We start from the raw sequence: 56,827 nt of genomic DNA, 5'->3' as shown, positions 1-56,827 counted from the left end.
CCGGGTGCGGGTGCCGTGGTCGGCGGCGAGGAAGTGGCTGCCGACCAGGAGGCAGAAGGCGAGCATGCTGCGGGCCTCGACCTCGTCGGGGTCCGCGCAGAAGGTGCCGAACAGCTCGCGCAGGTAGTCCATGCGCTGGTTGTCCACGCGGCGGACGCGCTCGGCCACGTCCGGGTCGCGGCGGGCCCAGTCGCGCATGGCGAGGTCGACATGGAGGCGGTCGCCGGCGCGGGTGAGGAGACCCGCCCGCCTGATCTTGGTGCGGGCGTCGCCGCCCTCGCGTTCGACCTGGTCGCGCAGGTCGTCGACGGACCGCCGCTCCCACTCGTCGAGCATGGCGGCCAGCAGCGCCTTGCGGTCGGGGAAGTGGCCGTAGAAGCCGCCCTTGGTGACGCCGAGCGCCTGGGCGAGTGCCTCGACCCGGACGGCGTCGGGCCCGCCGGCGGCGAGGGCCTTCAGGCCCTGCTCGATCCAGTTGCTGCGAGGCGTGCGCAATACGGCGGGCATGGCCCATTATCGCCTCCCCCTCCCGGGGCCGATTCATACGGTGCCGTATATTTGGCCGCGAGGCGGGCGCGACGGAGCGTCCGCCGACCGAGGAGGCCGGCGATGAAGCTCCCCCCGACCGCGCACACCGACCGTCCCTGGCGGATCCACGAGATCACGCCCGACTTCCGGCTGGAGGACGTCTGGGCACTGCCCGCGACCGGCGGCCCGGAAGACTTCCCGAAGCTGCTGGAGCAGATGACCTCCAGCGAGAACCACCTGCCCGGTGTCGCCGGTGTGCTCTTCGCCATCCGCTGGCAGCTCGGGCGGCTGCTCGGCTGGGACAAGGAGGACTCGGGGCTGGACGGGCGGGTGCGTTCGCTGCGCGAGCGGCTGCCGGACGATCTGCGCGACCGCCCGCCGGGCCCCGCCCCCCGTTCGCTGCCGTTCCAGCCGCTCTACCTGACCGAGGACGAGTGGGCGGCCGAGACCGCCAACCGGACGATGCACGGCGTCATGCACGTCAGCTGGGTCCCGGACGGATCGGGCGGCCACCGCGCCCACATGGCCGTCCTGGTGAAGCCGAACGGCCTGCTCGGCAAGGCCTACATGGCCGCGATCCTGCCGTTCCGGCACATCCTCGTCTACCCGGCGTTGATGCGGACCATCGAGCGCGCGTGGAAGGCCCGCCAGGCGGAACCGGCCTGACCACGGCGGGCCCCGGCCCCCGGGCATGGAGCGGCCCCGTCCCTGCGGGGGCAGGAGGGACGGGGCCGCAAGCCGCGCGGTACCGGGCGACGGCCGCCCGCGCGGCGGCTCTCTGAGCCGGCTCGGTGCCGGCTCAGTTCCGGCTCAGTGCTCGGCCGCCTTCTCGGCGCCCGCGCCCGTGAGGGAGCGGACCTCGATCTCGGCGTACTTGGCCGCGTTGTACTCCTTGCTGAGCAGGGTTCCGACCAAGCCGCACAGGAAGCCGACCGGGATGGAGATGATCCCGGGGTTGTTCAGCGGGAACCAGCTGAAGTCGGAATCGGTGAACAGGGCCTTCTCCGAGCCCGACACCACCGGCGAGAAGGCCACCAGGAAGATGGCCGAGCCGAGGCCGCCGTAGATGGCGGAGACGGCGCCGGTGGTGTTGAACCGCTTCCAGAACAGGCTGTAGAGGATCGCGGGCAGGTTCCCGGACGCCGCGACCGCGAAGGCCAGCGCGACGAGGAACGCCACGTTCAGACGCTGCGCGTAGATGCCGAGGACGATCGACACGGCGCCGATCACGAACGCGGAGATGCGGGCGACGCGCACCTCGTCCCGCTCCGAGGCCTCGCCCTTCTTGAACACGTGGGCGTACAGGTCGTGGGAGAACGACGAGGAAGAGGCGAGGGTGAGGCCCGCCACGACCGCGAGGATCGTCGCGAACGCGACCGCCGCGATGACCGCGAGCAGGATCGTCCCGCCCGCGTCCCCGAAGACGATCTCACCGATCTTCTGGGCCAGTTGCGGGGCCGCGGTGTTGCCCGCCGGGTTGACCTTGGCGATCTCCTTGGACCCGACGAGCGCGGCTGCGCCGAAGCCGAGGACCAGGGTGAGCAGGTAGAACACGCCGATGATGCCGATGCCCCACAGCACCGACTTGCGGGCGTCGCGGGCGGTCGGGACGGTGTAGAAGCGGATCAGGATGTGCGGCAGCCCGGCGGTGCCGAGGACGAGCGCCAGACCGAGGCTGATCAGGTCGAGCTTGCCGGTGAGGCCCTGCTCCGCAGTCGCGTAGCGCAGCCCCGGCTCCAGGAACGCGCCGCCCTTGCCGCTCTGGTCGGCGGCGTCGTTCAGCAGGCTGGACAGGTTGAACCCGAACTTGCCCAGCACCAGCAGCGTGATCAGGGTGGCGCCGGTCATCAGCAGGACGGCCTTGACGATCTGCACCCAGGTGGTGCCCTTCATCCCGCCGAACACCACGTACACGATCATCAGCACGCCGACCAGCGCGATCGTCGCGCCCTTGGCGAAGTCGCTGGTGAAGCCGAACAGCAGCGACACCAGCGCGCCCGCGCCGACCATCTGCGCCAGCAGGTAGAAGATCGACACGACGATGGTGGAGACGCCGGCGGCGGTGCGGACCGGGCGGGGGCTCATCCGGAACGCCAGCACGTCCGCCATCGTGAAGCGGCCGGAGTTGCGCAGCAGCTCGGCGACGAGCAGCAGCGCCACCAGCCACGCGACGAGGAACCCGATCGAGTACAGGAACCCGTCGTAGCCGTACAGCGCGATCAGGCCGGCGATGCCGAGGAACGACGCGGCGGACATGTAGTCGCCGCCGATCGCCATGCCGTTCTGCGCGCCGGAGAACGACCGCCCGCCGGCGTAGAAGTCGGTGGCGTTGCGGGTGTTGCGGCTCGCCCACACGGTGATCGCCAGGGTGGCCGCCACGAAGACCAGGAACAGGATGATCGACAGGGTCTCGTTGCTCATCGGGCCTCCTCCGCGGCCGGGGCCGACTCCGCTTCGATGCGGGCGCGGATCTCGTCGGAGACGGGGTCGAGGCGGCGCTCGGCGTGCCGCGCGTACAGGTAGGCGATGAGGAAGGTGGAGACGAACTGCAGCAGCCCGAAGACCAGGGCGATGTTGACGGCCCCGAACAGCTGGGTGCCCATGAAGTCGCGCGCCCATCCCGACAGGACGACGTACAGCAGGTACCAGCTGAGGAAAGCCGCGGTCATCGGGAACACGAATCGGCGGAATCTGCGCCGGAGTTCCTGGAACTCCGCGGTGCCCTGGAACCGTTCATAGACGGTGGCGGGAGCGCTCTTATAGACGGACACGCCCATCCCTCCTCGGTTGTGACGCCGGTCACGCGCCACCGTAAAGAGCCTGCTGGAAGCCGACGAGGGGGCGCGGGCAAGGCTGCGGCAAGCCGCCATTCACCGTCGCCGGAAGGCCGCGGCCGTCGCCGAACGGTCGTTCTGGCGCGACGAACGGTCACACCCGCTTGGGCCGCCAGGTCCCCCGGTCCACGTCGAGCGACTCCGGAGTGTGCAGGCGCACCATCATCCGGGCGACACCGCGCGGTGTCCGCCTGGGCGTGCACAGCGAGACGACGATCATGACGGTGAACGCGATCGGGACCGTCCAGGCGGCGGGCTGGGCGAGCAGCGCGCCGAGCAGCCCGGCCGGCGGACCGGCGGCGATCGTCACCACCACCGCGGTACCGGCGAGCACGCCCCCGAGGGTGAGCCCGGCGAGCGCGCCCGGCACGGTGAGCCGCCGCCACCAGACGCCGAGGACGAGCAGCGGGCAGAACGTGGACGCCGCGACGGCGAACGCCAGCCCGACGACGTCCGCGACGGCGAGGGACCGGGCCGCGATCGCCAGGCCGAGCGGGACGGCGAGGGCGAGCAGCGTCCCGACGCGGAACGAGCGGACGCCGCCGCGCAGGATGTCCTGCGCCAGCACCCCCGCGACCGAGACGGTGATGCCGGACGAGGTGGACAGGAACGCCGCCACCGCCCCGCCCGTCACGAGCGCGCCCAGCAGGTCGCCGCCGAGCCCGCCGATGAGCCGTCCGGGCAGGGTGAGGACGACGGCGTCGGCCCGCCCGGTCATCAGCAGCTCGGGCGTGTAGAGGCGCCCGAGCACCCCGTACAGGGCGGGCAGCAGGTAGAACGCGCCCAGCAGCGACAGCACCACGACGGTCGTGCGGCGGGCGGTGCGCCCGTCCGGGTTGGTGTAGAAGCGGACGAGGACGTGCGGGAGCCCCATCGTCCCGAGGAACGTGGCGAGGATCAACGAGTAGGTGGCGTAGAGGGAGTGGTCGCGCCCGTCGAGCGGCAGCGCCCACTCCCGTCCGGTGGTCGCGGGGCGCCCGCTGACGTGCGGGACGTCGGCGCCCGCGGGGAAGGTGACGGACGTGTCCTGGTCGAAGTGGTGCGGCCCCGGCCCCAGTGCGAGCGGGGCGCCGGAGTAGGCGCGCCCGTCCACCCGTCCGTCCACGGTCACCTGGACGGGGGTCGTGACCTCCACGGTGACGGCCATGCCGACCGCGACGGTCGTGCGGTCGCCGAACCGCGGCGGGACGTCCGACGACAGGCCGGGCGCGCCGTCGTACCGCCACGCCATCAGCAGGAACACCAGCGGCACGGCCAGCGCGGTCAGCTTCAGCCAGTACTGGAACGCCTGCACCATCGTGACGCTGCGCATGCCCCCGACCAGCACGTTCGCCGCCACGACGACCGCGATGAGGACGCCGCCCGTCCACACCGGCGCGCCCGTGACCGTGCGCAGCACCAGCCCGGCGCTCTGGAACTGGGGCAGCAGGTACAGCCAGCTGATCAGCACGACGAACACGCTCGCGACGCGCCGCACCGCCATGGACTCCAGGCGCGCCTCGGCGAAGTCCGGCAGCGTGTAGGCGCCGGAGCGGCGCAGCGGCGCCGACACCAGGACGAGCAGGACGAGGTAGCCGCCCGTCCAGCCGACGGGCAGCCACAGCATGTCGGCGCCGTAGGCGAGGATCAGCCCGGCGATGCCGAGGAACGACGCGGCCGACAGGTACTCCCCGCCGATCGCGGACGCGTTGCGCAGCGGCGTCACCGTCCGGGACGCGACGTAGAAGTCGGAGGTCGTGCGGGAGATCCGCACCCCGAGGACGCCGATGAGCATGGTCGCGACGACCACCAGCAGCACGCCCGCGAGCCCGTACGCGGTGCTCACAGCCGGTCGGCCCGGTCGACGAGGTCGGCGAAGTCGTCCTCGTTGCGCTCGGCCTGCCGGACGTACCACCAGCCGCACGCGACGAACCACGGGTAGATCAGCCCGCCGAGCAGCACCCACGGCAGCGGCAGCCCGAACACCTCCTGCTCGCGCACCGCGGGGACGAGCGCGAACAGCAGCGGCAGGCCGAGCACCACCACGGCGAGGACCAGGCACAACCGGGCCGCCAGCCGCCACTGCGCGCGCACCAGCGAACGCATGTACGCCTCGCCGAGCCCGGTCTGCTCGTCGATCTCCCGCGTCACCGGGTACCGGGGCCGCCGGACGGCCCGGGTCCGCGGCCCGGTGACCAGCGTCCGCCCGGGCGCGACGCCCCGCCGGCCCGGTTCCGCCCCGCTCAGGGGGACCGCCTCGCCCGGCGGACGAGCAGGTCGCGCAGCTCGCGCACGTGCCTGCGGGCGACCGGCAGCTCGGCGCCGCCCACGACGACGGTGCAGCGCCCCGAGTCGAGCCGCAGCTCCGTGATCGCCGACAGCGCCACGAGATGGCTGCGGTGCACCCGGACGAACCCGGCGCCGCTCCACCGCTCGCTCAGCGCGGCGAGCGGGATCCGCACCAGGTGGCTGCCGCCCGGCGTGTGGAGCCGCGCGTAGTCGCCCTGCGCCTCGACGTACAGCACCTCCGCGGGCGTGACGAACCGGGTCACGCCGCCCAGCTCGACGGGCATGGGCTCCGGCTCGGACGGCTCCGGCGCGGCCTCGTCCTCCCCGACGGCCTCGGTGACCCGCCGGATCGCCACGGCCAGCCGCTCCGGCCGCACCGGCTTGAGGATGTAGTCGGCCGCCTTGATCTCGAACGCGTCCACGGCGTGCTCCTCGTACGCCGTGACGTAGACGATCTGCGGGGCGCGGGCGAACTGGGCGAGGACGCGGCCGAGCACGGTGCCGTCCAGGCCGGGCATCCGGATGTCGAGGAAGACGGCGGCGACGGGACGCCCCTCGGCGAGCGCCCGGTCGAGCTTGCGGAGCGCGGCGGCCCCGTCCCGTGCGGTGTCGATCTCCCCGATGCGCGGGTCGGCGCGCAGCAGGTGGACGAGGTCGTCGAGCGCGGGCGCCTCGTCATCCACCGCCAGGACACGCAGGCCCACAAGACCATCCTTTCCGCACCGTTCGCCACATTTCAGTCAACAAATAACCCCACGTCAAGAGGCCGTCACACCCGGCCGGTACTTGGGGACCCGCACCGTGATCTTCGTCCCGGCGCCCGGTCCGGTCTCCACGGCGAGCCCGTACTCGTCCCCGTACACCTGCCGGAGCCGCGCGTCGACGTTGGCGAGCCCGATCCCCGCCGCGTCGTCGGCGGACGGCTCGGGCCGCTCCCCGGACAGCAGGCGGCGGACGTCCTCGGGGTCCATGCCGATCCCGTCGTCCTCCACGCTGATCACGCAGTCGGCCCCGGCGTCCTCCGCGATGATCGTGATCAGGCCGGGCTCGGACCGGTCCTGGAGCCCGTGCCGCACGGCGTTCTCCACGAGCGGCTGCAAACAGAGGAACGGGACCGCGACCGGCAGCACCTCGGGCGCGATCCGCAGCGTCACCCGCAGCTCCTCACCGAACCGGGCGCGCTGGAGCAGCAGGTACCGGTCGATCGACCGCAGCTCCTCCGCCAGCGTCGTGAAGTCGCCGTGCCGCCGGAACGAGTACCGGGTGAACCCGGCGAACTCCAGCAGCAGCTCCCGCGCCCGCTCCGGATCGGACCGGACGAACGAGGCGATCGTCGTCAGCGAGTTGTAGATGAAGTGCGGCGAGATCTGCGCCCGCAGCGCCCGCATCTCCGCCTCCATCAGCAGCGTCCGCGAATGGTCCAGCTCGGCGAGTTCGAGCTGGGCGTCCACCCACTGCGCGACCTCCTCGGCGGCGCGGATCAGCCCGGCGGGAACGTCCTCCCCGTACGCGGCCAGCGTCCCGACCACCCGGTCGTCGGTGGCCAGCGGCACGACCACGACCCTCCGGATCGGGCAGTCGAGCCGGTCGCACTGCACGTCGTGCACCTGCGTGCGCCCGTTTCCCCGCGTGACCTCGGCATGCTTGGGCCCGTCCACCGCGTGGTGGTCATGCTCCCCGTCCCAGGCGAGCAGCCGCTCCCCGTCGGTGATGGCGAGCGCCTCGCACCCGAGCAGCGCCCGCAGGTGCCGGGCCGCCTTCTGCGCCCCCTGCTCGGTCAGCCCGCCCCGGAACGCCGGCGCCACCCGCGAAACGGTGTGCAATGTCTCGAACGTGGCCCGCCGCTCAGGCCCCCCGAGATCCCCCCGCCGCCGATGCCGCCGCCCCCACAGCAACGCCGGCACCCACGTGACCACCAGCGTCGCGGCCACGGCAACGACCACACTCATCCGGCCAAACTACGCCGACCGGACACCCTCCGGGGGAGCCCGGCCCGACCGACTTCAACCACCTGCCTCGGCGGACCTACGCGTGCGCGAATCGTTCCCTGTGCACCAGGTTATGCAGCATTCAATGCAGCATTATCTGCTGTATAGTTGGTTGCATGAGTGTTCGCAAGAGTGTCCCCATGGGGCCCGAGGACGTCATCACTCTGGAACGCATGCACGCTCCTGCCAGCCCAGAGCGCCAGGCCCTGGCCCAACTGACCGGCCAGGAGCTGGACGCGAGCGCCTCTGATGCGGAGATCCTTGCCGCATTGGTCCGCGCAGGCCGCGAGGCCGTCACTCAGCAGGTGGCGGCCACCGGGTACGCGGCATGGGCTGCCGAGATGGACGACGAGGACCGCGCCTACCGGGCCGCCCGGCGCGGTTGGGACCGCGACAACGAGACGGACGGCGAGACGAGCACGTGAACGCAGCCCCTACTGTCATCCCCGTCCGCGGCCGGGTCTATCGCGCCGACCTCGGTTTCGGACTCAAGCCGTGGTTAGTGGTCTCCAACAACGCTCGCAACAAGGCCATCGGCGATTGCCTGGTGGCACGGATCACCACCACTCGCCGCGATCTGCCATCCTGGGCACCCTTGCGACCTGGCGATCCACTCGCCGGCTACGTCAACTGCGACGACCTCGGCCCCTTGTACCGAGACCAGATCGTCGCTGATCTAGGAGCACTGTCTGCTCACACGATGATGGATGTAGGCCGTGCACTGCGGCATGCCTTGGCGCTGTGACAGCGGGTCAGGGCAGGTCGAGGGACGTTGCCAGTTCGTCCAGGTGGAAGTGGGCGTCGCCGAAGGCCAGGGACGCGGTCAGTGCGTGTTCGGAGAACAGGTGCAGGTCGTGTTCCTGGGTGAAGCCGATGGCGCCGTGTACCTGGTGGCCTAGGGCGCATACTCGTTCGTACGCTTCGCTCACCCAGGCCTTGGCCATCGCCACCGCCTGCGCGGCGTCGCGGTTCGCCGAGAGGAGCCAGATGGCCTCGTAGGCGGTGAAGCGGGAGCCCAGGACGTCGATGGCCATGTTCGCGCAGTGGTGCTGGACGGCCTGGAACGAGCCGACCGCGCGGCCGAACTGCTCGCGTTCGGTGGCGTACTGGACCGTCATGTCGAGGACGCGTTGCGCCGCCCCCACCATCTCGGCGCAGGTGGCCGCCGCGCCGAAGAGGGAGATCGCGTTCGCGGCGTCCGGGCCCATGGAGTCCTCGTCGGGGACCCGCAGGCCGTCCAGTTCGGCGTGGCAGGGACGGTCGTGGCCGATCGTCCCGAGTGGTTTCAGTGTGACGTCGGCGGCGTCGACCCAGAAGGCGTGCGGCTCGCCGTCGAGCCGGGCCACCAGCAGGATGTTCTCGGCGGACGCGGCGAACGGGACGAAGGTGGCCGTGCCCTCCAGGAGGTAGCCGGAGTCGGAGCGAGTCGCGACCAGCCCTTCGCCGGGACGGTCCCACGGGAGCGGTGCCGCGGTCACGATCCGGCCCTCCGAGATGGCGCTCAGCCAGCGCTCCTTCTGCGCGGACGTCCCGAACCGCGCGACCGGCATGCCGCAGCACGCGACCGACGCCAGCAGCGGGCTCGGGACCTGCGCGTACCCCAGCTGCTCGAACAGCAGGCAGACGTCCAGGAAGTCGCCGCCGACGCCGCCGTGCTCCTCGGGGAAGGCGAGGCCCGGCCAGCCGAGCTCGACCATCTCCTTCCACAGCGGCGCCGAGTGGCCGGCGGGGTCGCCGGCCAGGGCCCGCGCGCCCGCCGTCGCGGCCTTGGACTCCAGGAGCTCGCGGGCCGTGGCGGCGATCAACTCCTGGTCCTCGGTCAGGCTCAGGTCCATGGCGGCGGCACCTTGTCCGAGCGGACCCACACTCCCGGCCGCTCCTCCCAGAACAGCTGGACGAGGATGCCGCCGGTGTGCTTCGGGTGGATGAACGTGTGCTTCCAGGCGGCGCCGTCGGTGACGCCCTCCTCGTCGTCGAAGGTCGGGACGTCGTGGTGGTCGCAGGCCGCCAGCGCCGCGTCCCAGTCGGCCACCTCGAAGGTGACGTGGTGCGCGCCCGGGCCGCCGCGCTCCAGGAAGCGGTCGATGAACGAGTCCTCCCCGCGCGGCATGATGACCTCCCAGCAGATCGCCGAGCCGGGGATGTTCAGCACGAGGTCGGCCATGTCGGGGTGCTCCTCGTCCGCCGTCCGCCAGACCTGCACGAACCCGGCGAGGTCGTGGTACCAGCGGGCGAGGACGTCCCGGTCGTGGAAGGCCTGGCAGATGTGGTCGAGCGCCACGACGCCGAGGGACGGGCCGTCCGGCGGGGACGGCTCGGCGGCCGCGGCGGCGGCGGCGGTGTCGCCGCACATGTCCAGGCTGCCCGGCCCGCGGAGCCGCCACAGCACGCCGGTGCCGTGCTCGGGCGGGCTCAGCGACGCCTCCAGCCAGCCGCCCCGCGCCCAGTCGGTCGGTTTGATGCCGCGCACCTCGAGCTCCGCGCGGACGGCTTCGAGGTCGGGCACCTCCGCGCCGACGTGGTGCAGGCCCGGCCGGCCCTTGTGCTCGTCCAGCCACGTCCGCAACGAGCCGCCGTCGCCGGCGGGCGCGACGACCTCCCAGGCCTGGCCGCGGCTACCGGGGATCTCCAGCCGGGCGCCGCGCACGCCCTCGGCCGGGTTGTCCCAGCTCCGGACGCGCCGGAACCCGAACAGGCCCTCCAGCAGGGCGACCTGCGTCTCGAGGTCGGGGGTCACCTGCGCGACATGATCGATTCGGTAGATCTGCACGGGTCCTCCTAGCTCGGGTGGGGCTCGATCCAGTCGTAGCCGTAGGTGACGAGCTCCTTGACGAGCCGCAGGTTGTAGCGGTTCATCGCCGCGATCCGCTCGGCCAGCTCGCCGATCCGCTTGTCGAACTCCGCGGCGGGATACACGTCGTTGACCAGGCCGAGCTGCAGGGCGCGCTCGGCGCCGATGCGGGCGCCGGTGAAGAGCAGTTCCTTGGCGCGGGCCTTGCCGATCCGCTCCGGCAGCCGCTTCACGCCGCCCCAGCCGGGCGCGGATCCGCCGAACTCGGGCTGGTCGGGGTCGCCGTCCTCGGTCATCTTCGGGCGGTACGGGGGACGCGCCGACAGCGTGATCTCGACGAGCCCCATCTTGGCGTCGTCGGAGGCGATGATGAAGTCCGCCGCGAGCGCCAGCTCCAGGCCGCCGCCGACCGCGTAGCCGTGCACCGCCGCGATCACCGGGACCGAGAGGCGCTCCATCATCGCGAACGTCTTCTCGCCGAGCCGGCCCTGCTCGATCCGCTCGCGCGGGGTCAGCTTCTCCGACCAGGAGAGGTCCATGCCGGCGCAGAACGCGCGCTCGCCCGCGCCGCGCAGCACCACGACGCAGACGTCCTCGTCGTCGTCCACGCGGGTGAAGATGTCGCGCAGCTCCGTCATCGTCGTGGGCGTCAGCGCGTTGAGCTTGTCCGGCCGGTTCAGCGTCAGCCAGGCGACCCGCTCCTCGATCCGCAGGTCGACGGTCTCGTAGTCCTCGGGCATGTCCGTGGCTCCTCCCGTAGTGGTCAGCCGCGGGGCAGGTTCAGGCCCCGGGTGGCGATGACGTTGCGCTGGATCTCTGTGGTGCCGCCGAGGAAGGTGGACGCGACCGAGTCCCGGCGCATGTGCGTGAACACCGCGTCGAGGGGCGCCCCCTCGCGGTCCCAGAGCGCGGCGGACCGCCCGAACGCCAGCGCGCCCGTCCGCGCGAGCCGCTGGTGCAGCTCGGCCCCGAACAGCTGGTTGACGGACGCCTCGAAGCCGGGCTCGTCGCCCGCCGCCTGCCGCGACACCGTGTAGCGGGCCAGGTTGTACAGGACGGCGATCTCGGTCCGCCGGCGCGCGACCTCCTCCCGCAGCGCGGGGCTCCGCCGGGCGTGCCGCGCCCCCTCCGGCGACCTGAGGTAGGCGACCAGATCGGCGAGGGCGTGCTCGTACTTGATGGTGGCGCCGATCCCGGCCCGCTCGAAGCCGAGCGCGGACATCGCCACGTACCAGCCGCGGTTCTCCTCGCCGACCCGGTTCGCCACCGGCACCCGGACGCCCTCGAAGAAGATCTCGCAGAACGGCACCGCGCCGCGGATGTCGGTGATGGGGCGGATCGTCACGCCGGGCGAGTCGGCCTCGACCAGCAGGAAGGTGATGCCGCGGTGGGGGCGCTCGGCGGACGGGTCGGTGCGCACGAGCACGAACAGCCAGTCGGCGTACTGGCCCAGGGATGTCCACACCTTCTGGCCGTCGACCACGTACTCGTCCCCGTCCCGGACGGCGCGGGTGCGCAGCGAGGCCAGGTCGGAGCCCGACTCCGGCTCGGAGAAGCCCTGCGCCCACGTCGCCTCGCCCGCCGCGATCGGCGGCAGGTGGACGGCCTTCTGCTCGTCGGTGCCGTGGACCAGCAGGGTCGGGCCGAGGAGGAACGCGCCGATGCCGTTCACGGTCGGCACCCGGGCGCGCATCATCTCCTCGTGCAGGACGAACTCCTCCAGCGCCGACAGGCCCGCGCCGCCGTACTCCCGGGGCCAGTGCGGCGCGATCCAGCCGCGCTCGGCCAGCGCCGCCGCCCAGGCCCGCGCGCCCTCGCGCCGCTCGGGATCGTCCGCGACCCGGTCGACCGGCCAGTTGTAGCCGGCGACGTCCTCGGGTTCGAGGCTGTGCTCCTCGTCCCCGGCCGGACGGTACGACGCGGGGAACCGCTCCTCGACGAAGGCGCGGACCTCCTCGCGGAAGGCCGCCTGCTCTGGCGTGTCGTCCCAGTTCACCGGTCGCTCGCCTCCCGGTCCCAGGTGGTCGGGGTGATCCCGCCGTCGCCCTGCGCGCGCAGCTTGTACTTGGCGACCTTGTCGGTGGGGGTGCGCGGCAGCGCGTCGATGAACTCGACGTAGCGCGGCACCATCGAGCGCGGCAGCCGCTCCTCGCAGTAGGCCACCAGCTCCTCCGGGTCGAGCCCGGTGTCCGGTTGCACCACGACCGACACCTTGATGTCCTCGTCCTCCAGTTCCGAGGGCACGCCGATCGCGGCGCACTCCAGTACCGCCGGATGCCGGTTGATCTCGGTCTCCAGGTCGAACGCGGAGATGTTCTCCCCCCGCCGGCGGATGGCGTCCTTCATCCGGTCGAGGAAGTAGAAGTACCCGTCGTCGTCGCGCCATACCCGGTCGCCGGTGTGGAACCACATGTTCCGGAAGCAGCGGGTCGTGGCCTCCCAGTTGCCGTAGTAGCCGGTCGTGAGGACGAACGGCTGCTTCGGCCGCAGCACCAGCTCGCCCGGCTCGCCCGGCCCGACCTCCCGGTCGCGCTCGTCCACGACCGCCACCTGGAACCGCTCCTCGTGCGCCTGCCCGCACGAGCCGACGCGCCACTCCCCGTACGGGCTGCCGGTCGCGATGCCCGCCTCGGTGCTGGTGTAGGTCTCCACGGACCGGACACCGAACCGCTCCCGCAGGGGCTCGTCCAGGTTGGACTTGCCCATGTAGAACGTCTCCAGCCGGTGGTCGCGGTCGCGGGACGTCGGCGGGCGGTTCAGCAGGATCGGGATCATGGAGAACACGCTCATGCAGACCTGCGCGTCGAAGCGGCGCACGTCGTCCCAGAACCTCGACGCGCTGAACCTCTCGACGATCGCGATCGAGCCGCCGCCGAGGAGGGCCGAGAGCATGCCGTCCCACAGCGCGGCGGCGTGGAACAGCGGCAGCGGGCAGTAGATCGTCTTGCCCCAGCGGTCGAGGAAGTCGAGCGAGTCGTAGGCGCAGGTCAGCGCGAGGGCGTGCGGGACCATCGCGCCCTTGGACGGCCCGGTGGTGCCGGACGTGTACATGATCGCCTGCATGTCGCTGAAGGCGACGCCGGCGTCCACCGGACCGGAGCCGTCGGCCGGGAGCGCGGACATGTCCCGCGCGGGCTTGCCGAGCCGGTCGAGCAGCACCCCGGCCTCCGCGGCGCCCCGCACGATGACCCGTTCCAGCTTGGGCAGCCGGTCGGCGATCTCGACGAGCCGCTCGGCGTACGGGCCGTCGATGATGAGCCGGCCGGAGTCGGAGCTGTCCAGGACGTGCCGGAGCAGCTCGCCCCGGTAGGCGATGTTGATCGGTACGGCGACCGCGCCCAGCCGGGCAAGCGCGAAGATGACGTGCACGAAGTCGGCGCAGTTGGGCAGCATCACGCCCACGTGGTCGCCGCGCGCGATGCCGGCGGCGGAGAACGCGCGGGCCAGCCGGTCGGCGGCGGCGTCCACCTCGCCGTAGCTGATCTCCCCGTCGCGGAACCTGAGGAACGTCTGTCTTCGGTGCACCTGCGCCTGTGACCGGAGAACGTCCCCGAGGACGAAGCTCTCCAGCGTCTCCTTGCGCATCCGGACCTCCGCTGTCGCTGCGTGGCGTGGGTCGACGGGCTGGGTGGGCTCGACGGCTGGCGGCTCGATGGGCGGCTCGTTGGCGGGCGGGCGGACGGCGGCGCGGAAACGGCCGGCGGGGTCCGCAATCAGACATTGCCTTAAATAGAGGAACACGAAACGCCAAACACGGCAATAGTGGCGAAAAGGCAACAAGGACGTTCAAGTAGTGCGCTACTGGGACACGCCATCACCACTGTGACGCACGCCACACCACCCAGCCCCCGGTTTTCGGACACACGCCTCAGCAGGCGAAGTACCCCCGATACGACGGAACGCCCGGCCAGGCGGCGGCCTGACCGGGCGTTCGCGCGGGGCGCCGCCGGCCGTGCCCGCCCGATGTCCGGCGGCCTCCGGCACGAGATCGAACAGCGCCGGGCCGGACACCGTGCACAAGGACTGCCAACGAATCCGCCCAAGGATCGGAGGATGTCGCCGAAAGCGATCCTGAGCTGCGCCTCTATCGTTCTGCCGTCACCCCTGCGGAAGGAACGAGTGCGTCATGGAGAATCCGAAGGCCCCTGAGCCCCGCTGGTGCTCGTGCCGCGTGCCGGACGTCAGCCGCAGGCAGGTCCTCGGCGGCCTGACCGCCGCGAGCGCGCTCGCCCTGGCCGGATGGCCCGGCTCCGCCCAGGCTGCGACCCCCGGCAAGTCCGTGACGATCACCGTCATGGGCACGTCCGACCTGCACAGCCACGTAGTTAACTGGGACTACTACAAGGACGCCGAGTACACCGACAGCGCCGGCAACGTGGTCGGCCTGGCGCGCGTGTCCAGCCTCGTCAACCAGATCCGCGCCGACCGCGGGCGCGACCGCACGCTGCTCTTCGACGCGGGCGACACCATCCAGGGCACCCCGCTCGGCTTCTACTACGCCTCCGTCGAGCCGATCACCGATACCGGCGGGATCCACCCGATGGCGCGGCAGATGAACGCCATCGGCTACGACGCCGTGGCCCTCGGCAACCACGAGTTCAACTACGGCATCCCGTTCCTGAACAGGTGGATCGAGCAGATGGACGCGCCGGTGCTCGCCGCCAACGCCGTCCACGCCGGCACCCGCCGCCCCGCCTACCTGCCGTACATGATCAAGACGATGCGGGTCCGCGGCTACCCGCCGATCCGCGTCGGGGTGCTCGGCCTCACCAACCCGGGCGTCGCGATCTGGGACAAGGCCAACGTCTCCGGCAAGCTCGACTTCCTGGACCTGGTGGAGACGGCCCGGCGCTGGGTGCCGGTCATCCGCGCGAAGGGCGCGGACGTCGTCGTCGTCAGCGCCCACTCCGGCGACAGCGGCACCTCGTCCTACGGCGACGCGCTGCCCGTCGAGAACGCCGCCGCCCTGGTCGCCGAGCAGGTCCCGGGCATCGACGCGATCCTGTTCGGGCACGCTCACCTGGAGATCCCGCAGCGGTTCGTCACCAACAAGGCCACCGGCCGGACGGTCGTGCTGAGCGAGCCGAAGTGCTGGGGCCAGCGCCTGTCGGTCTTCGACCTCACCCTCGTCCACGAGCGGGGCCGCTGGAAGGTCACCGGCAAGTCCGCGACGACCGTGAACAGCAACACGGTCGAGGAGGACCCGGAGCTCGTCACGCTCGTCAAGAAGCAGCACGACGCGGTGGTCGCCTACGTCAACAAGGAGGTCGCGACCTCCACCGAGGAGATGTCGGCGGCGGAGTCCTGCTGGAAGGACACCGCGATCCTGGACTACATCCACCTGGTGCAGACCGCGAAGGTCAAGGAGGCGGTCGCGGGCACCGAGAACGCGTCCCTGCCCGTCGTCTCGATCGCCGCGCCCTTCAGCCGCGCCGCGACCTTCCCGGCCGGCAAGGTGACGATCCGGGACATCGCCGGCCTCTACATCTACGACAACACGCTGCTGGCGAGCATCCTGACGGGCTCCCAGATCAAGGCGTACCTGGAGTACTCGGCCCAGTACTTCAAGCAGGTCGACCCCGCGGCCCCGGTCGACCCGGCCTCGTGGACGAACGCGAACAACCGCCCCGACTACAACTACGACCAGTTCTCCGGCGTCGCCTACGACGTCGACATCGCCAAGCCGGCGGGCTCGCGCATCGCGAACCTGTCCTACGACGGCAAGGCCGTCGCCGACGACCAGAAGTTCGTCGTCGCGGTCAACAACTACCGCCAGTCGGGCGGCGGCGGCTTCCCCCACATCGCCGCGGCCCCGGTCGTCTACAACGCCCAGGTGGCGATCCGCGAGGCGATCGTCGAGTACGCGTCCGCCGCGGGGACCATCGATCCCACGACGTTCCACGTGGAGAACTGGAAGCTCGTCCGAAACGGCACCCCGGTCTTCTAGGGCCTGGCTCGAAGTGTCCTCCGCCACGCGCGCGAACGCGTGACCTGCCCGGTGCGGCGAAGCCGGAGGCGAGCGGCACCGGGCAGATCGCGAAGCGATGCCGCGTTCGCCCAGGCACGGTCACGTAGCGAGCCGCCAGGCGAGCGAAGTGGGCCGGGACTGTTGGAAGAAAGCGCGGCGGTAGGCGGTCGGGGGGACGCCTACCGCCCGGGTGAAGTGGTGGCGGAGGTTGGCCGGGCTGCCGAGGCCGGAGCGCTCGGCGATCTGGTCGACGGGGAGGGACGTGGTCTCCAGGAGTTCGCGCGCGTGGTCGATGCGGATGCCGCGCAGCCAGGCCATCGGGGTCGTGCCGGTCGCGGCGTGGAAGCGCCGGATCAGCGTGCGGGTGGTGACGTTCGCGCGGCGCGCCAGGGCGGCGACGGTGAGGGGTTCGTGGAGGCGCTCGCGCGCCCAGTCGAGGAGCGGGCCCAGTTCGTCGGCGTCGGCCAGGGGCACCGCCGCGTCGATGTACTGGGCCTGGCCGCCGGGACGGTGCGCGGGCATCACGAGGCGCTTGGCCAGGGCGCTCGCGACGGCGGCGCCGTGGTCGTTGCGGACGACGTGCAGGCACAGGTCGAGCCCGGCGGCGGTGCCCGCGCTGGTCAGCACGTCGCCGTCGTCGATGTAGAGGACGGACGCGTCCACCATGACCTTCGGGTGACGGGCGGCCAGCTCGCCCGCGTGCATCCAGTGGGTGGTCGCCGGGCGCCCGTCCAGGAGGCCCGCGGCGGCGAGGACGAACGCACCCGTGCACAGCGAGACGATGCGGGCGCCGTTGCGGTGCGCGGCGCGGACCGCGTCGACCAGGTCCGGCGGCTGCTGGTCGATGACGCTCGCGCAGGCGGGGACCACGACGGTGTCGGCCTCGGCGAGCGTGTCGAGGCCGTACTCGGCTTGGGCGGCGAAGCCGGCGGTGGTGCGGGTGCCGGGAGCGGCGCAGAGGCGGAAGTCGTACCAGGACGGAGCGAGTCCCGGGCGCTCGTACCCGAACACCTCGCACGGGATCGCCAGCTCGAAGATCGGCACGCCCTCGGTGACGGCGACGGCGAGCGTGTGCATGTCACTAATTTAGCGGTGATGGTCACTTGTGCCACTTGGGGGCGGGCCCCGTGCACGCCAGGCTCGGACGCATGGACCACTTCCCCTCTGGACGAGCCTCCTTCGATCCGCCCGCGGAGGCGGCCGAGCGCGTGTGGCGGCAGGTCGTCGACCTGATGCGCGGCGAGCGCGAGCGGATCGCCGGGCGGGACGTGAGCGCCCCCGTGGACGTGCGCGAGCTGCGGACGGCGATCGGCGCGTACGACTTCGACCGCCCGGTCGCGCCCGGCGAGGCGGTGGACGGGGTCGCGGAGCTGCTGCGGGCGACGACCGTCCACACCACGCATCCCCGGTACTTCGGATTGTTCAACCCCACGCCGACCTTCATGGGCGTGGTCGGCGAGACGCTCGCGGCGGCGTTCAACCCGCAGCTCGCCGCGTGGTCGCACGCCCCCGCCGCGGCGGAAATCGAGGCGCACCTGGTGCGCTTCCTCGGCGCCCGCCTCGGCTACCCGCGCGACGCGGTGGCCGGGTCGTTCACGAGCGGAGGGGCGGAGGCCAACCTGACGGCCGTGCTGCTCGCGCTGACCAGGACCTGGCCGGAGTACGGCGAGAAGGGGCTGCGCGCGCTCCCCGGCCGTCCGCTCCTGTACGCGTCGTCCGAGAGCCACCTGGCCTGGCTGAAGATCGCGCACGCGACCGGCATCGGGCGGGACGCCGTGCGCCTCGTCCCGACCGGTCCCGGGCTGCGCATGGAGGCCGGGCCGCTCGCCGAGCTGATCGCCGCCGACCGGGCGCGCGGCGACCTGCCGTTCCTCGTCGCCGCGACGGCCGGCACCACCGGCGCCGGAGCGATCGACCCGCTGCACGACCTGGCCGACCTGTGCGCCGGCCTCGGCCTCCGCCTGCACGTGGACGCCGCCTACGGGGGCGCGGCGGCGCTGTCGGACCGGCTGCGGCCCGCCCTGGACGGCATCGAGCGCGCCGACTCCGTCACGCTCGACGCGCACAAGTGGCTGAGCGTGCCGATGGGCGCGGGCACGCTGCTCACCACCGACGCCGAGGGCCTCGCGGAGGCCTTCCGGGTCACCACGTCCTACATGCCGGACGAGATCCAGGGGGCCGTCGACCCCTACACCTCGACCCAGCAGTGGTCGCGCCGGTTCATGGGCCTCAAGCTCTTCCTCAGCCTCGCCGTCGCGGGCCGCGCGGGCTACGCCGAGCAGCTCGAACGCGACGCCGCCCTCGCGGACGTGCTGCGCGGCAGGCTCGCCGCGACCGGCTGGGAGGTCGTCAACGACACCCCGCTGCCCGTCGTGTGCTTCGCCGACCCCGGCGACCGGACGTGGGACCACCACGACGCGCTCGCCCGCACGGTCGTGGAGAGCGGGCGCGCGTGGATCAGCCCCGTCCGGCTGGACGGGCGCGCCGCCCTGCGCGCCTGCGTCATCAGCCACCGCACCACGGCCGAGGACGTCGAGGACCTCGTCGACGCCGTGAACAAGGCGCGCACCTGATCGGGCGGGTCAGGGGACGCGGGCGAGGGCGCACAGCATGGAGACGTCCTCGACCGACGGGCGGTCCTCCGGCGGGACGTCGGGACGCCAGTCGACGACCGAGGTGATGCCCGGCGGGAGGAGCTCCAGGCCGTCGAAGAAGCGCGCGAACTCCTCCCGGGTGCGGAGCCGGAACGGGACGCCGCTGCGCGCGTTCGCCTCCTCGTTCTCCGCGTACTGCTCGGGGGTGAGGTGCTCGCTGGTCGCGTGCGTCATGACGAGGTAGCTGCCGGGGGCCAGGGCCGAGACCAGGCGGGAGACGATGCCGTGCGGGTCGTGGTCGTCGGTGACGAAGTGCATGGTGGCGACCAGCATCAGCGCCGCCGGCCTGGACAGGTCCAGGGTCTCGCGCAGATCGGCGTTCGCGAGGATCTTGTCGGGTTCGCGCAGGTCGGCCTCGATGTAGGCGGTCCGGCCCGCCGGGTGGCTGTTCAGCAGGGCGCGGGCGTGGACGAGCACCACGGGGTCGTTGTCGACGTAGACGATGCGCGACGTCGGCTCGATCGCCTGGGCGACCTCGTGCACATTGCCGGCCGACGGGAGCCCTGTGCCGATGTCGAAGAACTGGTGTATTCCGGCCTCGCCGGCCAGGTATCCCACCACGCGCTTCAGGAATTTGCGGTTCTCCCGGGCCGACAGGCCGACGGTCGGCCACGCGGACGCGACCACCTCAGCGGACTCGCGGTCCACCGCGAAATTGTCCTTGCCGCCGAGCCAGTAGTTGTAGCGGCGGGACGGGTGCGCCTTCGTCGGGTCGATCCCCGCGGGGACCCACTCATCTTCCACGGCGACCTCGTTTCGTTGCGCGCCGCGCCCCCGCGGCTCAAGATCAAGTGCCCTGGTCGTACCGGGCGAAGAACAGAATCTCACATCCGCGGGGGACCGAAACTGCGGCCTTTGTGAAATGGTGGCGACCGTGGATCTCTTCTACAGTCCCTTCGACTTCGCGATTCAGGACGACCCTTACCCGGTGTACGCGGAACTGCGCGATAAGTCACCGGTCCATCGCAACGACGCCGACGACTTCTGGGCCCTTTCCCGGCACGCCGACGTTCTCGCGGCCCTGAAGGACTCCGCCCGCTTCTCCAGCCGGAACGGCCTGCGGATCGAACCGGCGTTCTGGGGCCCGGACGCGGAGAGGTTCTTCTCCTTCGTCGCGATGGACCCGCCGAAGCACACCCGGATGCGCGGCCTGGTGTCGCGGGCGTTCACGCAGAAGCGCGTCCAGGCGCTGGAGCCGCGCATCCGCAAGATCGCGCGCGAGTGCCTGGCGCCGCTTCTGGACGGCGACTCCTTCGACCTGATGACCGGCTTCGCGGCCCGCTTCCCCACGGACGTGATCTCCGAGCTGGTCGGCGTCCCCGAGGCCGACCGCGGCAAGGTCCGCGACCTCGGCATGGCGATCATGTACCGGGACGAGGCGGGCGACGACCTGCCGCCCGAGGCGCTCCAGGCGATCGGCGCCCTCGTCGCCTACTACACCGAGCTGACCGTCGAACGGGCCCAGCGGCGCCGCGACGACCTGCTGTCCGGCCTGCTGGACGCGGCCGAGGGCGAGGACCGGCTCACCCCGGAGGAGATCGTCGGCGTGCTGATCCTGCTCGTCGGCGCCGGCATCGAGACCACGATGCTCACGCTCGGCAACGCCTGGCACGCCGCCTGGCGGCACCCCGAGCAGCGGGCCGCCGCGCTCGGCGGGCGCGTCGAGGACTGGATCGAGGAGACCCTGCGCTGGGACCCGCCGTCCCAGGCGCTCGCCCGCACCACCAACGAGGACGTGGAGCTGCACGGCGTGACGATCCCGGCGGACGCGCGCGTCCTGCTGCTCACCGGCGCCGCCAACCGCGACCCGGACGTCTTCCCCGAGCCCGACCGCTTCGACCTCGACCGCGACACCGGCGCGTCCCTCGCGTTCGGCAACGGCCGCCACCACTGCCTCGGCGCGAACCTCGGCCGGCTGGAGGCCCGCATCGCGCTCGGCGAGATCGCGGACGTCGTGGCCGACTACGAGATCGACATCGACGCCGCGAAGCGGGTCCGCTCGTCCAACGACCGCGGCTTCGCGTCCCTGCCCACCCGCGTCACCGCCCGCTGCTGACCGCGCCGTCCCCGGCCGGAGGCGCTCCGACGGCCGGGGACGCCGGAGTCCGCGAACCCAAAGATTTTGCAAACGGATCGCTCCCCTGCGTAACTGAAAACTGAACTTTCGGGCATGAGACCGGGCTATGGAGAGGACCAAGCCCGAGCCGGGCGAGCGCGACGAGTATCCCGGCACCGAGCCCGTGAGCCTCGTCGAGCACGAGCGGCCGCGTACCGACTGGGTCGTCTACGGCGTCGCGGCGGTGCTGTCGGCCTCGTTCGTGATCTGGGGCGCGGCCGACACCGGCGGCCTCGGCTCGGTCGCCGGCACGGCGCTGGACTGGCTGCTGACGAACCTCGGCTGGCTGTTCGTGCTCGCCGCGACCGGCTTCGTGATCTTCTCGCTGTGGCTGGCGTTCAGCCGGTACGGCCGCATCCCGCTCGGGCAGGAGGGGGACGAGCCGGAGTTCCGCACGGTCTCGTGGGTCGCGATGATGTTCAGCGCGGGCATGGGCATCGGGCTGATGTTCTTCGGCGTCGCCGAGCCGCTCACGCACTTCGTGAAGCCGCCGCCCGGCACCGACCCGGCGCAGAGCGAGGCCGCGATCGAGACGGCCATGGCGACCACGATGTTCCACTGGACGCTGCACCCGTGGTCGATCTACGCCGTGCTCGGCCTCGCGATCGGGTACAGCCACTACCGCCGGGGCCGCAGCCAGCTGATCAGCTCGGCGTTCACGCCGCTGCTCGGCCGCCGCCGCGCCGCGGGTCCCGCGGGCAAGGTCATCGACGTCCTCGCGCTGTTCGCCACCCTCTTCGGCTCGGCCGCCTCGCTCGGCATCGGCGCGCTGCAGATCCGGACCGGGATGCAGGAGGCGGGCTGGATCGAGTCGCTCGGCACCACCGTCCTCGTCCTGGTCATCGTGGTGCTGACGGTCTGCTTCGTGGTGTCGGCCGTGTCCGGCGTCGCGCGCGGCATCCAGTGGCTGTCCAACATCAACATGGTGCTGGCCGTCCTCCTCGCGCTCTTCGTGTTCGTGGTCGGGCCGACCGTCTTCATCCTGGAGCTGCTGCCCACCACGCTCGGCGTCTACCTCCAGGACTTCGGGGAGATGGCGTCCCGGTCGGGCGCGACGGGCGGCGAGCCGATGAAGACGTTCCTGTCCAACTGGACGATCTTCTACTGGGCGTGGTGGATCTCCTGGGCGCCGTTCGTCGGCATGTTCCTGGCCCGGATCAGCCGCGGCCGCACCATCCGGCAGTTCGTCGCCGGCGTGATCCTCGTGCCGAGCGCGGTCAGCGTGGTCTGGTTCGCGATCTTCGGTGGGACGGCCGTCGACCAGCAGCGCAAGGGCCTGAACCCGTTCGGGAACGGGACCGAGGAGCAGATCACCTTCAACGTCCTCGGCCACCTGCCGTGGGTGGCGGTGACCGGGGTCGTCGTCATGGTGCTGGTCGCGATCTTCTTCGTGTCCGGCGCGGACGCGGCGTCGATCGTCATGGGCACGCTGTCGCAGCGCGGCTCGACCTCCCCGTCCCGCTGGGTCGTGGTCTTCTGGGGCGCGATGACGGGCGGGGTCGCCGCGATCATGCTGGTGATCGGCGGGGACGAGGCGCTCAACGGGATCCAGAACATCACGTTCATCGGCGCGCTGCCGTTCGCGATCGTGCTGATCCTGCTGTGCGTCGCGCTGGCGAAGGACGTCCGCTCCGATCCGATGATGCGCCGCCAGCACAAGGGCGCCGAGGTGCTGGAGGACGCCGTCATCGCCGGCGTCACCCACCACAAGGGCGACTTCGAGCTCCAGATCAAACCGTCCGACACGCAGGACACTGCGGACACCGCGCGGGACCAGGAGAACCCGGAGAACGCGCGGAACGCGGACGCCGCGGCCCGGGAGGTGCCCCGCTGAGCGCCCGGGACGAGGTCACACGATCGGGCGTCCGCTCCTGATGCGGCGCCGGACGTCGCGCAGGTAGAGGTTGAAGGGGAACATCCGCGCCGGGCCCGGCAGGGCACGGTTGCTCCGTGCCAGCACGCGGGCGAAGCGGTCGAAGCGCGCCTGGTCGCGCGGCGTCCACGGGAGGCCGAGCTCGTCGCGGAACGGCTGGGGCAGGAAGCCGAGCGTCAGGAAGCGGTGGAACCGGCCGAGCGTCCAGTGGACGGGCGCGGGCAGGAAGCGCATGTCGGCGAGGTCGCGCAGGTAGCGGCGGGTGACGTCGTCCATCTCGATCTTCTCCAGGCCCGCCCGCCAGTACTCCTCGAAGGCGGCCCGGTCCGGCGGCCACATCTCCGGCGCGACCTGGAGGGTGGTGCCGAAGCGGGCGCCGTACCGGTACAGCTCGGCGGCCTCCTCCTCCGACGGCTCCCCGTACAGCATCGCGTAGATCATCTCGACGCCCGCGTAGAGGCACGCGGCGACCCACAGCTGCAGCTCGCGGTCGAACGCGTTGTAGGCGACGGGCTCCTTCGCGCGGACGTGCCGGTGCGCCCGGTTCACCTCGCGCCGCATCGCCTCCCGTTCGGCCTCGGTGCCGAGCATGGCGACGGCGATGTAGCTGAGCGTGGTGCGGGCCCGCTTGACCGGGTGCTTGTCGACGCGGCCGCTGTCGACCGTGCTCTCGGCGACGCCGTGCCCGATCGGCAGGCGGGACAGCTGCATGACGACGTTGGCCGCGGCGGCGGCCAGGGCCATGCCGCTGATCGAGTCCAGGACGACTTTCGGCGGCGTCTCCTCAACGGTCGCGGTCATGCCGGCCCCACCTCCGTACGGGCTCGCGCCTGTGCCCACGTCTGATACAACGAGTCGAATTTCGTCTCACTGTGCCATCGTAAGTGGACACTTGCAAGGCGCCCGTCGTGAGAGCGCCCTCACACGCGGCCCGCACCGGAGGCCAGGCGCCTACGCCGGGCGGGGCGCAGGCGCCAGAGCTCAGGGCTGTGCGGTCGCCCCTTGGCCAGGCGGCCCGGGCCCGTGCGGGGGACCCGGCCAGGCGTAGGCGACCCCCAGGTCAGGCGTAGGGGTCCTCCTTCGCCAGGACGCGGCCGGCGAACTCCTTCAGCGCGTCCAGGGCGCGCAGGTACGGCATCGGGCCGTAGGAGACGCGCGCGACGCCCGTCTCCGCCAGATCCCTGAGCGAGGTGCCAGGGAAGTTGTTCGCGTTGATCGGCCCCGGGATCCCCTTGACCAGGGACGGGAGGGCGTCCGGCGGCGCCGCGATCGGGTACACGCAGTCGGCGCCGGCCTCCAGGTAGAGCCGTCCGCGGGCGATCGCGGCCTCGACCGGGTCCGGCGCCTTGGCGACGAAGACGTCCGCCCGGGCGTTGATCACGAGGGCGTCACCGGCCGCCTCCCGGACGGCCGCGATGTACTCGGCCTGCGTCTCCGGCTTCGCCAGCTCCCCGGCGTAGGTGTCCTCCAGGTTGCAGCCCGCCGCCCCGATGGCGAGCAGCCGCTCGACCAGCTCACCCGGCTGGAGCCCGTACCCGGCCTCGGCGTCCACGGTGACGGGGACGGTCGCCGCGCGGATGACGCGCTCGGCGGCCGCGAACATCTCCTCGACGGGCGCCCCCTCGCGGTCGGGGAAGCCGAGCATGGCGGACACGGCGGCGCTGGCGGTGGCGAGGGCCGGGAACCCGGCCTCCTGGACGGTCTTCGCACTCCCCGCGTCCCAGACGTTGGGCAGCAGCAGCGGGTCGCCCGGCCGGTGCAGTTCCCGAAGGCGTGCGGCGTTGTCGGTCATGTCTGTCTCCTTCACTTCCCTGTAGGAGCGGAGAACCCCGCCGGATTGTGACATCCGCCCCCGACGGCGGGCCCGTCCGGACGTCCGGGCCATGGGTTAGCGTCGAGCTGATCATTCGCTTTGCGACAAGGGAGTACGCGATGCAGCCGTGGTCCGCCGAGCTCGCCGGCCGCCTGGAAGAGCACACCGTCAGCAGCGAGCTGCTGCGCGGCAACCCGCTAGGCGATCCGCACGAGCGGCCGGTCCTGGTGTACGTACCGCCCGGGTACGACGACGAACCGGACCGCCGCTACCCCAGCGTCTACGTGATCACCGGCTTCACCGGGCACGTCGGCATCTGGCGCAACCGGATGCCCTACCGGCAGCCGTTCCCCGAGGCGGCCGACGCGGTGTTCGCCTCCGGGGAGGCGCCGCCCGCGATCGTGGTGTTCGTGGACGCCTGGACGGCGCACGGCGGCAGCCAGTTCGTCGACTCGCCCGGCACGGGCCGCTACCACTCCTACATCTGCGACGAGGTCGTCCCGTGGGTGGACGGCCACTACCGGACGCTCGACGCGCCCGAGCACCGGGCGATCAGCGGCAAGTCCAGCGGCGGCTACGGCGCGATGATCACGCCGATGCTCCGCCCCGACCTGTTCGGCGCGCTCGCGACGCACGCCGGGGACGCCCTGTTCGAGTACTGCTACCTGACCGAGTTCCCCAAGTGCGTCCGCCACCTGCGCAAGTACGACGGCGACATCTGGCGCTGGTGGGACGACTTCAGGAGCCGCACCTCGTTCACCAAGCCCGAGGACATGGAACTGCTCAACATCCTCGGCATGGCGCTGTGCTACTCCGCACGCGAGGACGGCACGGTCGACCTGCCGTTCGACCCGGTCACCGGCGTGCTGCGGCCGGAGGTGTGGGAGCGCTGGCTCGCGTGGGACCCGGTACGGATGGTGCCCGGGCACGCCGAGGCGATGCGGTCGCAGCGCGCGATCTGGATCGACGGCGGGACGCGCGACGAGTGGTACCTCGACATCGGCGCGGAGGCGTTCCGCCGGGCGCTGCTCGACGCCGGCGTCGCGGAGGACGTGATCCATTTCGAGCTGTTCGACGCGGGGCACGGCGCCATCGACTACCGCTACCCGCTGGCGCTCTCCTGGCTCTGCCGCCGCATCGCCCCCTGACGCGGGCCGGGCGCCTCAACGCGCTCGCCGCCCCCTTGGTTCCCTGCCTGACGGGCCGGGCCGGTTCACCGGCCCGGCCCGTCCGCGCTGGCAGACCACGGCCTTCCATTGGTTTCAGAGATTCCCTCCACAGAATTGAAAATCCAGAACCAAATGGATTTATTGACTCCCTTCCCGAACCACGGTGCACTTCGGGTCAGCTCATCCGGATGAGTCCCCATCCAAACCCCCCGCCGGGCGGGCGGCGGTTCATGGAGCGCCCTCACAAAGGGTCTCCACGTGCCCCACCCCCTCCCCGCCCGGCACGTGGAAGGAGCACCCCCGTGAGACACCAGACCGCGATCGGGGCGGCGGCGTTGTCCGTCGGCCTCGCCGTGGCGATGTCCTCGCCCGCCTCAGGTGCGACACCCCGCACCGCCCCCGCCGCGCCGGCCAAGCCGGACCCGCGCGCCGTCGCCGCCGCCTCGGCCGACCGCCTGGTCGCGGCGAAGCCCGCCGCGTTCAAGAAGGCCCCCGAGGACCGGATCGTCCGGCGCGGGGTCACCTCGGGCCTGCGCGGCCTGCAGTACGTGGCCTACGAGCGCACCTACGACGGCCTGCCCGTCTACGGCGGCGACTTCGTCGTCACCACCAACGCCAGCGGCGGCGTGCTGAGCACCACCGTCGGCCAGACCCGCAAGCTCGACGTGTCGACCAAGGCGTCGATCGGCGCGGCGCAGGCCGCCAAGACGTCGCGCGCCCGCGTGTCCAAGGTCGAGACCGCGTCCACGCCCCGCCTGATGGTGCTCGCCGAGGGCTCCGGACGCCTCGTCTACGAGACCGTCGTCAGCGGCACCCAGAAGAAGGCCCCGACGAAGCTGCACGTGTTCGTCGACGCCAGGTCCGGCAAGGTCGTCAAGACCTACGACGAGGTCCGGGACGCGGCCGACGACCGCAGCAACTACCACGGCACGGTCGACCTCAGCACCGCCGCCACGTCCATGAGCGACCCGCAGCGCTCCGGCATCCGGTGCGGTGGCCAGAACGGCTCCACCTACACCGGCACCGACAGCGCGTGGGGCAACGGCAGCGGCACCGACCTGGAGACCGCCTGCGTCGACGCCCTCTACGCGGTCCAGAAGGAATGGGACATGCTGGGCTCCTGGCTCGGCCGCAACGGCATCAACGGCAGCGGCGGCGGCTTCCCGCTCCGCGTCGGCCTGAGCGACGTCAACGCCTACTGGAACGGCAGCTACACCAACTTCGGCCACAACCAGGCCGGCACCAAGCAGGCCACGTCGGTCGACGTCGTCGGCCACGAGAACGGCCACGCCGTCTTCACCACCACGCCCGGCGGCGACAGCGGCGGCAACGGCAACGAGAAGGGCGGGCTGAACGAGTCGGCCGGCGACATCTTCGGCGCGCTGACCGAGCACTACATGAACGAGCCCTCCACCTACGACCCGCCGGACTACCTGGTGGGCGAGGAGGTCGACCTGGTCGGCCAGGGCCCGATCCGCAACATGTACAACCCGTCCGCGCTGGGCGACCCGAACTGCTACTCGTCCTCGATCCCGAGCACCGAGGTGCACGCGGCGGCCGGCCCGCAGAACCACTGGTTCTACCTGCTGGCCGAGGGCTCGAACCCGACCAACGGCAACCCGACCAGCCCGACCTGCAACAGCTCCACCGTCACCGGCATCGGCATCCAGAAGGCCGGCCAGATCTTCATGGGCGGCCTGAACCGCAAGGTGACGAACTGGAGCCACGCCCGCGCCCGCATCGAGACGATCAACGCGGCGCTGCAGCTGTTCCCCGGCTCGGCCACCGAGTGCAACGCGGTGAAGGCGGCGTGGAGCGCGATCAACGTCCCCGCGCAGAGCGGCGAGGCGGCCTGCGGCACCCAGCAGAACGACTTCTCGATCTCGCTCAGCCCCGGCTCCGGCACCGCCCAGGCGGGCGGGACGGCGACCGCCACGGTCAGCACCCAGACCACCGGCGGCACCGCGCAGCAGGTCTCGCTGTCGGCGACGAGCAGCCCGTCCGGCCCGACCGCGACGTTCTCGCCCGCCACCGTCACCTCGGGGCAGTCGTCCACGATGACGGTCACCGTCCCGGCCGGGACGGCTGACGGCACCTACAAGCTGACCGTCCTCGCCGACGGCGCGTCCGTCGACCGAACGGCCACCTACACGCTGACCGTCGGGCAGGGCCAGCCCGGTGCCGTCTACTCCGACGACTTCGAGTCGGGAACGGGCTGGACGACCAACCCGAACGGCAGCGACACCGCCACCACGGGGCGCTGGGAGCGCGGCACCCCGCAGCCGACCAGCTACTCCGGCACCAACCTGCAGCTCGCCGCCGCGAGCGGCAGCGGCGCCCTCGTGACGGGCGCGGCCGCCGGAACCGACGCCGGAACCTATGACCTGGACGGCGGCACCAGCACCGTCCAGTCCCCGGCGATCAGCCTGCCGAGCGGCACCCTGTCGCTGAAGTTCTCCTGGAACTTCGCCTACCTCAACAACAGCTCGACCGACGACTACCTGCGCGTCCGCGTCGTCGGCGCGAACGGGTCGAGCACCGTGCTGAGCCAGAGCGGCGCCATGGCCAACAAGGCCGGGGCGTGGCAGACGGCGACGTACGACCTGTCCGCCTATGCCGGCCAGTCCGTCCGCATCGTCGTCGAAGCGGCCGACGCCGGCACCGCCAGCCTCGTCGAGGCGGGCATCGACAACCTCACCATCACCAAGGCCTGACCGCCCCCCGCCCGCGGCCCGTGACGGGGCCCGCTCCCCCGTCGCGGGCCGCGCCCTACCTGGAGGAACTCATGAGATCGCGTATCTTCGCGACCCTGGGCGCGGCGGCCCTGGCGGCGTCGGCCCTGCTCGCCCCGTCCGGCGCCGCGGCCGCGCCCACCGCCCTGGCCGCGCCCGACATCCCGCTCTCCAACGTCAAGGCGCACCTGTCCCAGTTGCAGAGCATCGCCAACGCCAACGGCGGCAACCGCGCCCACGGCCGCTCCGGCTACCGCGCCTCGCTCGACTACGTGAAGGGCAAGCTGGACGCCGCCGGCTACCAGACCAGCGTCCAGTCGTTCACCTCGAACGGCGCCACCGGCTACAACCTGATCGCCGACTGGCCCGGCGGCGACACGAACGACGTGCTGATGACCGGCGCGCACCTCGACAGCGTCACGGCCGGGCCCGGCATCAACGACAACGGCTCGGGCTCCGCCGCGAACCTGGAGGTCGCGCTCGCCGTCGCCCGCGAGAAGTACGCGCCCAAGCGGCACCTGCGGTTCGGCTGGTGGGGCGCGGAGGAGCTCGGCCTCGTCGGCTCGACCTACTACGTCAACAACCTGCCCTCCACCGAGCGGTCGAAGATCAAGCGCTACCTGAACTTCGACATGGTCGGCTCCCCCAACCCCGGCTACTTCGCCTACGACGGCGACGGCTCCAGCGGCAGCGGCGGCCCGGCCGGATCCGCCGAGATCGAGCAGACGCTGCGCGCCCACTTCCAGTCGATCAACGTGCCCGTCCAGGACACCGCGTTCGACGGCCGCTCCGACTACGGGCCGTTCATCCGGTACGGGATCGCCGCGGGCGGGCTGTTCACCGGCGCCGAGGGGCGCAAGACCACCCAGCAGGCGCAGCTGTGGGGCGGCCAGGCGGGCGTGGCGTTCGACCGCTGCTACCACTCCTCCTGCGACACCGCGTCCAACATCGACGACACCGCGCTCGACCGCAACGCCGACGCCATCGCGTACGCCGTCTGGACGCTCGGCGGCGACGGCGGCACCCAGGAGCCGCCCGGCGACACCGTCTTCTCCGACGACCTCGAATCGGGCACCGGCTGGACGACCAACCCGAACGGCAACGACACCGCCACCACGGGCCGCTGGGAGCGCGGCACCCCGCAGCCGACCAGCTACTCCGGCACCGACCTGCAGCTCGCCGCCGCGAGCGGCAGCGGCGCCCTCGTGACGGGCGCGGCCGCCGGAACCGACGCCGGAACCTACGACCTGGACGGCGGCACCACCACCGTCCAGTCGCCCGCGATCGCGCTGCCGGCCGGCTCGAAGACGCTGTCGTTCTCCTGGTACCTCGCCCACCTGAACAACAGCTCAAGCGACGACTACCTGCGGGTGCGGATCGTCGGGCCGAACGGCTCCACGACCGTCCTCAGCCAGGCGGGCGCGGCGACCAACCGCGCCGGGTCCTGGCAGACGCAGACCGCGGACGTCTCCGCCTACGCCGGCCAGACCGTCCGCATCGTCGCCGAAGCCGCCGACGCCGGCACGGGCAGCCTCGTCGAGGCCGGCCTGGACAACCTCAAGATCACCAAGTAACCGCAGGCCGAGGGCCGTTTTCAGAGTTTTGCACGGCCCCGTTCACACAATTGAAAATCCAGTGGCGGATGGATTCGTTGACACCCCACCGCCCGCCGCGATGCACTCGTGGACGGCCCCTCCCCCACCCCCAGGGCCGTTCACCAGTACACCGCACGGGACGATCTCGGCCCGCCCCGTGCACAAAAGACGGGGACCCCGCCCCCCGCCCAAACGCCCCCTCTGGCCCATGGCCAGAGGGGGCGTTTTTGGGTCGCCTCAGCGAAGCCGCACCACCCTCTTCAGGTGACCTCAGCCCCGCCGCAACCACGCGACGACTCCAACGGTTGCGATCGCGTCCGAAGGCAGGTTCGAGCTTGCGAGAACCTGATCGCGCAGCGAGCCGCCAGGCGAGACGGAGCGATGCCAGCGATCGCCCGCGTTTCTCGACGATGGAGGGCCTTCAAGGCCCGAAGGAGGAGAGAAATGCAATGCTAGGAGCATGTGCCGCAGTATTAAGACGCTTCGACCGCCGTATGCCGACGTTGTCACCGATGAGGACGTGCGGGCGGCGGCGCTCCAGTATGTGCGCAAGATCTCCGGGTTCCGGGCGCCCGCGTCGCACAACGCCGAGGCGTTCGACCGGGCCGTGGAGGAGATCGCGCGGAGCACCGCCGCCCTTCTCGAGTCCTTGGAGGTGCGGGGGCGCCGCTAGCTCCCCGCGGCGACCAGTTCGGCGATCTGGACGGTGTTGAGGGCCGCGCCCTTGCGCAGGTTGTCGCCCGAGCAGAAGAGGGCGAGGCCGTTCTCCACGGTCTCGTCGCGGCGGATGCGGCCCACGTAGGTGGGGTCCTGGCCGGCGGCCTGGAGCGGCGTCGGGACGTCCGACAGGACGACGCCGGGCGCGCCCGCGAGCAGCCCGCTCGCGCGCTCGGGGCTGATCGGGCGCTCGAAGCGGGCGTTGACCTGCAGGGAGTGGCCGGTGAAGACGGGGACGCGGACGCAGGTGCCCGACACCTTCAGGTCCGGGATCTCCAGGATCTTGCGGCTCTCGTTGCGGAGCTTCTGCTCCTCGTCGGTCTCGGCGAGGCCGTCGTCGACGATCGAGCCCGCCATGGGGAGGACGTTGAACGCGATCGGGCGCACGTAGACCGACGGCTCGGGGAACTCCACGGCCGTCCCGGAGTGGGTGAGCCGGTCGGCGGTCTGGACGGTCTTGGCCGCCTGGTCGTGCAGTTCGGCGACGCCGGCGAGGCCGCTGCCGGAGACGGCCTGGTAGGTGGAGACGACGAGGGCGGTAAGGCCGGCCTCCTCGTGCAAGGGGCGCAGCACCGGCATCGCGGCCATCGTGGTGCAGTTCGGGTTGGCGATGATGCCCTTGGGGCGCTGCGCCGCGGCGTGCGGGTTGACCTCGGCGACGACCAGCGGGACGTCCGGGTCCATCCGCCAGCCGGAGGAGTTGTCGATCACGACGGCGCCGGCGGCGGCGACCTTGGGCGCCAGTTCCCTTGACGTGGTCTTGCCCGCGGAGAACAGCACGATGTCGAGGCCGGTGTAGTCGGCGGCGGCCGCGTCCTCGACGGTGATCTCGGTGCCGTTCCACGGGAGCCTGCGGCCCGCCGAACGGGCCGAGGCGAACAGCCGCAGCTCGTCCACCGGGAATCCCCGCTCGGCCAGGATCTCGAGCATCTTGGCCCCGACCTGTCCGGTGGCCCCGACGATGCCGACTCTCATGCCGCTCCCTCGTGTAGATCGCTCGACCGGGCGAGTCTGCCCAGGTCGGATGCAGGACGTCCAGTGAATAACCCTACGTGGAGGGTTCAAGGAATGCTTAACGGAAGGCGTCCAGCCCGGTGACGGCCTTCCCCAGGGTCAGCAGGTGAACCTCCTGGGTGCCCTCGTAGGTCAGGACGCTCTCCAGGTTGTTCATGTGCCGGATCACCGGGTATTCGAGCGTGATCCCGTTGGCGCCGAGGACGGTCCGGGCCTCGCGGGCGACGTCCAGCGCGGCGCGGACGTTCGCGAGCTTGCCGAACGAGACCTGCTGCGGGGTCACGGTCCCCTCGTCCTTGAGCCGCCCGATGTGCAGGGCGACGAGGCCCGCCTGGCCGAGGGCGACCTCCATCCAGGCGAGCTTCTCCTGGGTGAGCTGGAACGACCCGATCGGCTTGCCGAACTGCTCGCGCGTCTTGGCGTAGTCGACGGCCGCCTCGTAGCAGGACCGCCCGGCCCCGACGGCGCCCCACAGGATGCCGTAGCGGGCCTCCGAGAGGCAGCCGAGCGGGCCTTTCAGGCCCTTCACGTTGGGCAGCATCGCCGACTCCGGCAGCCGCACGCCGTCCAGCACCAGCTCGGAGGTGACCGACGCCCGCAGCGACAGCTTCCGGTGGATGTCGCTCGCGGCGAACCCCGGGGTGCCCTTCGGGACGAGGAAGCCGCGGATCCCGTCGTCGGTGCGCGCCCAGACCACGGCGACGTCGGCGATCGACCCGTTGGTGATCCACATCTTGGCGCCGTCCAGCACCCAGTCGGCGCCGTCCCGGACGGCGCGGGTGCGCATGTCGCCGGGGTCGGAGCCGCGGTCGGGCTCGGTCAGCCCGAAGCAGCCGATCGCCTCACCGGCGGCCATCCTCGGCAGCCACTCGGTCTTCTGGTCCTCCGACCCGTACTTGTGGATCGCCGCCATCGCCAGCGACCCCTGGACGGAGACGAAGCTGCGCAGCCCCGAGTCGGCCGCCTCCAACTCCCGGCACGCGACCCCGTAGGCGACGGCGCTCGTCCCGGCGCAGCCGTAGCCCTCCAGATGCATGCCGAGCAGGCCCAGCTTGCCCAGCTCGGGCGCCAGTTCGCGGGCGGGGAACGTCCCGTCCTCGAACCAGGTGGCCAGGTGCGGAGCCACCTTCTCGGCCACGAAGGCGCGCACGGTGTCGCGGACCATCCGCTCCTCGTCGGTGAGCCGGTCGTCTACGCGCAGCACGTCCATGCGGGGTCTCCTCCGTCCGGGGCCGTCCGCCACGAGGGTACGTCGGGGGCGCGACCCTGACCGGGCAGGGGGGCATTCAGGGGTAAATCAGGGCGAATCCGGATGTCAGGGTTACCCGTGGCTGGGCATGATCGAGGCATGGACATGGAGAAGACCACCAGCAAGCAGCTCCGCCGCACCCGCGAGGGACGGATGATCGCCGGCGTGTGCTCCGGCGCCGGGCGGTACCTCGGCGTCGACCCCAACATCCTCCGGCTCGGCCTGGCCATCTTCACGATCTTCGGTGGCGCGGGCGTCGCGCTCTACGCGATCGCGTGGCTGCTCATCCCCGAGGAGGGCGCGGAGAAGTCGGTCGCCGAGGACCTGTTCAAGAAGGCGAGCGACTCCCCGACCGTCCAGGACGCCGTGCAGAAGACGAAGGCCACGGTCAACAAGAACCGGACCAGCGTCTAGGACGCCGTCTAGGACGCCTGGATACCGGACAGCTCGTCGCCGCCCCCGGACGGCGGGGTGACGACGACGGCCTCGACGCGCTCGCGCGCCCCGGCGATGACGCCGCCGCGGACCTGGTTCCAGCCCAGGGTCAGTATCGCGGCGGCCGAAAGGCCGAGGACGCCGGCGAGCGCGACCACGGTCTCCGGCCCGAGCACCTGGGCCGCGGCGCCCCCGATGAGGATGCCGACGCCCTGCCCGGCGAGGATGCCGGACTGGGCGAGGCCGAACGCCTGCCCCCGCCCGGACGCCGGGACCGCCCCCACGAACGCGGCGTTGGCCGCGAGCTGGTAGGCGCCGCCGACGCCCGACAGCGCCCACAGCGCGACGACGCACCACAGCGGCGGATGCGCGCCCGCGCCGATCAGCGGCAGGCACGCGAGCATCGACATCCAGCCCATGACGTGCAGCCGGCTCGCCGGCCGGACGAACCGGCTGAACAGCAGCGAGCCCACCACCATCCCCGCCGGCATCGCCGCCAGCAGCAGCCCGGCCGTCACCGCGCCGCCCCCGAACGTCGCGGCGTACGGGACGGCCAGGCCCTCGGGGATCACGTAGAACGCGCAGAGCCACGCGAACAGCACCAGCGACCGCAGCACCGGGTCGCCGAACACGAGCCGCACGCCGTCCCGCGTGCCGCGCCACAGCCCGAGCACCTGGCGCTCCCCGCGCCGCGGCGCGGGCCGCCGGCGCAGCCAGCCGACCAGGATGACGGCGGAGGCGCCGAACGTCAGCGCGTCCAGCCCGAGCGCCTCGTACGTCCCGACGACGGCGACGGCCGCGCCGCCCACCAGGAAGCCCAGCACCTGCGTGATCTGCTGGGTGACGTTCGCGATCGCCGACCCCGCCACATAACGGTCGCCTTCCAGTACGTCGGGCATGACGGCGGCGCGAGCGGCGGAGAACGGCGTCCCCAGCAGCACCGTCAGGAACACCAGCCCCGACAGCCCCGCGACCGGCATCGGCACGAGCGCCATCACCGCGACCAGCCCGGCCCGCAGGACGTCGCAGACGACCATGACCGTCCGGCGCGGGAAGAGGTCGGCGAGCCCGGACAGCACCGGCCCGCCCACGATCGGCGGGATATAGGTCAGCGCGTACATCAGCGCCGTGAGCAGCGTCGACTTCGTGTGGTCGTACACGAGCACGGCGAGCGCGACCTGCGCGAGCTGGTCGCCGACGAACGACAGGGCCTGCGCGAGCCAGAGAGCACGGAACTCGCCCACCGCGAAAACCTCACGGTAGGTCGCCTGCTCATCCGGCGGACGACGATGCCGGCCGGTCTGCCTTCCCGCCACGCACGCTCCAGTTCAGTCCGCCCGGTGCCGGGCGCCCTCCCCTATTAACTCACGCTGCGTGGCAGTCGCGTGACCTACAGTACACATTTCTCGGATCAATATCCGAGTTCGTGCAGCCGCTCGTCGTCGATGCCGAAGTGGTGGGCGATCTCGTGTACGACTGTTATTCGGACTTCTTCCACCACGTCATCCTCGGTGTCACATATACGGAGGATCTCGTTGCGGTAGATCGAAATGTGATCGGGCAGGACGGCCCCGTACCAGTCGCCCCGCTCGGTGAGTGGTACGCCTTGGTATAGGCCGAGCAGGCCGCGCTCCGGCGCGTCGTCCTCGACGACGATGACGACATTGCGCATGTGGGCGGTCAGCTCGGGCGGGATGCTGTCGAGAGCCTCCCCGACGAGGTCCTCGAACGCATCGCGCGACAACTCCATCACACCGGTCATTCTGCTCGACAGAAGGGGAACACGTGCCCAAGGTCCGCGCCGCGTTGACCCAGGCTTCCGCAACCGTGCGCGCCTACGCCGCGCGCGCCCGCGACGCCTGCTCGCCCGTCACCCGCCGCGCCCGACCCGTACTCACCAGCCGTTGGACGCGGTTCTTCCTCGTCTTCATCGTCGGGCTCGCCGCCGGCTACCTGGGCCTCCTCGCCGGCGGCCGCTACGTCACCCCCGTCGGCCCCGCGGACGTCCAGCTCAGCCTGCACCCGTCCCTGCACGGCGGGACGACCCTGAAGCTCCCCCCGCTCGGCTCCCTCCAGCTCGACACCCACGGCGGGCCCGTCTCCCTGGAGGCCCGCCTCACCGACCTGCGCCCCGACCAGGCCAAGAAGCTGATCGAGGACGAGACCGCGCTGGACCGCCTCACCGACCACATCGCGGGCCAGCTCCGGCACGGCATCGCCGAACTCCTCCTGCGCGCCGTCCTCATCGGCCTGGCCACGAGCTTCGTCGCGTCCCTGCTGCTCTTCCGCTCCTGGCGGCGCGCCCTGCTCGGACTGGGCTCCGCCGCCGCGGGCCTCGTCGCCCTCACCCTCGTCACCTGGGGGACGTTCAACCCCCAGTCCATCGCCGAGCCCCGCTACACCGGCCTGCTCGCCAACGCCCCCCAGGTCGTCGGCGACGCCCGCAGCATCGTCGAGCGCTTCTCCGCCTACCGCGCCCAGCTCGCCCGCCTCGTCGGCAACATCTCCGAGCTGTACGCCACCACCTCGACCCTCCCCACCTACGAACCCGACCCGTCGACCATCCGCGTGCTGCACGTCTCCGACATCCACCTCAACCCCGCCGCCTGGAACGTGATCAAGTCCGTCAGCACCCAGTTCAAGGTCGACGTCGTCATCGACAGCGGCGACCTGATGGACCACGGCAGCAAGCCCGAGGACAAGTTCGCGGACGAGATCTCCGACCTGAAGGTCCCCTACGTCTACGTCCGCGGCAACCACGACTCCAAGCAGACCCAGAAGGCCGTCGCCCGGCAGAAGAACGCGATCGTCCTGGACGACACGACCCGCGAGGTCGCCGGCCTGCGCGTCTACGGCCTCGGCGACCCCCGCTTCACCCCCGACAAGAGCACCCGCGACGACTACGTCGGCGCCGACCAGCTCCGCGCCGAGGGCCTGCGCCATGCCGAGCGGCTGCGCGGCGGGGGCGACCTCCCCGACCTCGTCGTCACCCACGACCCCACCGAGGGCGAGGGCTTCTCCGGCGTCGCCCCCATGATCCTCGCGGGCCACACCCACGCCCGCTCGACGAAGCTCCTCCCCAGCGGCTCCCGCCTCTTCGTCCAGGGCTCCACCGGCGGCGCGGGCCTGCGCGGCCTCGAACACGAGCAGCCCACCCCCATCGAGCTGTCCGTCCTCTACTTCTCCCGCGCCAGCCACCGCCTCCAGGGCTGGGACGACCTCCGGCTCGGCGGCCTCGGCCTCACCTCGGCGCAGATCGAGCGCCACCTCGAACCCGCCCCGGACCGCGCCGTCAAGCCCCAGCCCCCGGCCACGTCCCCGCCGGCGTCCCCGACGTCCCCGTTCCCCTCGGAGTTCCCGTCCGACTGGCCGTCCCGCACCCCGTCCCCGACGACCTCCCCGTCCCGCACGCCCACCCGCACCCCCTCTCCGGGGTAACCGTTTGCACGCCGCCCCGCCACGTCCTCTAGACTTGGCGAGTCGAGTGGCGACCATCTCCGCCACCACGGGCCCCCTTCGTCTAGCGGCCTAGGACGCCGCCCTTTCAAGGCGGTAGCGCCGGTTCGAATCCGGTAGGGGGTACTTTCGGAACCGGCTCGACCGGAACCGATCACCACGTTCGCGGCATCGCGAGCCTGGCCTGCTCCGCGTTGAGGTCGGCCGCGATCTCGGCGGCGCGCTCGTTGACACGCTGAACGAGCGCCGGAGTCGGCTCTTCCAGATTCTCCAACGGGTCGAGCACGCGCGCTTGCCGCCGAGCCAGATCCTTGATCTTGGCTTTGGCCGTCGCCACCTGCGTCTGGTGCTCGCACAGCCCACAGGTCATACAGGGCCTCAGCACGAACACCGGCCGGGCTCGCGTTATGGGTGGGTGAGGCGGCTGAGCGGGTCCGATAGTAGTTGCGCGGCGAGCACCGATGCGGCCAGCGCGCCTCCCTTGGGGAGGTCGCGGGAGCCGAAGGCAGTCCGCAGCTTCTCCACGAGCTCGGAGAATTTCAGAGCCCGGTGCGGATCGCAGAAGGCCTCGACGCGCTTGGCCGGCACGCCCCACGCGAGCAGCGCTGTGCGTGCGTCCCCCGCCACCGCCGCGCGGACGGCGTCGAGCGCCGGCCGATCGGCCTCCTGCTCTATTTCCGACATGTCCGCCGCGACGTTCTCACGCGCGCGGCTCTGGGGTCGAGAGCCTCGACAAGCCGCAGCTTCATGGGCGGCAGCGGCGAATGGACTCCTGGAGTCTGGGCTAGCCATACCGTGGTGAAGCGGTGCCCGTGCTGGGAGAAGTCCGTCGCTCGGTGGGTGGCCTCCACCAGGTCGTTCAGGAAGATCTCCGCGAAGTCGCGTATCTCGGGCCTGAGTTCTCCCATCAGCCGGGCAGCCCGGGCCGGAGCCGAGGGGTGGGTGCGACCGCTGCGGATGAACACCGCCCGCTCGTCGCCGTAGATCGCCAGCATCCCTATCAGGGCTCCGAGAGCGGCCCCGGCCTCGGGGAACATTCCGAGCCCACCGGCCGCGCGAGTCCCTGCGACGGCGTGTTCGCCGACTCTTACCGCTGCCCGGTATCCCAACAGATCGGCGTCGAGTTCCCGCTGCTGGCTGTCCGTGCATGCCGACAGGTCCTCGGCCGGAGAGAACGCACTCGCAGCGGGAGGATGCTCCAGTACGTGGTGGGCGGCCTCATGGCACAGCACGAACACCATCGCTTGCTGCGCCAGCAGCCAACTGACCTGCTGGGCTCGGCGGGGCACTCGATACCCCAGTTTCGCGGCCAGCGCGAAGACACGCTGGTTCACGTAGTAGTAGCGGAGCAGCCCGGTCAGCAGCCCCCGGTCGATGCCGAGGCTCCTGGTGCGCTGGGCTCGCCAGGCGTGCCTCAACCGGCTGAACGGCAGGGCGGAACCAGCAGGCACGAAGCCTTCCGCAGCGCATCCGCTGTAGAGAAGGCACAACGTCGTGGTCGCGTCGGAGAACTGGACCAGTCCCCATCCGCTCTCCAGCGGACGCATGCGAGCCGACACCGCTTCGCTGTTGATGGCGACGAAGGAGAGCAGGTCCAGGCGTTCAGGCCGGTTGGTCAGCTCGGCCATGGCCTCGGTGACCTGCTGTTTGAGTCCGTGGGTCAGCGCATCGACCGGATTGGCGTGGCCGCCTTCCCCCTGGCTGAGCTTCCACTCGGCCATGAGGCGTTCGAGTTCGGCGCGCCCCGCATGGTCGCCCATGTCGGTGAGTTCTTCGAGCAGTTTCTCCAGCTGGTCCTCACGGTTGATGCCGGAGAGGCGTGCGGCCGCCTCGCCCGGTGACTCCGGCTCCGGCGCGGCCTCGTCCGTGCTCATCGCGGCGCGGGGGCGTTCTGGCAGAAGGCGCCCAGGCCGATCCGCGCGATCAGGACGGCGACGATCACCGATGTGGGGCCGAAATCGTCGGTGAGGAGTTCGGCGATGGCGGCCGCGTCGATGACGCGGTCGGAACCGCTGGTCCCCAGGAACGGCTGAATCCGTTCGTGATGGCAGATCTTGCGCTGGAGATCGCGGTGCTTGTCGGTGAACCACTGCTTGCCGAAGCGACGCTGTTCCTCCTCGTCTTCGGGGGACAGCCCCACCCCTTCGCCCAGCAGTTCCGCTCCGAGCAAGGTGTAGAGCTCGTCGTCGCTCATGCCCTGATACTCGACAAGGTCCACGGCGATCCTCTCCAGCAGGCAGGGTCCTCGACATCCAGACCTACCGGAGACTCGTTCACCCTGGCGTCGCGTCAGGCAGAGTGGCCAGTGTCGGTCTGCCATGCCCGCGACCAGCGTGTTGGATCGCCGCGATGGGCCGGCGGTGACGTGGCGCGAGGCCACAGTGGGTCTGTCTGAGGCCTGGGGCATGCTTGCATTTACGCTCATGACGGCTCCCCTGTATGTCCCGGCGGGGACTTCCCCAGATCGGGATCCGGGCGAAGACGGCCGTGTCGTGCGGGTGTTGGCGAGCACGCGGCAGCGGGTCGCGGCCCGGGCGATCGACCTGCTGGTCGCCTTTCTCATGGTCCTGGCAGCCGTGTCGCCCGTCTACGCGGTCGTCCTGCTGTCCGACGGCTCCTCCTCCGCGGCGACGGCCTGGGCGGCCGCCCCACTCGTGATCACCGGCATGGCCGGTCCGCCGCTGCTGCGCGTCGGGGGGATCGTGCGGTGGGGCTGCACCCTGGGCCAGCGGGTCGCCGGGATCCGGGTGGTGCGCGAGGAGGACGGGACGCGGGCCCCGGGATGGCGGCGGTCCTTCCGGCGGTACGTCCTCCCGAGGAGTGCCTCGCCCGTACCGCTGATCAGCGACCCCTGGGTGTACAGGAAGGACGACCGGCTGAGGCAGTGCCTGCACGACCGGCGCGCCGGGACGGTGGTCGTCCGGGCCCAGGCGCCCCCGGCGCCCAAGGAGACCGGCGGACTGGCGGCGCTCGGATCTCCCAGCCCGGCCGGGCTCCCTGACCATGTGCACCGCTGGGAGGCACGCGAGCGCAAGCGGCGCATCGCGCTCGGCTCCTCCCTGGGCGTTCTGGGGGCGGCCGTTCTGTCCGCACCGTTCGCCGCCGTGCTCATGACCGGGCCATCCGCCGTCAGCGGCCCGGCGTTCGAGGTCGAAACCTTCTACGACGACGCCACCAGGTTCGAGAACCGCTTCGGGGGACGTTCCGAGACCTACGAGCGAACGGCCGCCGAGGTCCTGGACGATGAGGAGGGCTGCCTGGCGGGAGCGACCAGTGAGCAGGCCCGGGCCGTCCTGCGCCGAACGGGGTGCGAGGGACGGATCGAGATCGCGTTCAGGACCACGGACGGCGTCCTGGTCAGCAGCCACGTCCTCAAGTTCCACGACCGGGCTTCCGCCGCCGGTGCTCAGCGCCTTTTGCGGCACACCGACCTGCGCTTCGTTCCCGGCGGCCGCGTCGACCCGCCGGGCGGCGCCCTCATCGGCCAGGTCGGAACCCGGGACCGCTACCTGGTCGCCACGACCGCCGTCTCTGCACGCCGGCCTGAAGCGGCGGCGAAGGCGAAGAACGCCTTCCTCCTGATCCACGTCCCCACCCTCAACGTCATCCTCTGGCTCTGAAGCTCCGCGCCTCGCGGGGTCGCCGTCGGGTACCCGGAGGCCGGCCGTGGCTCGCCGCCCGTCCAATCGGGAGGACGGGCGGCGGCGCGCGGGGGCGGCGGGTTCAGCTCCCCCACTCCTGGAATGCGGCCAGGTGCCGCTGCGAGGTGGCGATCAGCCGGTCGTACTCGGCCTTGACGTCCGCCGATGGGAACTGCCCGGCACTCCTGCCCTCGGTGGGATCGCTGATCGTACCGGTCGAGCAGCGTGCGGACCGCGCTCAGGTGGTTGCTCTCGGCCTTGGCGACCTGGTCGAAGACGGGCGCGTCGTAGCGTGCGGCAGAACGGCGGCGGGAGCTTGGGGCGGTCGCCAGGGAATGAGTGGGCGTGGGCGGCCAACCGCCGGCTCGTCCGGCGTATCTCTGAACAGGCTTGCGGCCCGGCTCTCAGGCGGGAGAGCCGGAACCGCCGTGGTCTGTGAAGAGAGGATCGACCGATGGCTGGCCGCGAAGCGCCTACACGGAGCTCGCGAGCGCGGACCCAACGGTCACGGGATTGGGAAGCTGGATGGGATGGTTAGGCGGGCGTTGGGTGGGGTGGGGGGTGGAGCCGGTCTGCGGCGGATCCCGTAGGGAGTGCGTCCCAAATAGGGTGCGTTTGGGCTCTTGCCCGGCCAGCCTGGGCGCGTCCGGTCTTGACGGGGACGCCGACACCCGGACGACGCGCGACTCGCGCATCAGCTGTCCCGCCGTGCACCGGACGGCCTCAACGCCCTCATGGTTCTCCCGCTCCAGCTCGGCGATCCGCTGCACGTCGCTGGTCGTGGTCCTCGGACGCTTTCCGTTGTCGACCTCGGCCTGGCGGACCGAACCGCGCGTTCAGATCAGGGCCTCCACCCGTCCGGGAGGCGCTCGGAAGGAAGAAACGCCACACCAAGACCTTGAGCTCAGCCGAGATGGAAGGCGAGCAGTGCGTTGCCGTGTGCGGCGGCGAGGGTGGGGCCGTTGGTGCTGAGTTCCCATTGCCTGTTGGAGACAGGGGTTGTTATGGGGTAATTCCAGACAATTTGCCCTGTCTTGGCGTCCCAGGCGTAGAGTCCCGAGCCCGTGGTGCCTGCCACGCCGAGGCAGATCAGCCCGCCGGCGACGGCCAGTGGGGCGGGGCCGGGCGCGGGGGTGTCGGCGGACCAGAGACGCCTGCCGGTGCGGGCATCGAGGGCGACAAGTTGTGGGCTGTCCAGGACGTAGGCGTATCTCCCGTCGACCAGGAAGTCGACTGCCCGGCCGCCGGGTGAGGTCGGCGTGTAGGTCCACCGCTGCCGGCCGGTGGACGCGTCCAGGGCGTAGATGGTCGGCCCGTTCATGTAGACCAGTCCATTGGCCACGGTCACGTTGAGCACGAGCGCGTTCTTGCCATCAGGGTCCCTTGCGGCGTTGGGGAGGTCTGCGCTCCAGACCTTCTGGCCGGTGTCGACCGACAGCGCGTTGAGAGTGGTGTGAGAAGGACTGCTGAAGACCAGGTCACCGTTAACCGGCACCATGAGCATCGTCTCGCGCGGACTGGACCAACGGACCGCACCCGTCGTGATGTCGAGCGCGATGTGTCGGCTCTCGCCTTCCTCCTTGGCCGCCTCACCAAGGAGGGTACGGCCCTGGATGCCGTAGAGAACGGTGTACGAAGCCTGCGGCCACTGGCGTATCCAGAGCCGGCGGCCGGTGGCGGGATCCAGGCCGATGATCGTTTGATCCCCGCTGAGGGCCAGCAGTTCGTCGGCCGAAATCATGAGTTCTGGGTACCGATATTTCTCCGGTGCGTTGTAGGTCCACTTGACCGTCTGGGACTCGTCCATGGCGACGACCGCGCCTTCGGAGTTGGCCGTCGTATAGATGAGCGTCGGCCCGGCGGCCATCTCGCCGGTTCGGGACCAGATCTGCCGTCCGGTGGCCAGCGAGTAGCCGCGGAAATCGTCCTCGAAGACCTTGCGGGCGACCGAGATGATCGATCGAGAGCGGACCACGAGATTGATGTCGTCCTCGTCTTGGATCGAGGTTCGCCACAGCAACTTCGGCGGGGCGGGCCGGTGTCCCTTTGCGTCCTGGGTCGCGCCCAGTGCGGCGGCGGTTCCGCCGCCGATGGCGGCGAGTCCGGCAATGGCGGCCCCGCCGACCAGCAGCCGTCGCCGGGTGCGGGCGCCGGCGACCGTTCGCAGATCCAGGACGAGGGTGTCCTCCCGCTGCCGTAACTCGTCGCCCATGTCGCCGGGGAGCCAGCCGGGCGTGACCGGCTGGGCGGCCAGCAGCGTCGGCAGCAACTCCGCGGGCGGACGCCGGTCGGGATCCCGGCTGAGGCAGGCGCTCACCAGCTGCGCCAGGGAAGCCGGGACGCCGCGCAGGTCGGGTTCTTCGTGCATGGTCCGATGGATGATCGTGGGGACCGCGTCCCTGCCGAACGGCGGGCGGCCGGTGGCGGCGAATGCCAGCACGGCGCCGTAGGCGAACACGTCGGCCGCCGGTGTGAGCCGCGTTCCGTGGATCTGCTCGGGAGACATGTAGCCGGGGGAGCCGATGAACTGGCCCTCCGCGGTGAGCGTGGCGGTGTCGGCGGCCTTGCTGATGCCGAAGTCGATGACCTTGGGGCCGTCCTTGGCGAGAAGGATGTTGGCCGGTTTGAGGTCGCGGTGCAGCAGGCCCGCCTCGTGGATCGCGATCAGCGCCTCGCCCAGTCCGGCGCCGAGGGTGCGCAGCCGCGGCTCGGGCATGGGTCCGTACCGTTCGATCGTCTCCTTCAAGCTGAGGCCGTTGACGTACGCGATCGCCAGCCACGGGACGGTGCCGTCGGGTTCGGCCTCGACGACCGGGCTGGTGAACGCGCCGCTGACCTTCTTGGCGGCCTCGACCTCGCCCCGGAATCTGGCGCGGAAATCGGGGTCTCCGGCGAGCTCGGGCCGCAGGACCTTGATGGCCACCGCCCGTCCCGCCGGGGACGCGCCCAGGTAGACCACGCCCATTCCGCCCTCGCCCAGGCGCCGCAGCAGACGGTACCGCCCGATGCGTTCGGGGTCGCCGGGCTCCAGCGCCGCCGCCGTCATCGCCCCGCCTGGAAGCGGTAGAGCCGCTTGTGGTCGGTCGCGAAGACCGACGAGCCGGACGCCGCGACTTCCCAACCGCGCTGCGTGTCCGCCGGCCCCCGGTGCGCCCACAGTGCCCGGCCATCGGTCCCTGCGACGAGAATGCCCTGGGACGGGCCTGCCGGGTCGTTGAAGGCGGCCGCGACGAGGCCGCCGGTCGCCGCGATGTGTCCCCGGTCGTCGGCGAACGGTTCTGGACCGGCCAGCGTCCACCGGGCGGCGCCGGTCGCCTGGTCGTAGGCCTGGAGAACCTCTTCCTTGAAGATCACGTTGGCGCCTGCGGGAATAACGGTGTCGAATCGCTTGTCGGTGTCTCGCGACCACACGGGCCTCCCGGCGGCGGTGTCGACCGCCTGGAGGGTGTCGCCGAAGTTGCCGAACACCCGACCGTTGGCAACCGAGATGTCCAGGCTTGCCCTGTCCCGGTCGCCGCCGTTCCCGGACCAGGTGCGGACCCAGCGCTTGCGGCCCGTGACGGGGTCGAGGGCGGCGAGGGAAGGCCCGGAACTGAGGTAGAGGCTGGACTGGTCGACCGCTCCGGAGGTCGACCCTTGGCCGGAGAAGTGCCACCGAATCTCGCCGCTGATCAGATCCAGCGCCCAGACGTCCCTGCTCGAACGCACGATGACCGTGTCGCCGACCACACCGAGGACGGACGAGGGGTTGACGTCGCGCGGCGTGGGAAGGTTCGTGGTCCTGCCGGTCGGAGCATCGACCAACGTGATCGTCTGGTCCTCGAAGTCGCCGACCACGCCGCCGAGGACGATGAACGTCGATCCGCGGGCGGGGTTGCCCGCATACGCGGCGTTGGCTTTGTCCTTCGCCCACAATTGCCGCCCGGAGCCGGCGTCCACCCCGTACATCTCCTGTTCGCCGCCCCACAGCACGACACCGTCCGCCACCAGCAACATCGACGTCCCGGTGACAGGCTGAGGCGGGGTGAACGTCCACGCGGGCGGGGGCGCCGCGGCGAGGGCGGTGGCGCCGGGAGCGGGCCTGGCGGGCTCGGATCTCCCGCGGGTCATCACCCAGCCCGTCGTCCCCGCGCCGATGCCGGCGACGGCGACCGCACCGGCCAGTCCCAGGATCCGGCGTCGCCCGACCCTGCCCGCCTCCGTGTCATCGACCCGCAGCGGCGGTGGGGGCGTGGCCGGCTCCGACGCCACCCTGGTCGCCTCGGCCTCCCTGGCCGCCACCTCCTGACGCAGCGCGGGTGAGTTCAGTGCCTGGGGATCGGCGGGGGTCAGTGCGGCGAGCACGGACTCCAGGGCGGGACGTTCGGTCGACTCCTTGGCCAGGCAGGCGGCCAGCAGTTCACGCAGTGACGCGGGCACGCCGTCGAGGCACGGCTCTTCGTACATGACTTCATAGAGCACTCTGGCCGGGTCCCGCTCGCCGAACGGCTTGGCCCCCGAGGCCGCGTAGACCAGCACACCCGCCAGCGAGAACACGTCCGCCGCGGGCCCGGCGTCCCTGCTTCCGGCAATCTGCTCGGGAGCCATGTAGGCCAGCGTGCCGATCACGGCGCCGGTGCGGGTGAGCCGCGTGTCGTCGGTGACCTTGGCGATCCCAAAGTCGATGATCTTGGGGCCGTCCTCGGCCAGCAGGATGTTGCCGGGCTTCAGATCGCGGTGCACCAGGCCCACCCCGTGGATCGCTCGCAGCGCTTCCGCCAGTCCCGCGCCCAGAGCCCGGACGGCGGACTCGGGCAACGTTCCGACGCTCACGAGGGCCTCGCTCAGCGTGGGCGCAGGGACGTAGCCGGCGGCGAACCAGGGCTGTGGCGCGTCGGCGTCGGAGTCCAGCACCGGGGCCGTGTAAAGCCCACTCACCTTGCTCGCGGCAGCGACCTCGCGACGAAATCGCTCCCGGAAGGCCGCGTCGTCGGCGAACTCCCGCCGGATGAGCTTCAGTGCAGCCAGCCGGGCGCCCGGCGATCGGGCGAGAAAGACGATCCCCATTCCGCCCGCGCCGAGCCGGGCGAGGATTCGATACGGCCCGACCCACACAGGGTCCCCCGGTTGCAGCGACCGCACGCCCACCCCCATTTCAAATGAACATATGTATCTATACGTTTATGAGAACGCACACAACCCGGCGCAGCTCAACTCTCCCAACTCACAAAGTCCCCCGGCCCTGGTGGAGCCGGGGGACGCCCAAGCCAACGACGGAGTCGGTTGGGGGTACGCCACAGACCGCCTGTCACGGGATTGGGAAGCGGGATGGGATTGTTAGGCGGGCGTTGGGTGGGGTGGGGCCTGGAGCCGGTCTACGGCGGACCCCGTAGGGGGTACGCCGTAGACCGGCGCGCGATCCCGTTTCGGCGGCCCCGATCGCCGCAGCCGCCGCGTCGTGCTGGGTGCCGACGATCTCGGACGTGATCGTGACCTCGCAGTCCATGCGGCCGATCTTCCGGTCGTAGCGCATCCGCAACCGGAGCACATCCAGCAGCCGCCGCAGCACCGGCCCTGGAACCCGCCCCGGATCGATCGCTCCGGCCGGGAGCAGATCCAGCAGTTCAGGGTAGGGGCGCGGGGGCGCCGCACTCCGGACTCCTCGTAGCTTGGCTTGTGCGGCTTCCAGGTCGGCGGCGATCTGAGCGGCGCGTTCGTTGATGTTCTGGACGAACGCCTCGCTGGGGTCATCTAGTTGTTCAATCGGATCCAGCACCCGCGCCCGGCGACGACCGAGATCCGCGATCTCGGTTACCAGGGCTGCGACATGCCCTTCGTGTTCACGCAGGTGTCGATCATCCAGCCGGACGAGCAGCGTCTCAAGACGCCCTCGGCGATGGGCACCGAAGATCTCCCGATTGAAGAAGTCGTTCAGCCCCGCGATGAGAGGCTCTTCACGGATCCGCACGACCGCGGGATGCCCTTCAGGCAGGTGAGAACGTTTCGGGCTGCAGACGTAGTACAGCCGCCCCGATCGTTCTTGCCGAACATCCGGCGTTCGCAGTCGGCACAGGTGATGTAGGACCGCAGGACGTACGGGTGTTCGGTGTCTTCGGCATCTGTTCGGCCGGGACGGCTGGGTCACGTCCACTGGAGTGGTGTCAGAGTTGATCTTCGCGTGATCCTGTCTCTGCAGGTTAAGCGGTGAGCTCTCGCTGCTCGATCTCGAGGTCGGGTGTGGTGCCCTCGATGACGCGCAGGCGGGCTTTGGCCAGGAACTCCAGGCCCATGTAGCGGCGAGCCTCGGTCCACTCATCGGTCTGCTCCATCAGCACGGCGCCGACGAGGCGGACGATCGCGGCCCGGTCGGGGAAGATCCCGACCACGTCGGTGCGCCGACAGATCTCCTTGTTGAGCCGTTCTTGCGGGTTGTTGGACCAGATCTGCCGCCAGAGTTGGCGTGGGAAGCCGGTGAAGGCCAGCAGGTCGGCGCGGGCGGCGTTCAGGTGCGCGGCGGCGTCGGGGTGTTTGGCCTCCAGGGACGACGCGGGCGTGCTGGGCGTGGACCTCTTCGGCGGCGGGCTGGTCGAAGACGGTGAGCACCAGCGTGGCCACCCACGGCTGCGGTGGGCACCCTGGTCAGCAGGTTGCGCAGGTAATGGGTCCGGCACCGTTGCCAGCACGCCCCGGGCAGCGTGGATCCGATCGCCTCGACCAGGCCGGCGTGGCGTCGGAGATCACCAGTTGGACGCAGGTCAGACCGTGGGCGACCAGCCCGCGCAGAAAGGTCAGCCACCCGGCGCCGTCTTCGGCCGAGGTGACCTCGACGCCGAGGATCTCGCGGTGCCCGTCGGCGTTGACGCCGGTGGCCACCAGCACGTGAACGTTGACGATCCGGCCGCCCTCACGAACCTTCTGGGTCAGGGCATCGACCCACACGAACGCATACAGACCGCCCTCCAAGGGCCGGTTGCGGAACCCCGCACCTGGGCGTCCAGCACCTTGGACGTCTCGCTGACCTGGCTTTTGGAGATGCCCTTGATGCCCATCTGCTCGACCAGCTTGTCCAGCCGCCGCGTGCTGACGCCCAGCAGATAGGAGGTGGCCACCACCGATACGAGGGCCTGCTCGGCCCGGACGGCGTCGCTCCAGCAGCCATTCGGGGAAGTATGAGCCGGACCGCAGCTTGGGATCGCCAGTTCCACGGTGCTGGCGCGGGTGTCCCAGTCCCTGGACCGGTAGCCGTTGCGGCGGTTGACCCGCTCGTCCGAGCGGGTCCCGTAGTCGGCGCCGCACACCGAGTCGGCCTCCGCGCTCATGAGCGCCTCGGCCATCGTCTTGACCATCGACTGCAACACATCGGGCTCACACGCCCCGATCTGCTCGGCCGGCCACCCCGCAGGGGCCACACTGTTGTCCACGGCCATCGCGTTCCTCTCCTTCTGATCTTGGTCGATTCGAAGGATCACGCGATGGCCGTCTCACGTCACGACGCCACGCCCTCTGACCAGGTCAAACTCATACACCACCTCCGTGGACGCAACCGTGGACCGAGCGGTAGGCCGACACCATAAGCGACTGGCTGACACGCTGGTAGCCGAGCAGTCCGTGAGGTGTTCCTCAGCATGCCAGGAGCCGCTCCTGCTGTCAGCGGGATGGCTTGTGGAGGATCACGTCGCTCACTGCCGAGCCCCCTCGATCGGTGCTTCGCGTTCCCTCGGGGCTGCTCCGGCGCGGGCTCAGCGGCTCAGCAGGGTCCGTGTTCCAGCCCGCCGGAGGCGAGGCGCCAGGCCGGGGTGATCATCCCTGGTTCCTGGGGGCTGCGAGGTGGTGGCCGTGGCGGCGGAGCCAGAGGGCGCGGTGGCGGGCGGCCTTGCGGCGGGCCAGCCGCATCGCCGGAGCGGGCACCGGTTCGCGCCCCCACAGCTGCAAGGTGTCCGCCATGCCTCCGACGAAGCCAGCGCCGTCCGGTGTCAGGCCGCGCCCGTCGAGAAGGCTTTCGGACGCGAGCAGCGCCGCCCTGCGCCAGCGTTCGAACTCGGTGTGCGCGTGCATGTCGCCCGGTGACCGGCGGCGCTCCCGCCGCCAGAAACCCGCCACGCCGAGGTGGGCGTAGGCGCCCTGGAGCAGACCGTAGACCGGGCGGGGATCTTCCCGCCACGGCGCGTAGTACCGGCGGTCATGGTCGGAACGGATCATCGGGACCGCCTCGATCAGTGCCGCGAGCTTGGCGTGCTGCACCTCATGGGCGAGGATCAGGGCCAGATCTCGCGCCCTGCCGGTGGTGGAGAACGCGAGGCTCCCGTGCGCCTCGCGGGAGCTTGCGCTGACCTGTCCGGTGCCGTCGCCGGCGAGCGGCGTCACCACCCGGATTCCCGCGCCGACCTCCTCGGCGGCGGGGCGATGGCGGTGCACGAGGATCCGCCAGGCCGCCGCGAGATCGTCCTCCCAGCGGGCCAGTTCCGGCCCCGGGAGCCGGGCGCGCACCGGCATGCCGGGGAGGCGGTACGGGTCGAGGTCGTCGACCAGCACGTCGAGGGACAGATCGCCGGAGGACACCGTGAGACGGCGCAGCCCGAGCCAACCGGACGCGTCCGACTCCGGATCGGCGGGGATCGCGACCCGCGCGCCGGACGCCTCGACGACCGCGTGGCCGCCCGCCACCCGTACCGTCGCGCGCGAGGCGGGGGCCGGCACGGCCATGCCCAGCGACGGCAGCATCAGCCGTCCGCCCGGCGCTGGGACGATCACGGTGGTGCGGGCGCCGGCCCGGACCGCCGCCGCGGCGGCGAGCGCGCCCAGCCGCTCCAGGCCGCCGTGCGAGCGGCGGAGCCGCGCGTCCCGGATGGCGCGGCCGGCCCATGCACCGACCGCAGGGTGGCAGATCACCTGCCGGACCGCCTCCGGATGGGCAGCCTGCAGGTCGGCGAGCATCCCGTAGGCCGCCTGGACCCGCCACGCCGTGCCTGGGCCGCCAAACGCACGCGCCGTCTCCACCACGCCGCGCACCAGCAGCAGGTTCCGACTGGCCTGGATCTCGCCGAGCATGCGCATCGCGCGGACGCCGCCACCACCCGCGGCCAATTCCCGGAGGAGGTCAGCTGGCGGTCGGTGGTAGCGGATCTCCATCGCACACCTTTCGTCTCGCGGCCGTCCGGGGAAGGTCGGCGGCGACCCTGGCACGAATGTGCATGATGAGCCGGAGAAGGTCGGAGCAATACACCGAAGGGTTCAGGAAACCGTTTCCGTCACTGTAACGGTGAGCGTAATGCCCGCCCCCGCACACCTTATTCACCGGGCAGGACGAGCAGGTCGGGCACAACGCGCGCAGCCCGATCTGGCGGGCCGCGACGAACGGCGACAGCAGTACCTCGTCGAAAGAGTCGACGAACACATGCCTTCCCGTTCGGGGCGCGCCGGGGAATGCGGATTTGAGGCTGTCGGACTGCTCGATGGCCCCGTCTGTCTCGATCACGACGACGCCGACGGGGGACAGCCCGATCGCCTCGCTGCTGGACGCCCCGCCCAGCAGCATCTGAAGGATCTCCTCCAAAAGCCGCACACCGGTCTCCCGCCGCGGCGCCGCATACCAGCGATCGAACACCGCGGCCAGCCAGTCGCCGTACGGGGTCGTGCAGGGATCGCCCTGTCCGGGGGGCGGCTCCGACCAGTTCGCGTGCGGCAGCAGCAGGTCGACGGTGGGCGGGCCGTGGCGCAGCAGGGCCTCGTAGGTCTCCACCGGGTCGTTGCGCAGGTCGACCGTGCACAGCAGCCCGGCGAACAGGTGGCGGTAGCGGTCGGAGGAGAGCCGGTCGAGTGCCGCCTGGACCTCGGCGTGACTGCCTCGCCCGTCGGCGTGGCGGCGGCGCCGGTCATGGGCGGCCTGCGCGCCGTCGAGGCTGACCCCTACGCGGACGTTCAACTCGTCGAACAGCCCAAGCTCGCGCGTGCCGAGCCGGACGCCGTTGGTCTGCACGACGGCGCGCACCCGGTGGCGGCCATCCGGGCCGGGGCCCGCTGCTCGGCGCACCGCGTCGCGGGTCGTGCGGACGGCGTCGCCGAGCAGGCCGGTGCCGGCCAGCAGCGGCTCGCCGCCGTGCAGGACGAGCGTGACGGAGTCGAGGTCGTGGGTTGCGACATGGTCGGCGATGCGCTCGGCGGCCCGGTCGAGGACCTCGCGCGGCATGGCGCGCGGGCGGCCCCGCCAGCTCTGGTCGCGCATCTCGTAGACGTAGCAGTGGTCGCACGCCAGGTCGCAGCGGCTGAAGACCTTCAGCACGAACTGACGGAACGGGGTCGGCCGCCAGCCACCGTCCAGCAGCGCGCGAACGTCCAGCGCCGCCGGCCAGGCGTCGCCGAACGGCGGGTGCGGCAACGCCTCAGAAGAGGTTTTCATTGTCATCCGGATCCGTATCCCGGCACGGCGCCGGCCGTTTCGCCTCCCGTTCCGGGCGAAAACGGGCCGTCCCTTACCCGATAGTCCGTCGCGGTGAGCCCCATCACAAAATAACATCGATTCGGAGGTGTACCCATGCCCGATGCTGGAGCGGACTCACCCGACCTTCTGCTCGATGTCAGCGCCATACCCCTGCACGCCCTGGATGATCTCGAGGATTCCGTGCTGGCGCACGCCCTGGAACGCTTCTTTGTGTCACTTGACACAAACTCATCCGATGCCGTCGCCGCTTTCCAGTCTGCGTTCGAGGACGATATGGAATGACGCGTTAATGGGCCGAACCCACCGCGGGCCGCGGTCAGGGGTAGCGGATGTCCTTGATCTGCCGGATGAGCTCGGCGACGCGCGGCAGCGCGGGGTCGTTCCCGGGTGCCTGGACGCGGAGGCCGGCCAGCATGCTGTCGAGCATCGTCGTGTCCTCATGCGCGAGCGCACGCTGGACCAGCGAGACCAGCCGGGCCCTGGGCCCGTTGCCGCCGATGTCCAGGATGCCCACCTCATCCTCGACCAGCCGGATCAATTCTCCGATCTCCCCGGACCGGATCGGACCCACCATGTACAGCGCGTTCACGAGGCGCTCCTTGAGTTGCATTGGCACGCGCCCGGGAGCCGCGGCGGGGAGCGGCGGCGGTGACGCCGGTGTCGACGGGTCACCGAACGCGGGCGGCACCGCGCGGGCCTCAGCCCGGCCGAGCGGCGGCAGCGCGAGCGCGTCGGCCCCGGCGATCCAGCGTGCGATCTTGGCCACCGCCTTCAGGTACGGGGGCCCGCCCGCCCTCTTGAGGTCGATCAGCAGGTCGCCGCCCAGGCCTCGATGGGTGCTGTGCAGCTTGGCCACCGCGGCGGGCGGCGTCGCCGCCCCGGACCAGCGAAACGGCATCAGGCAGCGGGCATGCGGCGCCCCGGGCGGCGCGTTCAGCCGCTCGATCCGCTCGGCGAAGATGCCCCATTCGCGGCCGCACCAGCGACTCCTGCCGTAATCGGCGGACAACAGAGCGATCATGGAATGCGCGGTGCGGGCCCGCTCGATGAGGACCTGCTCCCAGTCATCGCCCGGATACAGCCCCTCGCGATCGAGGAAACCGGCGTCCTTCCGGTCGCGGCCGAGCAGCAGCCGCACTTCCACATCCAGATCGTCGAAGAACTCGGCGACGAGGTCCTGGTCCACGTGGCGCGCGTAGCTGACGAAAAAGGCGTAGGGGGTCTCGGACATGAGGCTCTCCGGGCGTCGCGGACGATCAGGGGTAACGGATGCGCTTTATCTGGCCGATGATTTCGGCCACCTGGGGCACCCCGGGCTCATTTGCGGGCGCTACGACGCCGAGGGCTTCGAGCATTCCTTCGAGCATCTGCCCGTTCTCGTGAGCGAGAGCGCGATTGGTCATCCTGACAAGTGTGGCGCGCATTCCGTCGCGCTGGACGTCCAATGGCTCGAACCGGTCTTCAATGACCTCGATCCATAGGCCGATGCCGTCGTGGTTCAGGGCCCGGACCTCGGCCATCGCGTTGACGAGCTGCGCCACGAGCGCCATCGGCACCTTCTTGCGCGACGGTGACGGTGGTGCCTCCACCGGCGGCGGCTCCCCCGCAGGCAGCGGTTCCCCCACAGTCGCGGGCTCCTCCATTGGAGGAAGGCGGGGAGCCGGCACCGCCGATGCGAGGGAGTGCACGCGACGGCCCAGACCGATCAGGCCGAGGCATGTGTCCACGTCGAGGTCCGGCCTCTCCACAAGCCGGTCTCCCAGTTCGCCGAGCAGCGCGGGCCAGTGGCAGACCGCTTCGGCGAGACGCCTCGCCTGAGCCGGGTCCAGTGCCGGCGCCTTTCGCATCAGCAGCATGATCGACTCTTCCCGGGTCAGCGCGCCCAGCGGGAAGGTCCGGACATCCGGGACACCGCGGTCATGGGGCCTGTGGGCGCCGTGGGAGGTCAGCAGCACGTGCGCCGGTCCGCCGGGCAGGTGGCCGTCCACGTCCGCGGCGGACCGCACGCCGTCGTACACGCTCAGCCGCCACCGCTGCGACCGGAGCGCGTCCCCTGCCTGCTCCCGGAAGGCGTCCTCCTGCGCGTCGAGGCCGTCTTCGGCGCGGCAGTCGAACCACCAGATCATGTTGTAGCGCTGGCCGAACCGGTGGCAGTACTCCAGCGCGAACGCGGACTTGCCGGACTGCTCCAGCCCGTCGCCGTCGACGACCAGGACCCGCTCCTCGCACAAGAGTTCACTGACCCGCTCCAGTTCGTCGTCGCGACCTGTGAAGTGGGGGTCGCGCGGGCCGCGGCGACAGACTGGCGGAGGCGTGCCGGGGAGGCGCAGCGGATCGGGCAGGGTCGGAAAGTAGGGGGTCATGGGGCCGGCCGGTCAGGCTGGGCGTCTTCGGACCGCGTCGAGGAACGTTCTGATCATCGCGTCGTCGAGGCCGTGCATGCGGATGGCGCGCTTGCTGAGGCCGCCGGGCAGAGGGCTGCTGTCGACCTGGACGGGGATGACGGGGGCGCCGCTCCCTGGGGGCGCGGTCAGGGCCTCCTCCCAGCCGAGGTCGTCCTCGCGCACCAGCGCCTCCATGTGCGGGGCGACGAAGTTCTGGGAGAGCACGGCGACGACCCGTTCCCCGCTGCTGCGGGCGCGGGCGACGGAGTCGTTCAGTGGCTCGCTCCGGCCGGCGTTCCAGCGGACCAGTTCGACGTCGTAGTTGTAGGTGCGCAGCAGGTTGCCGAGATACTCGGCCCAGGGCTGGTCGGCCCCGACATAGCTGATCGCCACGGTGTGCGGCGGGTCCTCAGTTTCGGACCGCGCCGACACCGGCTCGGTGGTCCCCTGCTCGGCGCGGTCGCCGAACGCGGGCCCGGTGGCCGCCGCCGTCTTCGAGTCAAGCGGAGCGAGGTCGACGAGCTGGGCTGCGAGGATCCGCGCCGCGACCGCGCGCACCACGGCATAGTAGCCGCTCTCCCCTTCGAGCTGATGGGTGCGCATGAGTTCCAGCACCCCGGAGCGGGTGGAGGACTCGATGTCCGCGGACGTCCAGGCGTCCGGCATCGGCCGCATGATCGTCGGCAGTACGGCGGCCGGGTCCAGCGGCCGCCATCGGACGGGTATGAGGCACAGGTCGCGCGTCTCCCGCCGCGGCGCGAACCGCTCCTCGAAGATCGCCCATTCGCGGCCGCAGTACGAGTCGCGGAGATAGCCGCCGGAGATCAACGCGACCATCGCCGCGGACTCGGCGGCCACGTGGACGCCGGCGGTCTCCGCTTCGGCCAGCCGCCCTTCGGCGAATGGGCCGCGCCGGACGCGCACCTCGCGTTCTAGGTCGGTGTGGAACCGACCGACCCATGCCTGGTCCGTACCCCGGGCGTAGCTTGTGAAGAAGTAGGTCTTCACGTCACCTCGCATGCGCGGAACAACTCAGCCCTGGGCAAGGCCTGCTCTGGGCAAGGCCTGCGCGGGGTCCGGGACGGAGGGTCGGGGACGGCCGTTGACTTTTCGTTCTCATCGTAAGGGATGAGACGCCGATGACCGCACCGAAGTGCGGACAACAGCTTTCCCGCGCCATAAAAGTCTGGCCATCACCGCACATCAGCGATCCAAACAAGCCCAAAACGACCTGATGTGGCCATGTATCTACGGTTTTGGGACAGCCCTAAACTACGATCACGTGATCGTTTGGCCGGATGTCACGGTAAGAGGTGAGCAGGCGAGCGGAGTGGATATAACATGAGCTATCCATAGCATTTCTCAACGGTTGTGCACTTGTGTCCCAGGGCGGGGGCGAGGGTGACTCCACGGCACGGTGAGGTGCCCGCCGCGGCATCCACAGGAAAGATCATCGCATTCCATGGCGGCCAGCCGGGAATCGGCTGCTCCATGGCGCTGGCGAACACGGCATGGATACTGGCAGACCACGGCCACAATGTGCTCATCGCCGACTGGGCCATCGGCGCGCAGCGCCCTTCCGTCGATCAATACCTCGCCAAATTCTTCCCGAGCGAGGAGATCGCCGATGAGCAACCGGGGATCTTCGATGTCGTGCAGAACTACTGGGACGTCGCCCGGCGCGACACCGACCTCACTCTCGACGCGCTGTGGGAGCGGCACGGGCGGATCGGCCAGCACATCCTGACGCTCGGCTGGCCCGACGCCGGGCTCGAATTCGACCTCGCGGGGAAGCTGGCCTACCTCGGCCCCGGCCGGCGTTCCGACAACACTTACTGGGCCGAGACGGAGAGCTTCGAATGGAAGCTGTTCATCGAGAGCAGGCCCGGCCTCCACTTCCTCAGCTCGCTGCGCACCGAGCTTACGGAAAGCGGGTACGACTACGTCCTGCTCGACAACCTCTGGGGGCGATACACCGTCGCCCAGCTCGGCGTCACCCACCTCGCCGACGTACTGGTGGCCTGCTTCAGGCTCGGCTACGCCCAGGACATCGCCGACGCCGCTGAGCAGACGCGGGTGCTGCGCGGACTCACCGAGCACCGCGCCGAAGGCCCCGTCAGAGTGCTGCCGGTGCCGATGAGGGACGACCGGAACGCCGTCGAGGATATGAAGCGCTTCGCCCGCAGTCGGTTCGACCGGCTGCTCCAGGAGCCCGACGAGGTCAAGCGGGCGCGGTACTGGGGCGGGGTCACCGTCCCGGAGTCGCCCTACTTCCGACGGCACCCGATCATCGCGGCCATCGCCGAGGACCCCAACGAGCCGGGGACGGCGCTCAAGGCCTACGAGACACTCGCCCAGGCCATCACCGGAGATCCCGAGACCGCAGCGAAGCCGCGCCCGGAGCAGACCCGGACGGCACTGAAGCGCCACCTAACCGCCCAGCCGGTGGCGACCGCGTACGACGTGGCGATCCTGTCCTGCGTGGCGGACAGCCCGTGGGCGGAATGGATGACGTGGGTCCTGCAGAGCGCGCGCCTGCGGGTCAGACCTCACGGCACACCGGGCGCGCCCGTCGAGACCACCATCGTGCTGCTCTCGCCGGACCTGCTGGAGGCGCCCGAACTCGACGAGGCGGCGGGCCTGATCGCCGACCTGAGGTCGGGCAGCCGCGCGCGCGAGGACCAGCGGCTGGTCGGCGTCCGGGTCCGAGAGGGCGCGCTCGGCGAGATCCTGTCCTGGATCGTCGACGTCGACCTGGTGCCGTACGGGACGGAGCCCGAGGCCGTGCAGCGGGAGCTGCTCACCTCCTTCACCTTCACCGACCGGCTCGAGCCGCGCGTCCCTGACGCGCCCGACGCCCCCCGCTTCCCGAAGCGCCCCCCGAGGATCCGGGAGGTCAGCGCTCCCGCGAAGAGCTTCGTCGGACGGGACGGCCTCCTGCGCGACCTCCGGGAGGCGCTGCGGCTGAACCGCGGCACTGGGCGCCCCACGGTGCTCACCGGCCCGACGGCGATCGGGAAGAGCAGCGTCGCGGCGATGTACGCATGGCTGTTCGCCCACGACTATGACGTGATCTGGTGGCTTCCCGCCGAGGACGTCCACCACGTGCGGACCAAGCTGGCGGAGCTGCTTCCGCGGCTGCGCAAGGGCGCCTCCACCGACGCCCACGACGCCGTCGACCAGGT

Annotated in this window: 50 protein-coding genes, 1 tRNA gene and 1 pseudogene (2 of these 52 running past the window's edge); 17 read left to right on the top strand and 35 right to left on the bottom strand. The window is 71.1% G+C overall.

Annotated features, from left to right (window positions below):
- Positions 1-507, bottom strand: the 5' portion of a protein-coding gene (locus ABWI07_RS03835; protein WP_149261882.1) for a TetR/AcrR family transcriptional regulator. It extends 48 nt beyond the left edge of the window; only the first 507 of its 555 coding nucleotides appear in the window; the start codon lies at positions 505-507; its stop codon lies beyond the left edge, outside the window.
- 102 nt (positions 508-609) lie between these two features.
- Here ABWI07_RS03835 and ABWI07_RS03830 point away from each other — a divergent pair, with 102 nt between their 5' ends.
- Entirely contained in the window at positions 610-1,194 is a 585-nt protein-coding gene (locus ABWI07_RS03830; RefSeq protein ID WP_353817627.1) for a DUF2867 domain-containing protein, read from the top strand.
- Between the two features lie 144 nt (positions 1,195-1,338).
- Here the strand turns inward: ABWI07_RS03830 and ABWI07_RS03825 are convergent, their stop codons facing one another.
- From ABWI07_RS03825 to ABWI07_RS03800, 6 genes are all read right to left on the bottom strand, one after another.
- Complete coding sequence (locus tag ABWI07_RS03825) at positions 1,339-2,949, bottom strand: monocarboxylic acid transporter (protein WP_149261884.1); 1,611 nt, start codon at positions 2,947-2,949, stop codon at positions 1,339-1,341.
- Entirely contained in the window at positions 2,946-3,305 is a 360-nt protein-coding gene (locus ABWI07_RS03820; protein ID WP_149261885.1) for a DUF485 domain-containing protein, read from the bottom strand. Before ABWI07_RS03820 ends, ABWI07_RS03825 begins: the two co-directional genes overlap by 4 nt.
- A gap of 151 nt (positions 3,306-3,456) precedes the next feature.
- Positions 3,457-5,187: a sodium/solute symporter gene (locus ABWI07_RS03815; RefSeq protein WP_149261886.1), complete on the bottom strand. Its 1,731-nt coding sequence runs from the start codon at positions 5,185-5,187 to the stop codon at positions 3,457-3,459.
- A complete protein-coding gene (locus ABWI07_RS03810) occupies positions 5,184-5,492 on the bottom strand; it encodes a DUF485 domain-containing protein (RefSeq protein WP_235037105.1) in 309 nt (102 codons plus the stop codon). Before ABWI07_RS03810 ends, ABWI07_RS03815 begins: the two co-directional genes overlap by 4 nt.
- Before the next feature lie 92 nt (positions 5,493-5,584).
- On the bottom strand, positions 5,585-6,334 hold the full coding sequence (locus ABWI07_RS03805) for a LytR/AlgR family response regulator transcription factor (protein ID WP_235037106.1): 750 nt from the start codon (positions 6,332-6,334) through the stop codon (positions 5,585-5,587).
- A gap of 54 nt (positions 6,335-6,388) precedes the next feature.
- On the bottom strand, positions 6,389-7,579 hold the full coding sequence (locus tag ABWI07_RS03800) for a sensor histidine kinase (protein ID WP_149261887.1): 1,191 nt from the start codon (positions 7,577-7,579) through the stop codon (positions 6,389-6,391).
- A gap of 155 nt (positions 7,580-7,734) precedes the next feature.
- Here ABWI07_RS03800 and ABWI07_RS03795 point away from each other — a divergent pair, with 155 nt between their 5' ends.
- Positions 7,735-8,043 (top strand): molecular chaperone GrpE, encoded by a 309-nt coding sequence (locus ABWI07_RS03795; protein WP_149261888.1) that lies wholly within the window; start codon positions 7,735-7,737, stop codon positions 8,041-8,043.
- A complete protein-coding gene (locus ABWI07_RS03790; protein ID WP_235037107.1) occupies positions 8,040-8,363 on the top strand; it encodes a type II toxin-antitoxin system PemK/MazF family toxin in 324 nt (107 codons plus the stop codon). The genes ABWI07_RS03795 and ABWI07_RS03790 overlap by 4 nt, the downstream gene beginning before the upstream one ends.
- Positions 8,364-8,370: 7 nt before the next feature.
- Here the strand turns inward: ABWI07_RS03790 and ABWI07_RS03785 are convergent, their stop codons facing one another.
- The 5 genes from ABWI07_RS03785 to ABWI07_RS03765 are packed head-to-tail and all read right to left on the bottom strand — an operon-like array spanning position 8,371 to position 13,994.
- The gene (locus ABWI07_RS03785; protein WP_353817626.1) at positions 8,371-9,453 is read right to left on the bottom strand and encodes an acyl-CoA dehydrogenase family protein; all 1,083 of its coding nucleotides are present in this window, start codon (positions 9,451-9,453) and stop codon (positions 8,371-8,373) included.
- A complete protein-coding gene (locus tag ABWI07_RS03780; protein ID WP_353817625.1) occupies positions 9,444-10,388 on the bottom strand; it encodes a VOC family protein in 945 nt (314 codons plus the stop codon). The genes ABWI07_RS03785 and ABWI07_RS03780 overlap by 10 nt, the downstream gene beginning before the upstream one ends.
- Before the next feature lie 8 nt (positions 10,389-10,396).
- Positions 10,397-11,149: an enoyl-CoA hydratase/isomerase family protein gene (locus ABWI07_RS03775; protein WP_149261892.1), complete on the bottom strand. Its 753-nt coding sequence runs from the start codon at positions 11,147-11,149 to the stop codon at positions 10,397-10,399.
- 23 nt (positions 11,150-11,172) lie between these two features.
- The gene (locus tag ABWI07_RS03770) at positions 11,173-12,405 is read right to left on the bottom strand and encodes an acyl-CoA dehydrogenase family protein (RefSeq protein WP_149261893.1); all 1,233 of its coding nucleotides are present in this window, start codon (positions 12,403-12,405) and stop codon (positions 11,173-11,175) included.
- Positions 12,402-13,994 carry an AMP-binding protein gene (locus ABWI07_RS03765; RefSeq protein ID WP_353817624.1) on the bottom strand — a complete coding sequence of 531 codons (1,593 nt, stop codon included), beginning with the start codon at positions 13,992-13,994 and terminating at the stop codon, positions 12,402-12,404. Before ABWI07_RS03765 ends, ABWI07_RS03770 begins: the two co-directional genes overlap by 4 nt.
- A gap of 541 nt (positions 13,995-14,535) precedes the next feature.
- Here ABWI07_RS03765 and ABWI07_RS03760 point away from each other — a divergent pair.
- Positions 14,536-16,356 carry a bifunctional metallophosphatase/5'-nucleotidase gene (locus ABWI07_RS03760; RefSeq protein WP_149261895.1) on the top strand — a complete coding sequence of 607 codons (1,821 nt, stop codon included), beginning with the start codon at positions 14,536-14,538 and terminating at the stop codon, positions 16,354-16,356.
- A 120-nt stretch (positions 16,357-16,476) separates the two neighbouring features.
- On the opposite strand, the gene ABWI07_RS03755 is transcribed toward ABWI07_RS03760, so the two are convergent.
- On the bottom strand, positions 16,477-17,454 hold the full coding sequence (locus tag ABWI07_RS03755; protein ID WP_353817623.1) for a helix-turn-helix domain-containing protein: 978 nt from the start codon (positions 17,452-17,454) through the stop codon (positions 16,477-16,479).
- Positions 17,455-17,525: 71 nt separating this feature from the next.
- On the opposite strand from ABWI07_RS03755, the gene ABWI07_RS03750 reads away from it, so the two are divergent.
- Positions 17,526-18,950 (top strand): pyridoxal phosphate-dependent decarboxylase family protein, encoded by a 1,425-nt coding sequence (locus ABWI07_RS03750; protein WP_353817622.1) that lies wholly within the window; start codon positions 17,526-17,528, stop codon positions 18,948-18,950.
- 9 nt (positions 18,951-18,959) lie between these two features.
- Here the strand turns inward: ABWI07_RS03750 and ABWI07_RS03745 are convergent, their stop codons facing one another.
- Positions 18,960-19,775 (bottom strand): SAM-dependent methyltransferase, encoded by an 816-nt coding sequence (locus ABWI07_RS03745; RefSeq protein WP_353817620.1) that lies wholly within the window; start codon positions 19,773-19,775, stop codon positions 18,960-18,962.
- 130 nt (positions 19,776-19,905) lie between these two features.
- On the opposite strand from ABWI07_RS03745, the gene ABWI07_RS03740 reads away from it, so the two are divergent.
- Both ABWI07_RS03740 and ABWI07_RS03735 read left to right on the top strand, forming a co-directional pair.
- The gene (locus tag ABWI07_RS03740) at positions 19,906-21,087 is read left to right on the top strand and encodes a cytochrome P450 (protein WP_353817619.1); all 1,182 of its coding nucleotides are present in this window, start codon (positions 19,906-19,908) and stop codon (positions 21,085-21,087) included.
- Between the two features lie 127 nt (positions 21,088-21,214).
- A complete protein-coding gene (locus ABWI07_RS03735) occupies positions 21,215-22,981 on the top strand; it encodes a BCCT family transporter (protein ID WP_149261900.1) in 1,767 nt (588 codons plus the stop codon).
- Between the two features lie 15 nt (positions 22,982-22,996).
- Here ABWI07_RS03735 and ABWI07_RS03730 read toward each other — a convergent pair whose 3' ends face one another.
- Both ABWI07_RS03730 and ABWI07_RS03725 read right to left on the bottom strand, forming a co-directional pair.
- Complete coding sequence (locus ABWI07_RS03730) at positions 22,997-23,821, bottom strand: oxygenase MpaB family protein (protein ID WP_149261901.1); 825 nt, start codon at positions 23,819-23,821, stop codon at positions 22,997-22,999.
- 259 nt (positions 23,822-24,080) lie between these two features.
- Positions 24,081-24,812, bottom strand: coding sequence for an isocitrate lyase/PEP mutase family protein (locus ABWI07_RS03725; RefSeq protein WP_353817618.1), 732 nt, complete (start codon positions 24,810-24,812; stop codon positions 24,081-24,083).
- Positions 24,813-24,952: 140 nt separating this feature from the next.
- On the opposite strand from ABWI07_RS03725, the gene ABWI07_RS03720 reads away from it, so the two are divergent.
- From ABWI07_RS03720 to ABWI07_RS03705, 4 genes are all read left to right on the top strand, one after another.
- A complete protein-coding gene (locus ABWI07_RS03720; RefSeq protein ID WP_353817617.1) occupies positions 24,953-25,981 on the top strand; it encodes an alpha/beta hydrolase in 1,029 nt (342 codons plus the stop codon).
- 323 nt (positions 25,982-26,304) lie between these two features.
- The gene (locus ABWI07_RS03715) at positions 26,305-28,716 is read left to right on the top strand and encodes a M4 family metallopeptidase (protein ID WP_353817616.1); all 2,412 of its coding nucleotides are present in this window, start codon (positions 26,305-26,307) and stop codon (positions 28,714-28,716) included.
- A 71-nt stretch (positions 28,717-28,787) separates the two neighbouring features.
- Positions 28,788-30,308, top strand: coding sequence for a M28 family peptidase (locus tag ABWI07_RS03710; RefSeq protein ID WP_353817615.1), 1,521 nt, complete (start codon positions 28,788-28,790; stop codon positions 30,306-30,308).
- A gap of 481 nt (positions 30,309-30,789) precedes the next feature.
- Entirely contained in the window at positions 30,790-31,002 is a 213-nt protein-coding gene (locus tag ABWI07_RS03705; RefSeq protein ID WP_149261905.1) for a DUF2277 domain-containing protein, read from the top strand.
- Here the strand turns inward: ABWI07_RS03705 and ABWI07_RS03700 are convergent.
- Both ABWI07_RS03700 and ABWI07_RS03695 read right to left on the bottom strand, forming a co-directional pair.
- Positions 30,999-32,021, bottom strand: coding sequence for an aspartate-semialdehyde dehydrogenase (locus ABWI07_RS03700; RefSeq protein WP_149261906.1), 1,023 nt, complete (start codon positions 32,019-32,021; stop codon positions 30,999-31,001). The two genes, ABWI07_RS03705 and ABWI07_RS03700, sit on opposite strands and share 4 nt — an antisense overlap.
- Before the next feature lie 97 nt (positions 32,022-32,118).
- Positions 32,119-33,270, bottom strand: coding sequence for an acyl-CoA dehydrogenase family protein (locus ABWI07_RS03695; RefSeq protein WP_149261907.1), 1,152 nt, complete (start codon positions 33,268-33,270; stop codon positions 32,119-32,121).
- A gap of 138 nt (positions 33,271-33,408) precedes the next feature.
- Between ABWI07_RS03695 and ABWI07_RS03690 the strand changes: the two genes are divergently transcribed.
- Positions 33,409-33,723 (top strand): PspC domain-containing protein, encoded by a 315-nt coding sequence (locus ABWI07_RS03690; RefSeq protein WP_149261908.1) that lies wholly within the window; start codon positions 33,409-33,411, stop codon positions 33,721-33,723.
- Positions 33,724-33,731: 8 nt separating this feature from the next.
- On the opposite strand, the gene ABWI07_RS03685 is transcribed toward ABWI07_RS03690, so the two are convergent.
- On the bottom strand, positions 33,732-34,988 hold the full coding sequence (locus ABWI07_RS03685) for an MFS transporter (protein WP_235037109.1): 1,257 nt from the start codon (positions 34,986-34,988) through the stop codon (positions 33,732-33,734).
- A 167-nt stretch (positions 34,989-35,155) separates the two neighbouring features.
- Positions 35,156-35,506 (bottom strand): metallopeptidase family protein, encoded by a 351-nt coding sequence (locus tag ABWI07_RS03680; protein ID WP_375708348.1) that lies wholly within the window; start codon positions 35,504-35,506, stop codon positions 35,156-35,158.
- Between the two features lie 23 nt (positions 35,507-35,529).
- Between ABWI07_RS03680 and ABWI07_RS03675 the strand changes: the two genes are divergently transcribed.
- Positions 35,530-37,182, top strand: a complete 1,653-nt coding sequence (locus ABWI07_RS03675; protein ID WP_353817614.1) for a metallophosphoesterase family protein — start codon at positions 35,530-35,532, stop codon at positions 37,180-37,182.
- Between the two features lie 71 nt (positions 37,183-37,253).
- Positions 37,254-37,326: transfer RNA gene (locus ABWI07_RS03670), tRNA-Glu, on the top strand.
- A 28-nt stretch (positions 37,327-37,354) separates the two neighbouring features.
- Here the strand turns inward: ABWI07_RS03670 and ABWI07_RS03665 are convergent.
- Genes ABWI07_RS03665 through ABWI07_RS03650 form a run of 4 tightly spaced genes read right to left on the bottom strand, consistent with a single transcriptional unit; the run spans position 37,355 to position 39,418 of the window.
- Entirely contained in the window at positions 37,355-37,570 is a 216-nt protein-coding gene (locus tag ABWI07_RS03665; RefSeq protein WP_353817613.1) for a hypothetical protein, read from the bottom strand.
- Positions 37,571-37,605: 35 nt separating this feature from the next.
- The gene (locus ABWI07_RS03660) at positions 37,606-37,884 is read right to left on the bottom strand and encodes a hypothetical protein (RefSeq protein ID WP_353817612.1); all 279 of its coding nucleotides are present in this window, start codon (positions 37,882-37,884) and stop codon (positions 37,606-37,608) included.
- Positions 37,872-39,074: a M48 family metalloprotease gene (locus tag ABWI07_RS03655; protein WP_353817611.1), complete on the bottom strand. Its 1,203-nt coding sequence runs from the start codon at positions 39,072-39,074 to the stop codon at positions 37,872-37,874. Before ABWI07_RS03655 ends, ABWI07_RS03660 begins: the two co-directional genes overlap by 13 nt.
- Positions 39,071-39,418, bottom strand: a complete 348-nt coding sequence (locus ABWI07_RS03650; protein ID WP_353817610.1) for a hypothetical protein — start codon at positions 39,416-39,418, stop codon at positions 39,071-39,073. The genes ABWI07_RS03655 and ABWI07_RS03650 overlap by 4 nt, the downstream gene beginning before the upstream one ends.
- Before the next feature lie 283 nt (positions 39,419-39,701).
- On the opposite strand from ABWI07_RS03650, the gene ABWI07_RS03645 reads away from it, so the two are divergent.
- Complete coding sequence (locus ABWI07_RS03645) at positions 39,702-40,820, top strand: RDD family protein (protein WP_353817609.1); 1,119 nt, start codon at positions 39,702-39,704, stop codon at positions 40,818-40,820.
- A 925-nt stretch (positions 40,821-41,745) separates the two neighbouring features.
- Here ABWI07_RS03645 and ABWI07_RS03640 read toward each other — a convergent pair.
- From ABWI07_RS03640 to ABWI07_RS03605, 8 genes and pseudogenes are all read right to left on the bottom strand, one after another.
- Positions 41,746-43,887, bottom strand: coding sequence for a serine/threonine-protein kinase (locus ABWI07_RS03640; protein ID WP_353817608.1), 2,142 nt, complete (start codon positions 43,885-43,887; stop codon positions 41,746-41,748).
- Positions 43,884-45,974: a serine/threonine-protein kinase gene (locus tag ABWI07_RS03635; RefSeq protein WP_353817607.1), complete on the bottom strand. Its 2,091-nt coding sequence runs from the start codon at positions 45,972-45,974 to the stop codon at positions 43,884-43,886. Before ABWI07_RS03635 ends, ABWI07_RS03640 begins: the two co-directional genes overlap by 4 nt.
- A 154-nt stretch (positions 45,975-46,128) precedes the next feature.
- Complete coding sequence (locus ABWI07_RS03630; RefSeq protein ID WP_353817606.1) at positions 46,129-46,788, bottom strand: hypothetical protein; 660 nt, start codon at positions 46,786-46,788, stop codon at positions 46,129-46,131.
- A gap of 229 nt (positions 46,789-47,017) precedes the next feature.
- A complete protein-coding gene (locus ABWI07_RS03625) occupies positions 47,018-47,503 on the bottom strand; it encodes a transposase (RefSeq protein ID WP_502912782.1) in 486 nt (161 codons plus the stop codon).
- Positions 47,503-47,759 (bottom strand): annotated as a pseudogene (locus tag ABWI07_RS03620) (transposase); the annotation flags it as partial. The pseudogene ABWI07_RS03620 and the gene ABWI07_RS03625, both read right to left, overlap by 1 nt.
- Positions 47,741-48,247, bottom strand: a complete 507-nt coding sequence (locus ABWI07_RS03615) for a transposase (protein WP_268843279.1) — start codon at positions 48,245-48,247, stop codon at positions 47,741-47,743. The gene ABWI07_RS03615 and the pseudogene ABWI07_RS03620, both read right to left, overlap by 19 nt.
- A 373-nt stretch (positions 48,248-48,620) precedes the next feature.
- Positions 48,621-49,949, bottom strand: coding sequence for an HEXXH motif domain-containing protein (locus ABWI07_RS03610; protein WP_149261926.1), 1,329 nt, complete (start codon positions 49,947-49,949; stop codon positions 48,621-48,623).
- The gene (locus ABWI07_RS03605) at positions 49,918-51,216 is read right to left on the bottom strand and encodes an FxsB family cyclophane-forming radical SAM/SPASM peptide maturase (RefSeq protein WP_149261927.1); all 1,299 of its coding nucleotides are present in this window, start codon (positions 51,214-51,216) and stop codon (positions 49,918-49,920) included. The genes ABWI07_RS03610 and ABWI07_RS03605 overlap by 32 nt, the downstream gene beginning before the upstream one ends.
- A 135-nt stretch (positions 51,217-51,351) precedes the next feature.
- On the opposite strand from ABWI07_RS03605, the gene fxsA reads away from it, so the two are divergent.
- Positions 51,352-51,540, top strand: a complete 189-nt coding sequence (fxsA, locus tag ABWI07_RS03600; RefSeq protein ID WP_149261928.1) for an FxSxx-COOH cyclophane-containing RiPP peptide — start codon at positions 51,352-51,354, stop codon at positions 51,538-51,540.
- Between the two features lie 34 nt (positions 51,541-51,574).
- Here fxsA and ABWI07_RS03595 read toward each other — a convergent pair whose 3' ends face one another.
- The 3 genes from ABWI07_RS03595 to ABWI07_RS03585 are packed head-to-tail and all read right to left on the bottom strand — an operon-like array spanning position 51,575 to position 54,650.
- On the bottom strand, positions 51,575-52,489 hold the full coding sequence (locus ABWI07_RS03595) for a TIR domain-containing protein (protein ID WP_353817605.1): 915 nt from the start codon (positions 52,487-52,489) through the stop codon (positions 51,575-51,577).
- 25 nt (positions 52,490-52,514) lie between these two features.
- Positions 52,515-53,621 (bottom strand): tetratricopeptide repeat-containing protein, encoded by a 1,107-nt coding sequence (locus ABWI07_RS03590; RefSeq protein ID WP_149261930.1) that lies wholly within the window; start codon positions 53,619-53,621, stop codon positions 52,515-52,517.
- Positions 53,622-53,633: 12 nt separating this feature from the next.
- Positions 53,634-54,650 carry a TIR domain-containing protein gene (locus tag ABWI07_RS03585; protein WP_353817604.1) on the bottom strand — a complete coding sequence of 339 codons (1,017 nt, stop codon included), beginning with the start codon at positions 54,648-54,650 and terminating at the stop codon, positions 53,634-53,636.
- Positions 54,651-55,133: 483 nt separating this feature from the next.
- On the opposite strand from ABWI07_RS03585, the gene fxsT reads away from it, so the two are divergent.
- Positions 55,134-56,827, top strand: the beginning of a protein-coding gene (fxsT, locus tag ABWI07_RS03580) for an FxSxx-COOH system tetratricopeptide repeat protein (protein ID WP_353817603.1). 2,146 nt of this gene lie beyond the right edge of the window; 1,694 of the gene's 3,840 nt are visible here — the first part of the coding sequence; its start codon is at positions 55,134-55,136; its stop codon lies beyond the right edge, outside the window.

This window comes from Actinomadura sp. NPDC000600, from assembly GCF_040492135.1.
Taxonomy (GTDB): Bacteria; Actinomycetota; Actinomycetes; order Streptosporangiales; family Streptosporangiaceae; genus Spirillospora.
Note: the sequence above shows the minus strand (reverse complement) of the source record. Positions and strands in the feature narration are given on the sequence as shown.

Excerpts from the sequence above, each read along its gene's own strand:
- ABWI07_RS03635 (WP_353817607.1), bottom strand. The coding sequence starts at position 45,974 with ATGGGGGTGGGCGTGCGGTCGCTGCAACCGGGGGACCCTGTGTGGGTC.
- ABWI07_RS03795 (WP_149261888.1), top strand. The coding sequence starts at position 7,735 with ATGAGTGTTCGCAAGAGTGTCCCCATGGGGCCCGAGGACGTCATCACT.
- ABWI07_RS03705 (WP_149261905.1), top strand. The coding sequence starts at position 30,790 with ATGTGCCGCAGTATTAAGACGCTTCGACCGCCGTATGCCGACGTTGTC.
- ABWI07_RS03800 (WP_149261887.1), bottom strand. The coding sequence starts at position 7,579 with ATGAGTGTGGTCGTTGCCGTGGCCGCGACGCTGGTGGTCACGTGGGTG.
- ABWI07_RS03640 (WP_353817608.1), bottom strand. The coding sequence starts at position 43,887 with ATGACGGCGGCGGCGCTGGAGCCCGGCGACCCCGAACGCATCGGGCGG.
- ABWI07_RS03830 (WP_353817627.1), top strand. The coding sequence starts at position 610 with ATGAAGCTCCCCCCGACCGCGCACACCGACCGTCCCTGGCGGATCCAC.
- ABWI07_RS03820 (WP_149261885.1), bottom strand. The coding sequence starts at position 3,305 with ATGGGCGTGTCCGTCTATAAGAGCGCTCCCGCCACCGTCTATGAACGG.
- ABWI07_RS03710 (WP_353817615.1), top strand. The coding sequence starts at position 28,788 with ATGAGATCGCGTATCTTCGCGACCCTGGGCGCGGCGGCCCTGGCGGCG.
- ABWI07_RS03725 (WP_353817618.1), bottom strand. The coding sequence starts at position 24,812 with ATGACCGACAACGCCGCACGCCTTCGGGAACTGCACCGGCCGGGCGAC.
- ABWI07_RS03680 (WP_375708348.1), bottom strand. The coding sequence starts at position 35,506 with ATGACCGGTGTGATGGAGTTGTCGCGCGATGCGTTCGAGGACCTCGTC.
- ABWI07_RS03750 (WP_353817622.1), top strand. The coding sequence starts at position 17,526 with ATGGACCACTTCCCCTCTGGACGAGCCTCCTTCGATCCGCCCGCGGAG.
- ABWI07_RS03735 (WP_149261900.1), top strand. The coding sequence starts at position 21,215 with ATGGAGAGGACCAAGCCCGAGCCGGGCGAGCGCGACGAGTATCCCGGC.
- ABWI07_RS03690 (WP_149261908.1), top strand. The coding sequence starts at position 33,409 with ATGGACATGGAGAAGACCACCAGCAAGCAGCTCCGCCGCACCCGCGAG.
- ABWI07_RS03605 (WP_149261927.1), bottom strand. The coding sequence starts at position 51,216 with ATGAAAACCTCTTCTGAGGCGTTGCCGCACCCGCCGTTCGGCGACGCC.
- ABWI07_RS03825 (WP_149261884.1), bottom strand. The coding sequence starts at position 2,949 with ATGAGCAACGAGACCCTGTCGATCATCCTGTTCCTGGTCTTCGTGGCG.
- ABWI07_RS03765 (WP_353817624.1), bottom strand. The coding sequence starts at position 13,994 with ATGCGCAAGGAGACGCTGGAGAGCTTCGTCCTCGGGGACGTTCTCCGG.
- ABWI07_RS03700 (WP_149261906.1), bottom strand. The coding sequence starts at position 32,021 with ATGAGAGTCGGCATCGTCGGGGCCACCGGACAGGTCGGGGCCAAGATG.
- ABWI07_RS03730 (WP_149261901.1), bottom strand. The coding sequence starts at position 23,821 with ATGACCGCGACCGTTGAGGAGACGCCGCCGAAAGTCGTCCTGGACTCG.
- ABWI07_RS03695 (WP_149261907.1), bottom strand. The coding sequence starts at position 33,270 with ATGGACGTGCTGCGCGTAGACGACCGGCTCACCGACGAGGAGCGGATG.
- ABWI07_RS03590 (WP_149261930.1), bottom strand. The coding sequence starts at position 53,621 with ATGACCCCCTACTTTCCGACCCTGCCCGATCCGCTGCGCCTCCCCGGC.
- ABWI07_RS03595 (WP_353817605.1), bottom strand. The coding sequence starts at position 52,489 with ATGTCCGAGACCCCCTACGCCTTTTTCGTCAGCTACGCGCGCCACGTG.
- ABWI07_RS03655 (WP_353817611.1), bottom strand. The coding sequence starts at position 39,074 with ATGAGCACGGACGAGGCCGCGCCGGAGCCGGAGTCACCGGGCGAGGCG.
- ABWI07_RS03755 (WP_353817623.1), bottom strand. The coding sequence starts at position 17,454 with ATGCACACGCTCGCCGTCGCCGTCACCGAGGGCGTGCCGATCTTCGAG.
- ABWI07_RS03660 (WP_353817612.1), bottom strand. The coding sequence starts at position 37,884 with ATGTCGGAAATAGAGCAGGAGGCCGATCGGCCGGCGCTCGACGCCGTC.
- ABWI07_RS03610 (WP_149261926.1), bottom strand. The coding sequence starts at position 49,949 with ATGGAGATCCGCTACCACCGACCGCCAGCTGACCTCCTCCGGGAATTG.
- ABWI07_RS03760 (WP_149261895.1), top strand. The coding sequence starts at position 14,536 with ATGGAGAATCCGAAGGCCCCTGAGCCCCGCTGGTGCTCGTGCCGCGTG.
- ABWI07_RS03665 (WP_353817613.1), bottom strand. The coding sequence starts at position 37,570 with ATGACCTGTGGGCTGTGCGAGCACCAGACGCAGGTGGCGACGGCCAAA.
- ABWI07_RS03615 (WP_268843279.1), bottom strand. The coding sequence starts at position 48,247 with ATGGCCGTGGACAACAGTGTGGCCCCTGCGGGGTGGCCGGCCGAGCAG.
- ABWI07_RS03775 (WP_149261892.1), bottom strand. The coding sequence starts at position 11,149 with ATGCCCGAGGACTACGAGACCGTCGACCTGCGGATCGAGGAGCGGGTC.
- ABWI07_RS03720 (WP_353817617.1), top strand. The coding sequence starts at position 24,953 with ATGCAGCCGTGGTCCGCCGAGCTCGCCGGCCGCCTGGAAGAGCACACC.
- fxsA (WP_149261928.1), top strand. The coding sequence starts at position 51,352 with ATGCCCGATGCTGGAGCGGACTCACCCGACCTTCTGCTCGATGTCAGC.
- ABWI07_RS03785 (WP_353817626.1), bottom strand. The coding sequence starts at position 9,453 with ATGGACCTGAGCCTGACCGAGGACCAGGAGTTGATCGCCGCCACGGCC.